This is a genomic window from Ligilactobacillus ubinensis, assembly GCF_024160875.1.
GTDB classification, from domain to species: domain Bacteria; phylum Bacillota; class Bacilli; order Lactobacillales; family Lactobacillaceae; genus Ligilactobacillus; species Ligilactobacillus ubinensis.
Genome location: NZ_JAIULA010000018.1, coordinates 15,057 through 58,592 on the forward strand (window position 1 = coordinate 15,057; position 43,536 = coordinate 58,592).

At 33.1% G+C, this 43,536-nt stretch carries 43 protein-coding genes and 1 pseudogene; 8 read left to right on the forward strand and 36 right to left on the reverse strand.

Going from position 1 to position 43,536, the window contains the following annotated elements; genetic code table 11:
• The 5 genes from LB941_RS08900 to LB941_RS08920 all read right to left on the reverse strand — a co-directional run.
• Nucleotides 1-457, reverse strand: a 457-nt coding sequence (locus LB941_RS08900) for a KxYKxGKxW signal peptide domain-containing protein (RefSeq protein ID WP_253361331.1), incomplete at its 3' end; no start/stop codon positions are given.
• Nucleotides 458-835: 378 nt separating this feature from the next.
• The gene (locus LB941_RS08905; RefSeq protein WP_253361333.1) at nucleotides 836-2,020 is read right to left on the reverse strand and encodes an MFS transporter; all 1,185 of its coding nucleotides are present in this window, start codon (nucleotides 2,018-2,020) and stop codon (nucleotides 836-838) included.
• Nucleotides 2,021-2,042: 22 nt separating this feature from the next.
• Nucleotides 2,043-2,927, reverse strand: a complete 885-nt coding sequence (locus LB941_RS08910) for an alpha/beta hydrolase (protein ID WP_253361335.1) — start codon at nucleotides 2,925-2,927, stop codon at nucleotides 2,043-2,045.
• A 97-nt stretch (nucleotides 2,928-3,024) separates the two neighbouring features.
• Nucleotides 3,025-3,888: an AraC family transcriptional regulator gene (locus tag LB941_RS08915; protein WP_253361337.1), complete on the reverse strand. Its 864-nt coding sequence runs from the start codon at nucleotides 3,886-3,888 to the stop codon at nucleotides 3,025-3,027.
• 58 nt (nucleotides 3,889-3,946) lie between these two features.
• Nucleotides 3,947-5,431, reverse strand: a complete 1,485-nt coding sequence (locus LB941_RS08920; protein ID WP_253361339.1) for a glycoside hydrolase family 1 protein — start codon at nucleotides 5,429-5,431, stop codon at nucleotides 3,947-3,949.
• A gap of 113 nt (nucleotides 5,432-5,544) precedes the next feature.
• Here LB941_RS08920 and LB941_RS08925 point away from each other — a divergent pair, with 113 nt between their 5' ends.
• A complete protein-coding gene (locus LB941_RS08925; protein WP_253361341.1) occupies nucleotides 5,545-6,267 on the forward strand; it encodes a GntR family transcriptional regulator in 723 nt (240 codons plus the stop codon).
• Nucleotides 6,268-6,400: 133 nt separating this feature from the next.
• Here the strand turns inward: LB941_RS08925 and LB941_RS08930 are convergent, their stop codons facing one another.
• Entirely contained in the window at nucleotides 6,401-6,757 is a 357-nt protein-coding gene (locus LB941_RS08930; RefSeq protein ID WP_253361343.1) for a PTS sugar transporter subunit IIA, read from the reverse strand.
• 33 nt (nucleotides 6,758-6,790) lie between these two features.
• Nucleotides 6,791-7,123, reverse strand: a complete 333-nt coding sequence (locus LB941_RS08935; RefSeq protein ID WP_253361345.1) for a PTS sugar transporter subunit IIB — start codon at nucleotides 7,121-7,123, stop codon at nucleotides 6,791-6,793.
• A 178-nt stretch (nucleotides 7,124-7,301) separates the two neighbouring features.
• On the opposite strand from LB941_RS08935, the gene LB941_RS08940 reads away from it, so the two are divergent.
• The gene (locus LB941_RS08940; RefSeq protein WP_253361347.1) at nucleotides 7,302-8,030 is read left to right on the forward strand and encodes a GntR family transcriptional regulator; all 729 of its coding nucleotides are present in this window, start codon (nucleotides 7,302-7,304) and stop codon (nucleotides 8,028-8,030) included.
• 95 nt (nucleotides 8,031-8,125) lie between these two features.
• Here the strand turns inward: LB941_RS08940 and LB941_RS08945 are convergent, their stop codons facing one another.
• From LB941_RS08945 to LB941_RS09015, 15 genes are all read right to left on the reverse strand, one after another.
• The gene (locus LB941_RS08945) at nucleotides 8,126-9,418 is read right to left on the reverse strand and encodes a PTS sugar transporter subunit IIC (protein WP_253361349.1); all 1,293 of its coding nucleotides are present in this window, start codon (nucleotides 9,416-9,418) and stop codon (nucleotides 8,126-8,128) included.
• A 291-nt stretch (nucleotides 9,419-9,709) separates the two neighbouring features.
• Nucleotides 9,710-10,921 (reverse strand): DUF2075 domain-containing protein, encoded by a 1,212-nt coding sequence (locus LB941_RS08950; RefSeq protein WP_253361351.1) that lies wholly within the window; start codon nucleotides 10,919-10,921, stop codon nucleotides 9,710-9,712.
• A 458-nt stretch (nucleotides 10,922-11,379) separates the two neighbouring features.
• The gene (locus LB941_RS08955; protein WP_253361354.1) at nucleotides 11,380-11,532 is read right to left on the reverse strand and encodes a CBS domain-containing protein; all 153 of its coding nucleotides are present in this window, start codon (nucleotides 11,530-11,532) and stop codon (nucleotides 11,380-11,382) included.
• A gap of 128 nt (nucleotides 11,533-11,660) precedes the next feature.
• Nucleotides 11,661-12,038 carry a PTS glucitol/sorbitol transporter subunit IIA gene (locus LB941_RS08960; protein ID WP_253361356.1) on the reverse strand — a complete coding sequence of 126 codons (378 nt, stop codon included), beginning with the start codon at nucleotides 12,036-12,038 and terminating at the stop codon, nucleotides 11,661-11,663.
• A gap of 18 nt (nucleotides 12,039-12,056) precedes the next feature.
• Nucleotides 12,057-13,070, reverse strand: a complete 1,014-nt coding sequence (srlE, locus tag LB941_RS08965) for a PTS glucitol/sorbitol transporter subunit IIB (RefSeq protein ID WP_253361358.1) — start codon at nucleotides 13,068-13,070, stop codon at nucleotides 12,057-12,059.
• Nucleotides 13,071-13,088: 18 nt separating this feature from the next.
• Nucleotides 13,089-13,640 carry a PTS glucitol/sorbitol transporter subunit IIC gene (srlA, locus tag LB941_RS08970; RefSeq protein ID WP_253361360.1) on the reverse strand — a complete coding sequence of 184 codons (552 nt, stop codon included), beginning with the start codon at nucleotides 13,638-13,640 and terminating at the stop codon, nucleotides 13,089-13,091.
• 17 nt (nucleotides 13,641-13,657) lie between these two features.
• Nucleotides 13,658-14,152: a transcriptional regulator GutM gene (locus tag LB941_RS08975; protein ID WP_253361362.1), complete on the reverse strand. Its 495-nt coding sequence runs from the start codon at nucleotides 14,150-14,152 to the stop codon at nucleotides 13,658-13,660.
• Nucleotides 14,152-16,017, reverse strand: coding sequence for a BglG family transcription antiterminator (locus tag LB941_RS08980; RefSeq protein ID WP_253361364.1), 1,866 nt, complete (start codon nucleotides 16,015-16,017; stop codon nucleotides 14,152-14,154). The genes LB941_RS08975 and LB941_RS08980 overlap by 1 nt, the downstream gene beginning before the upstream one ends.
• Nucleotides 16,018-16,037: 20 nt before the next feature.
• Entirely contained in the window at nucleotides 16,038-16,841 is an 804-nt protein-coding gene (locus LB941_RS08985) for an SDR family oxidoreductase (protein ID WP_253361366.1), read from the reverse strand.
• A gap of 324 nt (nucleotides 16,842-17,165) precedes the next feature.
• Nucleotides 17,166-18,344 carry an IS256 family transposase gene (locus LB941_RS08990; protein WP_253361368.1) on the reverse strand — a complete coding sequence of 393 codons (1,179 nt, stop codon included), beginning with the start codon at nucleotides 18,342-18,344 and terminating at the stop codon, nucleotides 17,166-17,168.
• A 151-nt stretch (nucleotides 18,345-18,495) separates the two neighbouring features.
• On the reverse strand, nucleotides 18,496-19,224 hold the full coding sequence (locus LB941_RS08995; protein WP_253361370.1) for an L-ribulose-5-phosphate 4-epimerase: 729 nt from the start codon (nucleotides 19,222-19,224) through the stop codon (nucleotides 18,496-18,498).
• Nucleotides 19,225-19,239: 15 nt separating this feature from the next.
• Complete coding sequence (locus LB941_RS09000; protein ID WP_253361373.1) at nucleotides 19,240-20,115, reverse strand: L-ribulose-5-phosphate 3-epimerase; 876 nt, start codon at nucleotides 20,113-20,115, stop codon at nucleotides 19,240-19,242.
• Nucleotides 20,105-21,646 (reverse strand): FGGY-family carbohydrate kinase, encoded by a 1,542-nt coding sequence (locus tag LB941_RS09005; RefSeq protein WP_253361375.1) that lies wholly within the window; start codon nucleotides 21,644-21,646, stop codon nucleotides 20,105-20,107. Before LB941_RS09005 ends, LB941_RS09000 begins: the two co-directional genes overlap by 11 nt.
• Nucleotides 21,647-21,658: 12 nt before the next feature.
• Complete coding sequence (locus tag LB941_RS09010; RefSeq protein WP_253361377.1) at nucleotides 21,659-22,666, reverse strand: hypothetical protein; 1,008 nt, start codon at nucleotides 22,664-22,666, stop codon at nucleotides 21,659-21,661.
• Between the two features lie 183 nt (nucleotides 22,667-22,849).
• A complete protein-coding gene (locus tag LB941_RS09015) occupies nucleotides 22,850-23,851 on the reverse strand; it encodes a LacI family DNA-binding transcriptional regulator (protein WP_253361379.1) in 1,002 nt (333 codons plus the stop codon).
• A gap of 236 nt (nucleotides 23,852-24,087) precedes the next feature.
• Between LB941_RS09015 and LB941_RS09020 the strand changes: the two genes are divergently transcribed.
• Genes LB941_RS09020 through LB941_RS09040 form a run of 5 tightly spaced genes read left to right on the forward strand, consistent with a single transcriptional unit; the run spans nucleotide 24,088 to nucleotide 28,591 of the window.
• The gene (locus tag LB941_RS09020; RefSeq protein ID WP_253361381.1) at nucleotides 24,088-24,837 is read left to right on the forward strand and encodes a sugar phosphate isomerase/epimerase family protein; all 750 of its coding nucleotides are present in this window, start codon (nucleotides 24,088-24,090) and stop codon (nucleotides 24,835-24,837) included.
• Entirely contained in the window at nucleotides 24,837-26,288 is a 1,452-nt protein-coding gene (locus tag LB941_RS09025; protein ID WP_253361383.1) for a PTS galactitol transporter subunit IIC, read from the forward strand. Before LB941_RS09020 ends, LB941_RS09025 begins: the two co-directional genes overlap by 1 nt.
• 30 nt (nucleotides 26,289-26,318) lie before the next feature.
• Nucleotides 26,319-27,290 (forward strand): amidohydrolase family protein, encoded by a 972-nt coding sequence (locus LB941_RS09030; protein WP_253361386.1) that lies wholly within the window; start codon nucleotides 26,319-26,321, stop codon nucleotides 27,288-27,290.
• 22 nt (nucleotides 27,291-27,312) lie between these two features.
• Complete coding sequence (locus LB941_RS09035) at nucleotides 27,313-28,269, forward strand: NAD(P)-dependent oxidoreductase (RefSeq protein WP_253361388.1); 957 nt, start codon at nucleotides 27,313-27,315, stop codon at nucleotides 28,267-28,269.
• Nucleotides 28,270-28,315: 46 nt separating this feature from the next.
• Nucleotides 28,316-28,591, forward strand: coding sequence for a hypothetical protein (locus LB941_RS09040; protein WP_253361390.1), 276 nt, complete (start codon nucleotides 28,316-28,318; stop codon nucleotides 28,589-28,591).
• A 185-nt stretch (nucleotides 28,592-28,776) separates the two neighbouring features.
• Here the strand turns inward: LB941_RS09040 and LB941_RS09045 are convergent, their stop codons facing one another.
• On the reverse strand, nucleotides 28,777-29,730 hold the full coding sequence (locus tag LB941_RS09045) for a KpsF/GutQ family sugar-phosphate isomerase (RefSeq protein ID WP_253361419.1): 954 nt from the start codon (nucleotides 29,728-29,730) through the stop codon (nucleotides 28,777-28,779).
• Complete coding sequence (gene kdsA, locus LB941_RS09050) at nucleotides 29,717-30,568, reverse strand: 3-deoxy-8-phosphooctulonate synthase (protein WP_253361392.1); 852 nt, start codon at nucleotides 30,566-30,568, stop codon at nucleotides 29,717-29,719. The genes LB941_RS09045 and kdsA overlap by 14 nt, the downstream gene beginning before the upstream one ends.
• 389 nt (nucleotides 30,569-30,957) lie before the next feature.
• Between kdsA and LB941_RS09055 the strand changes: the two genes are divergently transcribed.
• A complete protein-coding gene (locus tag LB941_RS09055) occupies nucleotides 30,958-31,851 on the forward strand; it encodes a diacylglycerol/lipid kinase family protein (RefSeq protein WP_253361394.1) in 894 nt (297 codons plus the stop codon).
• 75 nt (nucleotides 31,852-31,926) lie between these two features.
• Here the strand turns inward: LB941_RS09055 and LB941_RS09060 are convergent, their stop codons facing one another.
• The 12 genes and pseudogenes from LB941_RS09060 to LB941_RS09115 all read right to left on the reverse strand — a co-directional run.
• Nucleotides 31,927-32,886: a ketopantoate reductase family protein gene (locus LB941_RS09060; RefSeq protein WP_253361396.1), complete on the reverse strand. Its 960-nt coding sequence runs from the start codon at nucleotides 32,884-32,886 to the stop codon at nucleotides 31,927-31,929.
• Nucleotides 32,887-33,284: 398 nt separating this feature from the next.
• Nucleotides 33,285-34,748: an LPXTG cell wall anchor domain-containing protein gene (locus LB941_RS09065; protein ID WP_253361398.1), complete on the reverse strand. Its 1,464-nt coding sequence runs from the start codon at nucleotides 34,746-34,748 to the stop codon at nucleotides 33,285-33,287.
• Nucleotides 34,749-35,119: 371 nt separating this feature from the next.
• Nucleotides 35,120-36,148, reverse strand: a complete 1,029-nt coding sequence (iolG, locus tag LB941_RS09070; RefSeq protein ID WP_253361400.1) for an inositol 2-dehydrogenase — start codon at nucleotides 36,146-36,148, stop codon at nucleotides 35,120-35,122.
• Nucleotides 36,149-36,172: 24 nt separating this feature from the next.
• The gene (locus LB941_RS09075) at nucleotides 36,173-36,457 is read right to left on the reverse strand and encodes a putative quinol monooxygenase (RefSeq protein WP_253361402.1); all 285 of its coding nucleotides are present in this window, start codon (nucleotides 36,455-36,457) and stop codon (nucleotides 36,173-36,175) included.
• 15 nt (nucleotides 36,458-36,472) lie between these two features.
• Nucleotides 36,473-36,865 carry a tautomerase family protein gene (locus LB941_RS09080; RefSeq protein ID WP_253361404.1) on the reverse strand — a complete coding sequence of 131 codons (393 nt, stop codon included), beginning with the start codon at nucleotides 36,863-36,865 and terminating at the stop codon, nucleotides 36,473-36,475.
• A gap of 26 nt (nucleotides 36,866-36,891) precedes the next feature.
• The gene (locus tag LB941_RS09085) at nucleotides 36,892-37,740 is read right to left on the reverse strand and encodes a class II fructose-bisphosphate aldolase (protein WP_253361421.1); all 849 of its coding nucleotides are present in this window, start codon (nucleotides 37,738-37,740) and stop codon (nucleotides 36,892-36,894) included.
• Nucleotides 37,741-37,756: 16 nt separating this feature from the next.
• On the reverse strand, nucleotides 37,757-39,679 hold the full coding sequence (iolD, locus tag LB941_RS09090) for a 3D-(3,5/4)-trihydroxycyclohexane-1,2-dione acylhydrolase (decyclizing) (RefSeq protein ID WP_253361406.1): 1,923 nt from the start codon (nucleotides 39,677-39,679) through the stop codon (nucleotides 37,757-37,759).
• A 1-nt stretch (nucleotide 39,680) separates the two neighbouring features.
• On the reverse strand, nucleotides 39,681-40,652 hold the full coding sequence (iolC, locus tag LB941_RS09095; RefSeq protein ID WP_253361408.1) for a 5-dehydro-2-deoxygluconokinase: 972 nt from the start codon (nucleotides 40,650-40,652) through the stop codon (nucleotides 39,681-39,683).
• 11 nt (nucleotides 40,653-40,663) lie between these two features.
• On the reverse strand, nucleotides 40,664-41,479 hold the full coding sequence (gene iolB, locus LB941_RS09100) for a 5-deoxy-glucuronate isomerase (protein ID WP_253361410.1): 816 nt from the start codon (nucleotides 41,477-41,479) through the stop codon (nucleotides 40,664-40,666).
• Between the two features lie 117 nt (nucleotides 41,480-41,596).
• Nucleotides 41,597-42,037, reverse strand: coding sequence for a DMT family transporter (locus LB941_RS09105; RefSeq protein ID WP_253361412.1), 441 nt, complete (start codon nucleotides 42,035-42,037; stop codon nucleotides 41,597-41,599).
• A 107-nt stretch (nucleotides 42,038-42,144) separates the two neighbouring features.
• Nucleotides 42,145-43,188, reverse strand: a complete 1,044-nt coding sequence (locus LB941_RS09110) for a Gfo/Idh/MocA family oxidoreductase (protein ID WP_253361414.1) — start codon at nucleotides 43,186-43,188, stop codon at nucleotides 42,145-42,147.
• Nucleotides 43,189-43,236: 48 nt separating this feature from the next.
• A pseudogene (locus tag LB941_RS09115) lies at nucleotides 43,237-43,536 on the reverse strand (inositol 2-dehydrogenase); the annotation flags it as partial.

Below are 43,536 nucleotides of genomic sequence, written 5' to 3' on the forward strand. Positions count from 1 at the left end.
TTGATGTTGCTGTACTTGTTGCATCTGCGCTTGTTGATGCCGCTGTACTTGTTGTATCTGCACTTGTTGATGTTGCTGTACTTGTTGCATCTGCGCTTGTTGATGCCGCTGTACTTGTTGTATCTGCACTTGTTGATGTTGCTGCACTTGTTGTATCTGCGCTTGTTGATGTTGCTGTACTTGTTGTATCTGCGCTTGTTGATGTTGCTGTACTTGTTGTATCTGCGCTTGTTGATGCCGCTGTACTTGTTGTATCTGCGCTTGTTGATGCCGCTGTACTTGTTGTATCTGCGCTTGTTGATGTTGCTGTACTTGTTGTATCTGCGCTTGTTGTATCTGCATGAGCATTATATGTATATCCTGTTGAACCTAACCCTACGATAACAGTTACCATACTAGCAAAAATCCATTTTTTCCCTGATTTATACATTTTGTAATGTACTTTTTCTCGTCTCATAAACTATCCCTCACAAAATATTTTATTTTTAAAATTAATTATTTAATTTAAAATTAACATTATTGTAATAAGTGAGGGTTTTTTATTTTTAATAACTAAAAAAAATGAAAAACTAATTATTCTGTTTTTCATCATTTTTAATCATAAATTAGATAACTAAGCATTGTTTATACAGGGCTCTAAGCTAGTTTTTTATTTATTTTTTAGTTTATAGTTTTTACAAAAAAATAACTTTTCATGTGACTTTTTACTTTTACACAAAAAATTACTATTTTTATACTCAATCTTTTGCGCTTTACATTTTCATTATAAAACAAAGTGAAATACTGATTATCTTACTTTTCTACACTAAAAATATAAACTTAAGAATTTGGAATCCTATTCTCGTGCTAACTTTTGACGATGAACATTAATGTAATGGATAACTGAGTAAATAAAAATTATTGCAAAAGCCGCTGCACTTATCAACATTATTTGCCGTGATGAAGTACCATTTACTAATCCTAAAATTGCATCAACAACCGTTGGAGAAATAAAACAACCAATATTAACCAACACTAAAACAACCGTCGTTCCTAAATTAATTGAATCCTCTGGGGCTGCCCAATCAAGCCAATTGTACATGTATGGTACTCCTAATCCAAAACCAAAACCTAATACTAATACGGCAAAGAACAAGAAGATCATATTTGATGCAACCGAAACTAATATAAAGCCAACCGTAACTAATCCGAATCCGACAGGAAATATCTTATCATGTAGCTTTTTGAAGAAGAAACCAAAACTTGCACCCATCGGAATCCCTACTAAAGTTGAAATTCCTGATAATAACGCTGCTGAACTCGATGTACCTAACTTCTCATTAACAATTAAAGATGGTAATGCAAAACTCATTGGCATATAGAACATAAATATGAAAAACATTAAAATCGAAATCAATATAACTGGACCGTTTATATGCTGCTTATTCTTATTTTTTTGTTGGACAACCGGTTCTTTCTTCTTCAATGGAACAAAGAATGTAAATAATATTAATACTGGGATTACAAGGAAATAAATTGCAAAAGCTGCATGCCAACTGATCGTAACAAGATAGCTAACCATAAATGAAGCTAATGCTGCTCCAATACTACTCATAACATTTTGAAATCCTATCATAGAAGCCAATTCTTCTTCATTACTCTTATAAAATTCAGGGATTAAACTAACTGCTAATGAATTAAATAATCCAATACCTAAACCAATTAAAAAACGCGAAACTAAAATGAGCATATATACGCTGGAATACATCGGAAAAGTGCCTGCTAACATTGTGATTACTAAGCCGACTAAAATTGTTGGTTTTTGCCCCCAAAATCTTACTAAAAAAGGACTAATTAACAAACCTACTATTATTCCAAAGTTAGGTACCGTTGATAATGTTTCAACTCCCGCTGTACTTACACCCGGAAATGCATGGTACATTAGCGGTAAAGCTGATGAAATTTGCGGTGCCATCATTAAAAAAATAGAGATAGAAAGTAACGATACCTTAAATATAAGCTTGTCTTTTGTTTCTTTCACATTTCAACATTCCTTCCGTTTATTATTCAACTATATATTTTCTAAAGAAATCCAACTCATCCTTATTAGCTTGAGCTGCAATATCGTCTTTTTGATTAATTAAAAAAACGTGTCCCTGTGGATTATCCTTGTTGCCATATGATTTAGTAATATGCTCTATTCCTTTCGCCGTTAAAAAGCCATCAAACTTAATTGTTTGATCATGAATAAAATCTTCATTAGCTGTAGATAAATATACTGGCAAAAAATTACTATCTATATACTTCTCCGTATCTAACAGCTCTCGCTTTGTTTTTAAATCTGTAAAATAGCCCGCTGTTGCGTTCCCAATCATACCTGGATCAAGCACGAAGAAAGCTGCACTATTCATTGCTGCTGCTCGAAAATTTAAATTCGTAAGTTCATACCCAAACTTAGTCCGATATTCTTCGTTAGTTAAAAGCGTTATATACTGCTCAACCATCTGTCCGCCAGCACTATCACCTATTAAAAAAACATTATTTCTATCTAAATTATATTCATCGGCATGCTCATCAACCCAATGAATATAGCGATTAACATCATCTAACTCCGCTGGAAATTCTACATCGGGTGCAAGACGATAATTTGGATTAACAAACGCAAAACCTTGTTTAGCTAAACCTAATCCATAAAACTGATATGTCTCTTTTGTGCCGTAACACCAACCGCCGCCATGAATATTAATGATTACCGGTATTTTTGCTGTCACTTCTTTTGGAATATATATATCTAATAGATGCCATTTCTTATCCGGACCATAACTGATATCATCATATCTCTGTACTTCTGGTACCTCCCTAGGTAATCCTGCATCTCGCTTATCATCTCCTTGCTTAAATAGTGCCCTCATTTTCGAAATATCCTCTTTAATACTCGTTGTTGCCATAACTTTTCACCCTTTCTTTGTTTGCGCTTTCATTTTATAACAACTAAAAAACAGACGTCATCCTTTTTTTGACTAAAAAATGGCATCTGTTGACTTTTTATATATTTATCTTCTTGTACAATTGTGATGCTGTTGTACCATACAGCTTAAACATAGCATTGTTCATTGTTTTAATACTGCTAAAACCATTTAACTGAGCAATATCTGTTAAATTTTTTTGATGTCCTAAAATATCCGCGTATCCATTTTGTGCTCTAACGTTATTAATATAACGCCCAACTGTAATACCCATATTCTTCTTAAAAAAACGTGCCAGGTACTCTTTTGAAACGTTACTTTTTTCAGCTATCTCTTGTAATGAAATATTCTCTTGAAAATTCTCATTAACAAATTTCGTTATAATCTGCAAACGCTCAATTACATATGCTTTTTGCCCATATAGAGTCTTGCCTGTACTAGTATAGGTGAAGTACCTTAACATAAGATACAAAACTTCATCAAATAGCGTTTGCAATCTAATATTTTGATATGAACTTTCATTTTTGAAAACACCGACTACCTGTAAGAGTAATGCTTGTAATTCAATATACCGCTCTTTTTGTAACCCACTAAATGACGCAAGATTATTAAGCTGGATTTCTTTTTTAGTAATTTCAGGATAGAGACTTGCTACATATGCATATGGATAAATAATAGATAAAAATTCGCTTCCTACTGTTAAATAGTTATTGGCACTATGAATTTCTTGTGAATTGACAACTAATATCTGATTTTCTTTCGTTTTATAGCAATGTCCGGAAATCGTAAAATCTTCAATCGTTCCATGAACTGAATAACTAAGCTCAATCCCCTGATGCCAGTGTGGAGCTACATACACACGCCCTGGTACATTATGCAAATAAATCCATACCGAAAGAGGACCTGTTGTTTTAACAATCTCATGTGTATATTCTGCATTCATATCTTCATCACCCTTAAAACATTGACCTAAAAATCGCTAAAATTATCCTACCTACTTTTTAAGATAAATCCTCGCCATTATTAGCAATTACTTTTTGATACCAATAAAATGAATCTTTAGGCGTTCGCTTCAATGTCCCTTGACCTTCATCATTTCGATCTACATAAACAAATCCGTAGCGTTTGCGCATTTCTCCAGTTCCTGCTGATACAAGATCAATACAGCCCCACATCGTATATCCCATTAAATCAACGCCATCAATTGTCACAGCATCATACATCGATTTAATATTTTCACGTAGATATTCAATCCGATAGTCATCATGAATCTTACCATCTTCACTAAATTTGTCTTCCCAACCAATACCATTTTCGACAATCCATAACGGTTTGTGATAGCGATCCCATAAATTATTGAGTGCTATTCGTAAACAAGCTGGATCTGTTGCCCACCCCCAAGCATTGGTCTTAAGATATGGATTCTTGACATTCCCCGTTGTCATATTACCGCCCGCTGCATCATCCACCTCATGTGTTGTTACTGTATTTGATCCGTAGCAAGAAAAGCTTAAAAAGTCAGCCGAATAGTTGCTTATAAGTTCATAATCTTCAGGTTCGTCGTCTAAAATGATGCCTTCGCGCTCATATTTTTTTAACCGATATTCAGGATAACGCCCACCCGTTTGAACATCTGTATAGAATAGCATATTCTGAGATCCTTCCATTACCTTTACTTGATCAGCAGGATCTGCTGTATAAGCATATAGCGGCATATATGCCAACATTTGACCCACTTTGATTTCTTTAAACATCGCATGCGCAGCTTTAACAACTTTCGCACTAGCAACAAATTGATTATGTGCTGCTTGTGCTTGCAACTGTGGCGTTACTCTTAATAATCCACCACCCATATATGGCATTAAATCCATGACATTAATTTCATTAAAGGTTAGGTAATATTTCACTTTGCCGCGATAGCGTTTAAATACCGTAATAGCATATTTTTCGAACAAATCAATCAATTTTCGATCTGCCCACCCATTATATTTGATAGCCAACTGTAATGGTGTTTCATAATGTGATAGGGTGACTAATGGCTCTATCCCATATCTTTGACATTCTGTAAACACGTTGTCATAAAAGGCTAGACCCTTTTCATTTGGCTGATCATCATCACCATTTGGGAAAATCCTAGCCCAATTAATGCTTAAGCGAAATGTTTTAAAGCCCATCTCACTCATTAATCTTATATCTTCTTTATAGTGATGATAAAAATCTGTTCCTTCATGGCTAGGATAGTATTCACCTTCAATAACAGCAGGAATAGCTCCCACAGGGATATTCGTTCGCCCTCCAAATGTAAATAGAACTGAACCAGTTTCCCCTGTTGTTGGATTTTTCCAAGTTATTCTGCGTGGCTGCGTATGCGAACCATTGGTCATTACATCTGCTGTACTTAATCCTTTTCCGTCTTCAAGATACGCACCTTCATATTGATTGGCAGCAGTTGCGCCACCCCATAAAAAATTCTTTTTAAATGACATTTTTACTCTCCTTTACTAAAAATTACTATACATTTATTCTAATTAAAGTATAATTGACTTATCGGTATAACAATAATTACTCCTAATAAATTTACATGAAAGGACCCTGTCTGATGACATTAAAATACCAGCTAGTCGCACATGATTTAGCTGAAAAAATTGACAATCAAATCTATATTGATAAACTTCCCAGCGAAGTTGAACTAATGCAGCAATATAACGTAAGTCGAAATACAATTCGAAATGCTTTAAACATTCTATATAGCCAAGGTATCATTCGACGTATTCAAGGAAGCGGGTACTTTATTAGTTTTTCTCCACGTAGCGACGGTACTGTACTAAATTTAGCAAATAAACGTGGACTACGTGACCTTGAAGCCGACGAACCTGTTGTTTCTGATGTATTAATTCTTGAAACAATTCCTGCAGGAACACACGTAAGTCATTTTCTACAATGTGATCAAAACGACATCGTTTATCACGTACAACGCTTACGCCATAAAAGCAATATTATTGTTAGCCTTGAAGAAGCTTTTTACCTTAAAAGTGTTGTCCCTTATCTAAATGAGGAAATTTGCTCTGGTTCTATCTTTTCATTCATTATTAAAACTTACCATCTTGAGGTAAAAAATGGTGATGAATATGTTAAAGTTCACCAATTAACTGATGAAGAAGCGAATATTACTAAGCTACCTATCGCTACTCCAGCTTTATATCTCGAAGAAATTAATTATTTAAAAAATGAACAACCATTTAATTATTCGCGTACGCTATATTTGCAACAAGATTTAACTCTGTATTATCACGTCAGCAATTACTTAAATCACTTACAATAATTTTTAACTGAGATTTTCTCAGTTTTACTAGATAACTTTAACAAAAAGCTGGGGAATTTAACAAAATTTCCCCAGCTTTTTAAGTCTATCAATAAATACAAACCCCAGTTAATGATTTATTAATAGCTACACCTTATTTTTCTAATTTAGCTACACGTTCGTACAAATCCACAATTTCACCTGCTAAATCACGGAACGTAATAGCATTCATCATATGATCTTGTGAATGAACCGTTAGTAACGTTACCTTAGTATGGTTACCTTGTGCTTCTTGTGTTAACATTCCTGTTTGCGTGTTATGGGCTTCTACTAACGCATCATCAGATTCTTTTAGTTTTTTATGAGCTTCCTCAAAATCACCTGTTTTCGCAGCTCTAATTGCTTCAAAAGCAAAACTTTTTGCATTGCCACCATTAATAATCAAACCCATTGTTACTTCAAGATTTTCTTGCTCAATTTCTTCCGGTGTCTTTGCTTTATCTTCAGCCATAAATTTCTTCCTTCCGTGTAGTCTTATCTTTATTTAACCGTTAATTAACTTATCAGCTTGTGCCAAAACCGTTTTGCCGTCCATCATACCATATGAACGCATATCAATAATAGCTAAAGGAATATCAGCACCGTTTTTACGCCCAGCTAACTTCTTTTTGAAATCACTTTCCATATAACGAACTTGAGGTCCTAATAAAACGCAGTCAATATTTTTAGTCTCTAACTGTTGATCAGCTTCACTTGCAGACACTGCAAAAATTTCTGCATCTTTGCCTACAGCTGCAGCTGCATCTTGCATCTTTTTAACTAATAAACTCGTACTCATACCTGCTGCGCAACATAACATTATTGTTTCTTTTGCCATAATTATTATCCCCTTTTGTCTTTTATATTAAGCGCTTTAAAAATAAAGTAACTTGATTTATTAAACGCTTTCATCTACAATACAGTTATAACACGTTGGTACGAATTTTACAAGTACTTAATCAATTATTTTCAAAAATATGTAAATTTACGTTTCAACTTTTAGGGGGGCTTTTACATTGATTCTCAAGTATCAAGAAATTGCATCAGACTTATTAACAAAAATTAATAATGCTTTTTTCACTAATAAACTACCACCAGAGCCTGAACTTATGCATATGTACATGGTTAGCCGCAATACCATTCGTAACGCTCTAAATGTTCTCGTCACTCGTGGTGTTTTACGTCGCGTTCAAGGTAGCGGCTATTATATTAATCAAACATTACCTTTTTCAGGATATATTTTAGATTTAGCTGATAAAAAAGGTATTAATGAAATTTATCAACGTCTTTTAAAAACGTCTCCTAAAACTAAAGTGCTGAAACTTTTCCAAGAAAACCCTAGTGTAGAACTTAAAAAGCTTCTTGCTTGTGATGATGCTGAAAAAGTCTATCATGTCATGCGTGTTCACTCGTCTTCACTAGATAAAAACTTGACGATTCTTGAAGAAACTTACCTTCGCTGTTCATTCGTTCCTTATTTACCAACAAAAGCTTGTAAAAGTTCAATTACTAAGTTTATTGAAAAGACTTATAACTGGCACATAAAATCAGCTTTAACCTACTTTAGTTTACATGATTTAACTAATATTGAAGCTGAACTAATGCAACTTCCCGCTGGAAAAACGGTTCTTCAGCGTGAAGAGATAAACTATCAAGATAACGAGATACCTATATCGTTCGCTAAAAATTATTATCCCGCTACTAATCTAAAATTTTTAACGAGGACGGTTGATGAACTTGAATAACTTATTTTTATTTTTTTAAATATTATCTATCTAAAAAAGATCAACCTCAAAGTTAATTGATGAAGTCGATCTTTTTTACTTATTCTGTAACTAGATTATGCTGTTTCAAGAGCTACAGCTTCTTCTTCTGCTTTAAGAGCTTGACGATCTGCAACTTTAAAGAATGGGTAGTATAAAACAAATGAAACAGCAATTTCAACTACTTGGAAAAGAGCACCTTTCCAACCGGATAATAAGAATCCAGCAATAACAGGTGGTGTTGTCCATGGAATATTAGTCCCATTTGTAATAGGTACCAGGCCACTACTCATTGCAAAATATGCCAAAGTTACAAAAATAAGTGGCGATAAAACAAATGGAATAACCATAATTGGGTTTAAAACAATTGGAATACCAAATATTAACGGTTCATTAATATTAAAGATACCAGGTCCAATTGCTAATTTTCCTAATGCCTTAAATTGATCTGATTTTGCTAAGAACAACATTGCTAAAGCTAAACCGATTGTAGCACCACATCCGCCTAACTTAACAAAGTTAGCATCAAATTGGTAGTTAACAACATGTGTTGGTAATTTTCCAGCAGCAACTTGCGCAGCATTTTCAGCTGTTAATGCTAACCAGATTGGTTGCATAACACCACCCAAGATGTTTGGCCCATGTAAACCAAATGAGAACAAGACACAAGCAAGAAACTCGACTAACATCGTAGCAGGATATGATGATCCAATTGATGTTAATGGTGTTTGAATAATCTTGAAGATAAATGCCTGTGCTGAAGCAAAGTCAGTGATACTAAAAATAAAACGAATCACATCAAAAATAACAAATACGAATACCCCTGGAATCAATGCTTCAAAAGATGTACTTACGTTTTCTGGAACGCCATCAGGCATCTTTATCTTCCAACCACGTTGTAATACTAAACGAACAATTTCAACAGCTAAAATTGTAGCAAACATCCCTAAGAACAAACCAGATGCACTGAAGTTAGTTGCTGGTAAATATGATAATGTCTTAAATACTGATTCTGGTGTTAAAATCAAAAAACCAGCAAATGACATTGTTATAGCTGCAATAGAATCAATCTTATAGTAATCAGCTAAACTTTTAGCCATGCCAATGATAACATAAATTGTCATTAAGCCCATTGATAAGTTATAAGGTACGTTAAACCAATCAGCCCAGTTTTTTCCTAATAGGTGACTCATGAATGCACTATAGCCAGTAATTGGCAAGTTGGCAAACAATAAGAACATAGAACCAATAATGATAATAGATGTTGCTCCAAAGAATCCATCACGGATAGCTGCTAAATAGCGATTGCTATTCAATTTATTCGCAATAGGACCCAAAGCCATTTGAAGTTTATCCAAGAACTTGTCCATAAAATTTTCCTCCAAACTCAATAAGTGTGTTAGTTTTTTAGAAAGCGCTTCCTTGTTAACAATTACATTATATAGTCATTGGTACCAATTTGTAAAGTACTAATCTAATTTTTTTATTACGATAAGTCAGATTCGTCTAACTGTATACAATAAAAGTTATTATTTAACAATTATTTTTTTAGTTATTATTTCGATTTTTGCCCACAAAAAAGAAGTCTGGCTTTTATCCCGACTTCTTACTTATGCTTTTTGTTTTAAAATTTTAAATAATAAAATAATATAATTTTTTTACTATTTTGAATTAATATCAGCTAATTCTAGCAGACGCTTTCGCAATGCTGTGTCAACTGCATACAATCCCAAACCATATCTCCCTCTCTTTAGTAGAATATTAACAACATTTCGAATCAGTTCCACATGGACCGTTCCTATATCTTCTATATCATTAACATGTCTTTTTTGAAATGCAGTTTGATCTTCAAACTTATCAGAAGAAATCACGATGCAGTCATTGGCTTTGTCATACGTTATACTTGGTCCTAAGATTACTCCCGCATAATTGAGATCGAATCCTTGAATAGTGTAAATAGACCCTACTTCATTTAACGTCTGTGGTTGGCTCGCCCACGTTTTCGTTTGATAATTGAACCGATCCCATGGTAATTTGAGCGTCCCTGCCGTTACATACCATGGTTCCTTACTATATACTCGAAAAGGAAAATCCGTCGTTGCTAACACACGTGCTAACCCACTTTGTTTGTCATGTTGTTTAACCCACGAAAATAACGGTTGTCCATCAGGAAATATCTGTAAGTCATATTCTCTCGTTTGTGGTAATGGCAATAATTTCCCAGCTACAAAAGAATCAATCCATTCTGCTACCTTTTGATCTTGCATTCGCAATTGTTGCTTCAACTGCATTGTCTGGACTGCATGCCCTGCTAAGTGGCGTAACAACATTCCTTTTGACCAATAGCTTTTAAGCTTTACGACCTGCTTAAAATCAACCGCAATAACCAAAACCTTTGTCAATTTTAATAGTTCTTCTAATTGATTTTCTGCCCGAAAATGATTAAAAGGATCAGCTTGGCTCAACAATAACTGAGCCTCATCAACAAAAACAATATCTGCTTGCCGCTTATTTTTAACCATTTGATTAATAAATGGTGTTGGTTTTTGAAAATCTTTTTTATGCAAAAATTCAGTTTGGGCTGCAATTTCCCAATAAATTTTCAACATTTCATTATGATTAACTAGCAGATGATTATCAGTTTTATACAATACTGACTCTTCATCCTTGGATGCTTTTTGTAATTCATTAAAAACTGTACTTAGAACTGCACTTTTCCCCGAACCCGCATCTCCATTCAAAACAAAAACAGCTGCTTTTTCATCAGTTAAATGATTTGTCGCAAATTCTAATATTTGATCTTTAACTTGTCTTTGCTGCCTTGTTAGTTCGGCTGCTTTAGGTAATATAAAAGTTGAGTCAGATAATGTCACTTAATAGATGCTCCTTTGAAAATAAATTATTCCAATATAATTATACTATTTAATCATAGAAAAGAATGCATATCATATGCTATATGGTAGCTTTTATAATTAATGTGGTCACTTTACTAAAAAATATAGTAATATCTGTATAGTGTATAATATCTTCTGGGCTATGTGCATACTTAGTTACCATTGAAAATGACATATTATCTCTCCTTTAGTTTCTTAATAAGAAATGTAATTTCTTTTTTATGACAGGTTAATTTTATTCTTCTTAAATCTACTTGTATAGAAACATTTTATATGCTAGCCACTGAACTACTGGATAATAATTACTTACACAATATTCTATCAATTGTTTTCAATATATCATTTAAAAAAAATAAAATTAAGCCCATAAATTTTCAAAAAATCAGGAAACTTATGGGTCTAACAACAACTATTAATAATTTTAGATCTAATTAAGGCTATAGTACTTCATGAATCATTACTACCCCAACAACTTCTTTTTGGCTATCTGTTACTATCAGATTTGAAATGCCATGACGTACCATTAAACGCCTTGCTTCACGATTTCTTTTTTCTTGATCTATCCTAACAAGTAATATAATCTTTTGCATTGGATTTACTACAATTAGTCAAGGACTTTTTTTCAGAAAACCACATAATTATATTTATTTCCATTTTAAAAAGTTACTTAACATCAAAAACTTAAATATTTCTATTAGACAGATGATCCTTAATTAACTCATTCAGCAATTATTTGGATTTTCGTTCCTATTCTGATTAAAGGATAGGTTCTTTTTGATACATAAATAGTACCTGGAAGTTTAGCTTCTTCTCTATCCGTAAAACTGACAGTAGTATGTCCTAGTCTCTCCAAATTATTTTGGACCTCATTACCAATAGATGTAATAACATACTCTTGAGCGTCAAACCGTATTTTCATCCCTGGTTCAAGCTGTGTAGATATTGGTTCTACATTAATAATAAAGCAAGATGACCGTAATGCATCAGGTGCCTCATTTCCAAAAAGAATTGCCATATTAATTTTTTTAAAATCTTCTACTTCTGCTCCAATTTCAAGAACTTGTGTTGAGAAAATTACTCTTTCTTTCTTTACCATTTAAGTGACCTCACAATTTTATTTAGCGTATAAGCCAAAGCTTGCTAACCATGCAACAAATACTCGCGGAACCCCATTAATAAAGCGACTATACAAAACAGAGGGAACACCCACTTCAACTGTTTTTGATTCAGCTTCAGCTAACCCTAAGCCAACAGGTATAAAATCACAACCATTCTGAGTATTGATTGCAAAAAGGGCTGGTAATGCATATTGTGGAGGAATATTTCCCTTACCAATTTCAACCCCTATCAAAGTTCCAATAACTTGTCCAATAACTGCTCCCGGTCCAAGTAATGGTGATAAAAAGGGCAATGAACAGATAAAACCTAAAACCATCAATCCCCAGACATTTCCTGCTAAAGGTTCCATAATATTAGCAAAGACTTTACCAATCCCTGAGCCATTGATAATACCTATTAACAAAGCTACAAAGGCCATAAAGGGAATAATTGTATTAATCACTGTCTGTACTGCATCTTTACCCGCTTGATTAAATGTCGCGACAACTTTGCCAGCACCTAAGCCAATCTTAGTTAAAATTCCTGGATTCCTAGTTTGCGCTGTCAAGGTTTTAGTGTTATCAAACTTTTCTTCTTCACTTGTTTTTGAACTACTATCCAGTACATTTTTTGTTTCATTTGTCGTTACAGTTAACTCCGTCAAAGTAATTTGTTCAACTCCAACATTAGAGACGTAGTTATCTTCATTCATAAATTGGGCTAACGGACCACTTTTTCCTGTCGGAAGTACATTGATTGTTTTAATTCCTTTTTTAGGATAGATACCACATCGTAAGGTACCGCCACAATCAACAATTGCTAAAGCTGTTTCCTCATCAGGAATTGATGTTTTAAAACCATCTACTGCTTGCATTCCAGTTAACTTAGCAATTTCATCAACAATTGCTGGTTTATTACCGCCAGTTATATAAACAAATTTATGTTTTTCTGCCGTTGGTGTGATTACTAAAGGTCCACCCCAACCACCAGCACCCTTGACTACTTTTATACTGTGATATTCTTTTGTCATTACTACGACCCCTTTCTCCTAATTATTAAATTCAACCTTTTTAGAAAGTGTAATTCCTTGTTGCTTACATACATAAGCAGTGGTAAAGTCAGTAACCCAACCACCAATAAAATTCATAACTAAACCAACTAATAAATAACGAATTGCTAAGTCCATTGTATTTAAACCTAATTTTTGAACGCCTTGAGCAATCCCTAACCAAATAAAATATTCTGAAGGATTTATATGCGGAAACACACCGTTACTAGTATGACAAAACTGAGCAATTGAAGCATACCAACTAGGTTTATAATATTCCGGTAAAAAACGCCCCATCGAATGTGACATTGGATTACCTAGCATAAATGCTGATATAAAAGGCAACACTAAATACCTCGTAAATGGATTCTTGGAAGAAGCCTGAGCTAATTTAACCATTTTTTTGTCGCCAACAAACGCAATAATTGCATTCATTAAAACAAGTAATAACAAAACAACTGGAATGATCGATGTCATCCAACCAATTAAAGTTTTGCCACCGCTTTCAAATAAACCCATAAAACCCGAAGCTAATTCTGTTATATATTTCATAATTTTTAGACTCCTTATTAGTTAATTTGTTTTCTGTCTCCACGCTTTAACATCCTATAATAAAATGACTTAATTTTTTCTACCATTGGTAAACTCCAAATTTTAATACTAGTATCTATATCTTCTGACTTTAATTTATTAGTTCGATAATTAATATAATTCTTATAGGCATCCAACAGACATACCCTTGTCAATCTATCAAACTCTTTTAATTGATCGTTTGAAGCTGCAACATATGCTAAATTTTTATTTTTCAGCATCTTCAATTCTTTGAATCTCGCAAAAACAGTTACACCCTTCATAATTTGTGCTTCTCGTATTCTACCATTGTTATCCACAGCTATTAAAATCAAAGTCCCCGAACGTAACTTTTTTGGATTTTTTCCAATAGTCACTGGTGCTAAAGTTCTTAGTTCATGAAAAACATTCGAAAAGTTTTTTATCTGTCTTAATCCTAGTAAGCCTTGTAATAAGAAAGCTGTTACTAAAATTATTCCAAAGTAAATCAACATTAAATCGCCTCCATTAACTGAATCAATCCTCGATTTTGATCGTAGTTCTTTAAGTTATTAAAGATATTCCCATTAGTTGCTATAATCCTAATTAAATCATAAACTTGCGACAGAATTCTGCTTAGATTTACATCTAGTTTATAAGGAATCGCAACAAGAAAGACAACTTTGACTTTTCTACTATCATAAGTAACTGGTTGATCAAAAAGCCCAACAGTAACTAAAATTCTATTAAGTCCAGATTTGTCAATTACGTGGGGCAAAGCTACTCCATCACCCAAAATGTTGCTGGAAAGCTGTTCCCTTTTTATCCAATCATTTAAAAATTCCTTTTTAAGCTGTCCAACTGATATTTCACGGACTATTAGCTGCTTTACTCTTTCGGTATATGAACTTTTTCCTGTAAATTTTGTTACATTAAATTGACAATAACCATTATTAATCGCTTCATCCACTAAAGAAATCTGCAATCTTTCGCGCAAGATTCCTTGATTAAAAATCGAATTTAACCTGATTACTGGTAATTGATTGGCTGATTTATTCTCAATTGGTAGATTATTTGAAAAAATCAATAAATACTTATTTGAACTTTTTTCTAATTCTAACTGAGAAGCAAACAAATCAATTTTTAAATTTTCGTTCAATAATTCCTTTAACTGTTCGATAATAAATTTCTTCAGCCCATTACTGATTGGTTCTAATATAGCAATTCTATAAACCTCTGGTGAAGACATATACTCTTCAAGTTCCATCTGAAAATAGACACTTAAGTAGCTGATTTCATTTTTACTAAACTTGATCTTTGTTTTTCTTGTTATCAAATTCAAAGCTTCTTGTGCTAATTCAGTAGCAACTGGGTATTTATTTAATATATTAGTCGAAATAAATTCTTCTGATTTTACGCCATAAGTAGCTCGATTAATTAAAAACAGCAAATGGTAGCGTAGTTCAACAAATAAACGATCAAAATTTAAACTTACATCAAGTTTTTCTTTAATAACTGGGAAAACACTCTTCATTAATTCGCCAACATCAACTAGTGCCTGATTAATTAATTGTTCATCACTAATTGGTAATTTCTTTATATTGAAAGGATAAAAAATGAACTTTAATTCACCAATATTCAAAGTATCATCCATAACTTTAAAAATGACCCTTCTCAAATTTACAGTAACTTCATCCAAAATCATTTCATGATACAAGTTACTGGGTTCATCAAGTTGAATCCCTTGATGCTTTAACCAACTAACGATTGCAATATTCCGTTTAATTACCGCAACTGTATCATCATTGTCATCTATCTCTTTAATTGCTCTAATCAATTTTTCGTCAAGAGCTTGAGTTAAAACTAAATCAAAGTCATAATATTTAGCAACTATATTTCTAACAGCTACTGCATAACTATAACGATGTTCAGTGTGCAATCTAATTCCCTTATTAGGTCTTGCTTGCACCGTTATATCATAGAAGTTCAACAATTGCTTTAATGATTTTAAATCACTGTTAACTGTTCCATGACTCACAGACATTTCATATGCTAGATCATCAAGCGCAATGTATTTGCCAGTTTGGCTTAGCAGTTTTTGCAAGATTGCTGCTTGTCTCTTGGCTGGATCATTAAAATCCAAATCTTGTTTTAAAAAATTAGTTTGAATTTTAGCAATAGCAGCATAGTTTTCGATTACTAGATAAAATTTTGATTTATTAACGTTAATTAGGGCGATTCCCTCAAGTTCTTTATTAATTTCACGAATGTTTTTTGTAATTGTAACTCTTGATGTATTAAAATGCGTTTGGATTTCTCCTAAAGTCAATGCATCATTTTTAATAAAGAAATTTAACATTTCAAAATTTTGTCTATCCATAATATCACCATATTTTTGTTTTAACCACGACTCTTTCCACCCGCTACGTTGATTGTTACTCCTGTTATATAGCTTGCTCGATCTGATAACAAATAATTAACAGCATCCGCTACTTCTGAAAGCTTTCCACTTCGTCCTAACGGCGTTGTCGACTTACTCTTGTAACCAGCACGAATATCAGCTACCGTTTTATGACGGGTATATGCCAAAGCTTCTTCATAGTCCAAAGTCCGCAATCCAGTAGCTTCCATAATTCCAGGTGCTACTCCAACAACTCTAATATTATGCTCACCTAACTCTTTTGCCCAAGAACGGGTAAATCCATTTATTGCTCCCTTAGTTGCAGAATAAACACTTTGACCTTGTGAACCTTCTAAGCCCGCCTCTGAAGACATGTTAACAATTACCCCATGCTTTTGTTTCTCAAATTGATGAACAACTGCTTGTGACACTAGAAAAACACTCTTAACATTTACTGCAAACATTTTTTCGAAATTTTGTTCAGTAAATTCATATTCACTACTTGGCTCATCCGAGTCTGCCAATAAGCGTGGTAAGTTTATTCCTGCATTATTTACCAATCCATCAATTCTTTTTTGCTCAGAAACAACTTTTGTTACTAACTCATCTACTTCTATTCTGTTGGTAACATCTGTTTTTATAAAATGTAAATTTTCATTTGCAATATCACCTCTGTTTAAGTCTGCATTATAAACAATTGCACCATTATTCAACAGTTCGGTTACAATAGCCTTACCAATTCCTGATGATCCTCCTGTTACGACATATACCTTATTAAAAATATTAATCCATGAGTTATCCATTTGCATATACTCCTTTATTTATTTCTCTGTTCATAAATTAATATAATTGATAGCGCATTCTTGAACAATGCAGTGTTTTTTATTTTTTTTTTTTAAAATGTGTATTAATAATACTGCTTAGTAAAACATACTTAAGTATAGGTCTCAATTAAATCGTCTATTATATATATCCTATAGAACGAACTAAGCAAAAAAGCATCCCATTATATATTAATATCTATATGATGATAGTAATATATAATGAGATGCTACTTTCAAAACCTAGTGGGAGTGTCAAGAAGTTTGTGTAAATAAAAGTCCCTTTCCTCTGTAAAAAATAATTCGTTAATCGAAAAGTGATTCAAGTGTATCTTTAACTTGACCAAATCCTCTGTGAATTCTTTCAAAATTATTTTCATTGTAATTAAGTATTTGAACCCCAATAAAATTATCTAAAGATTTTTCATTAGGAAACTGTTCCTTGGGCTTAGTTTTGCGTTTTATCTTTTTATTCAATGATTCTAGGATATTGGTTGAATAAATTGTTGGTCGAATAGCTAATGGAAAGCTCAAGAAAGCTAGTAATTCATTCTCAATTGATTTTAGCTTTTTAATTAAATTGGAGTATTTTTTCTCCCATGTATCGTAAAAATTGTTTAATAGTTGACGTCCTGCCGTTATATCACTTACTGAATGTAGTTGCTTAAAATCATTTAAGATACTTTCACGATCCTTTAAGCGGACATTTGAACTAATATTCCGCATAACATGGACTAAACATCTCTGGAATTTAGCTTTAGGAAAAGCGCATAGTAATGCTGGCTGTAAGCCTACCATTCCATCTGCGATAATTAATTGAACTTGTTTTAATCCACGTTGTTTAAGATTCTCTGCCATTTCTGACCAAACTTCTGAATTTTCACTAGGAGTAATTCGATAATCAAGAACTTCTTTAGTTCCAGTAGCTGTGATACCTAAGGCAACATAAACTGCTTCTTTTTGAACTGAGTCACGTCGTAAAGGCAAATAAGTTGCGTCTAGAAATAGACAAACATAGTTTGCTTTAATAGTTCGTTGATGAAATGACTCGATTTGTTTGGTCACCTGAGCGGTAATATTAGAAACAGTAGTGGCTGAATAATAGGTGCCATACATTTCTTCAATTAAATCAGCAATTTCACGTGTAGTAACACCTTTAGAGTAAAGCTGAATAATTGTTGTTTCTAAAGCATCTTGGCGGCGTGAGTACGCTGGAAGTAAATGATTGTGGAACTTACCTTGACGATCACGTGGTACAATGATTTTCAACTTCTCATATTCAGAGTCAATTAAGCGGTAATACTGACCATTGCGAGAATTACCAGAATTAAAGCCACTGCGATCATAAAGATCATAACCAAGTAAAGCTGTTAGTTCAACTTGTAGAATATGATTGATAGCAGTTTCGAGCTGTTGGCGAAAAAGTTCTTTAACATCGCCATTTGATAATAGAGTTTTGGTTAAATCTTTGGTAAACTGGTCCATAGGGAATCCCTCCGTTTTGGTTTGGTTTGACGATTTAATCATACGGGGAAGGGATTCCTTTTTCAATAAGCTTTTTATTTATTTACACAAACTATTTTATACTCCCAACCTAGTTATCTCAAGTTATAGAAATAACTAGGTAATTAACTTTTTATTCATGAATTGCATGTATATTTGACATCGCACTTTCTTGTCCATAGTAAGCCTTATCACCATGTTTTCTATAGTAATGCTTATCTAAAAGATACTGTGGCACATTTATATTATCCCTGGTCAATTGAAGTGCATGATAATCTATTTCTGCTACTGCCTCAAGAACTTTAGCATTATACACCGCCTTTCCTGGAGTCTCACCCCACGCAAATGGGCCATGTTGACTTACTAAAACAGCTGGCACACTTTCATAGTCAATTTTACGATTTTTAAATGTTCTAACAATAACCTTCCCTGTGCTTTCTTCATATGAATTTTCAATTTCTTCTTTAGTTAATGGATCAGATGCAGGTATATTACCATAAAAAGTATCTGCATGGGTTGTACTTAATGCAGGTATATCTAGTTTTGCAGCTGCAAATGCAACCGCCCACGGAGAATGCGTATGAACAATGCCTCCAATTTTTGGAAAAGCATTATATAAAACAGTATGCGTTGGTGTATCAGATGATGGATTCATATTACCCTCTACTACTTTACCATCTAAATTAATAACAACCATATCACTGGGTTTTAGATTAGAATATTCAACGCCAGAAGGTTTGATAACAAATAACCCCTTATTACGGTCAATTCCTGAAACATTTCCCCATGTAAATGTAACAAGCTTTAATTCTGGTAATCGCATATTTGCATCATATACTTCTTGTTTTAACTTTTCTAACATGTTATTATCCTTCTTTCAATCTACTTTTTCTTGTTCAATACCTAAATTTAAAAAGATTTCATTAAAAAAATTCTTGGCTTGTTTTATTTCTTCAATCGGATTTTGACTATTTTCAGACCACATTTCGATTGTATAACCACCTTGATAATCTAATCTTTGCAAAGTCCTCAAACAGCCAACAAAATCTACACAGCCATCTCCAAATTTCACATTTTTAAATTGTCCTTTAAATGTATTTGTAACTTTTTTTGTATCTTTTAAATGAACCGATACGATATTCGAAATATTTTTTTCTAGTTCATAAGCTACGTCATTTTCTGGCCAAGCAGATAAATTTCCTAAATCAGGATACCCTTGTAACCAAGGGCTTTTTATTTGTTCCTTGTACCATGCAATTTTAGAAAGAGAATTGATAAAAGTATCATCCATTGTTTCAATCGAGAGCATTACCTGCTTTTTTTCTGCCATTTCAACACATTTTTTCAAATTTTCAACAAACATCTCTCGTGAATTAACAGTTTTATTTTCATAGAACACATCATATCCTGCTAATTGAATGTTTCTAATACCTAAATCGACAACGAGATCAATTGCTTTTTTCATCATCTCTAATGCCTTATTTCTTACTAGACTTTCGTTTGATCCTAAAGGATAGCGCCGATGGCCTGAAAGCATCAATGTATTTACTCTCATATTTGTATTCCACATTGCTTCACGAAATTCTTCTCTCTCTTTTCGTGTCCAATTTAATCTATTAAGTCTTTCATCACTTTCATCAATTGAAAATTCAATATAATTAAATCCTAGTCTTTTTGCTAATAAAAATTTTTCTTCCCAACTCAGATTTTTTGGTAAAGCTTTCTCATATATGCCTACTGCATTAATAGTCATTATCTTCCGCCTCCTTTTGCATATCATTTAAGTTCTTCCATGCATCATCCAATGAAAAAATTAATTTATTGTATACCCGATATTTTTCTTGGTATTTCTTTACTTCCTTTGGGTTTGGTGTAAACTTTTTCTTCACCCTAGTCATCTCTCTAGCAGCAGCATTCAATGACGGATAAATTCCTAAACCAACAGCAGAATTAATTGCTCCTCCTAATCCACCTAATTCATGTACGGTTACTGTTTCTATTGACATGTCTAATATGTCACTAAACATCTGAACCCATGCATTAGAATTGCATGCTCCTCCTGACATCCTAATAACTTCCGGCTTTTTATTTGCTACTGTCAATAACTTTTCATAATGATTTTTATGAGCAAAGGCAATTCCTTCATAAACTGCTCTAATTAGTTCTGATTTCGTTGTTGTACTTCTAATTCCAATAAATGCAGCTTCTGCATTAACATCAGCATTTGAACCATATAGAAACGGGAAAAAAATAACGTTAGAAAATCTTGCATCTGTATTTATTAAAAACTCTTCTAAATCATCATAAATTGATTTTCCTGCTTCAGATGCATTCTTCATCTCTTCTCCCATCAACATTTTTAATATAATCGCTAGGTTTCCTGCTGATGTTGGGCTTGATGCCTCAACAAGATATTTTCCAGTTGGAAAAAGAGAATTCATTAAATGACTTTCAAGTGGTGCCTTATCTTCACATGGAAAAGTGTTAATATTCCATGTGCCTGCTATCACACTAAAAATATTAGAATTTAAAACACCCGTAGCTATTGCACAAGCATCAATATCAAACATTCCTCCAAAAACCGGCGTTCCTACTTTTAGACCTGTAATAGCCGCAACTCTTTCTGTTATCTCTCCGCATTTATCTGTGGCCTTTACTAATGGTGGCATTTTATAAAAAATTTCATCTATATTAAAAAACTGAAATAATTTTTTATCATACTCTTTCCTATCAAGGTCAACAAAATTATTGCCAGAAGCATCAGATATTTCTTGCAATACTTTATCAGTTAATATGTATCTGATAAAATCCTTGTTTGATAACACATATCCAATATTGTCATATACTTCACGTTTGTTTAGTTTAAACCAATTTAGTATAACCGGTGCTTGACTAGCCATTACATGTTGATGACTCATCGAATATATATCAGCTACATTTTTTTCAAACTGGACAGCCATTTTTTCAGCTCTATTATCAGCAGAGAGAATACCATTTGTAAAGATTTGCTTACCTTTATCCAGTAAGTACAGCCCTTTCCCATGTCCTACAGTGGAAATACCTACAATATCTTCACCCTTAATTTTTTCTGATTCTAACAACTGCTTAATTCCATTTAATAAATCCTTCTTTAGCTCTTGCAAGTTGATTTCATGGTACCCTGTTTTTATCTCTATTCCTTTTGTGGGGAAACTATTTATAGCTACTTGATTCCCAAGACTATCAAAAATCACAATCTTTGTGTTTGTACCACCATTATCTATAGTTAATAAATATTGCTTCATTCTTTACACCACCTAATTTCGAAAATCAATTTTATAGATAGCTACCTCATTAATCTCTCTATTTGCAGATAACAAATAATCTACCCCATTTTTGTTATAAACTAACACATTGCTTGGACCTACGGCTTCATCAATTACTTGCATATCAATTTTGTCATCGGAAATTAACACCAAGTTTCGTTTTCCATCACGCCAGCCGAAAATAAAGCATTCTTGGTTACCTATTTTTCCTCCCCATATCGCATGACCAAATGGTGTTTTCTCTTTTGTTTGCACCAAAGAATGAAATTTTTCATCCGATAGTCTTAAATAAGGTCCATGAAATCCTTCAATCGTAAGATATTCTTTTTTTCCATCTCCATTCACATCAGCACTAAATATATCTGATGTTTCATTGCTTGAAAGTTTTGTTATTCTCCAGTCGTTTTCTCTTGTTGGATAATCTAATTTGAAAATACCTTCTACACCTGTAACAAGGGAATAGCCGCACATTCTTTTATACCCATGATTTTTAGTAATTCTTATTTTTAAAGCATGAAGATTCCTTATGCGTTCTTGATTATCATCATATTCACCAACCCATATTTTCCCTGGATCAGACCAATCTTCACTATTTATTTTAGAATTGGCAATAGAGCATCCTATAAACCAAAATCCTGCTTCATCTCTCTTTTTTATGATATCGAACCGATGAATATAAGGAAAATCGCCTATGATTTTTTGTTTCCATTTTCCATCATCAAAAGTTTCTTTTACAATTTGACAATCCTTTGAATTAAATCCTGGATAAAAGCGTTGTGTCGCTAAAAAATTTAAGCTGTTTGGAATCTGAACAAGCGTCATCGTTCCACCAACATCTGGCCAAACTACAGTTTTCTTTAAATTATTATTCAAGTCATATGCGATGCATGCACTATCTTCTTCAGAAGCTACTATTAGAAAATCTCCTTTTCCATCTTTGAGTCGCATAACAGCATAGCAATGATCTAGTACATCTGAAAAAATTTTTTTAAATTGCATTATTAAAACCTTCTTCTCAATTTTCTTTTTTTGGTTAACCGCTTAACTACGATTCAAAGTGTAATCACTTTCATTGTTATTGTCAATAGTTCTAATTGTATAATCTCGTATAAAAAAAGACAGATAATTCTACATTGTAAGAATTATCTGTCCAATCCCATATTAATTTAAAACCTTGCTTAATTAAAAACTATCTCTTATTACTTGTCTCGTAGGCACTATTCGCACTCGCGGTGAAAATTCCGTATCTCTTTTTAATTTGTCTATTAAAGTGCGTACTGCAGTTACACCTATTCCAAAAGAATCTTGATGAATACAACTAATCGGTGGATTCATAATTTTCATCCAATCAAATTCTTCATATGTTCCTACACCATAGTCGTTTGGATAATCATAAGATAATGTTTGCATTGATTGCTGCAAGCGTAAAAAAGCTCTACCATTCATAGCAAAAAAGCCTATTTTTTTTCGATTTTTTTCCATTATTACCCGCAACTTATCTGTAAATTTCTGATAGTCATCTTGTTTACCATGATGTGGTACTTCTACAATATGATCATCATCCTGATACCCCGTTGCTTGTTTAAAGCCTATATAACGCAATGAACGTGTACTGATATCATCTAAGGGCCAACTTACAAAATATAGATTGTTATACCCTGCTGCCTTCATTTTTGTTACAAATTTGCTGACAGCATCCGTATTATCAGTTGCAATTGTATCAATTCTAAGCTTGTTAGCTTGCCTATCAATCATAACTGTCGTCTTGTTTGATATTATTTTATATATTGGACTATTAGGATTTACTGGATCGATTATTAATCCTGCAACTTCTTCTGAACGTAATCTATTTATATTATCTATTTCCCTTTGAGAATTATTATTAGCATTTGTAAATATAACAGTATATCCTTCTTTACTACAAGCATCATATATACCCGAAAGAACAGTTGAAGTGAAGGGATTAGTTATATCCGAAACAGAAACACCTATTGTTTTGTTACTATTTTTCGCCAAATTTCTCGCTGTACTGCTAGGATGATAGTCAGTCTGTATAATGAGTTTTCTGATTTTTTCTTTCGTTTTATCGGACATTTTTGCAAAATTTCCATTTATATAATTAGATACTGTAGCTGTTGAAACATTTGCTAATTGTGCAATATCTTTTATAGTCAATTTTTCCATACACTACCCCCTACAATTTCTTTATATAAGTTCATTATATAATAATACTACGCTTCTTTGCTGAAAAATATTTAACCACTGCTAATCAATATTAATAACCTAAAAATTTAAAAAATTGTTGACATATTTAAAAACAGCGCTTACAATTGGCGTTGTAAAAATCTTAGTTAACCGGTTAACTTTATTATTTATTTTTAAGTAACAAATCAATTTGTTTTCAGAAAGAGTGGTGTAATATGGAATTCATCCTAAACACAATTGCTTTCAAGGACTGCCTTGATTCTGGCACTTCTCAAGCTGAGCTTGTCGAAAGCGTTGCATCATTAGGTTTTGATGCAATCGAAATTCGGAATGAGTTTTTATCTGGAGACCCATCCGAATTATCAAAAATAGCTTTTAACGCCCAAAAAGCACATCTCAATGTATATTACAGTATAAACGACACCTTATTTTCATCTGGAAAGCTTAACCAGAATTTACCTCGTTACATAGAGGAATTAAAACTTTTAGGCTCTAAACATCTAAAAATAAACATTGGTTCTCTACCTTCTTCTTCAAAGTTCAATTTAAAAAATGAACTTGCTCCATACATTAATGATATTGAAATTAACGTCGAAAATAATCAAAGCTATGCTGATAGTAATTTAAATACAACTACCACATTCCTTAAATTAGTCGAAAATGAAAAGATACAAAATGTTAACTATTGCTTTGACATTGCAAATTGGAAATGGTTAGATACGTCTGTGTATGACGCTATTACTTCACTAAAAGATGTTACAAACTATCTGCATCTAAAAAATGTAACTGATGATTTACAGGTTACCTCATTAGAACAAGGTAATCTTGATTGGCGTAAAATTTTAACAAAATTCAACACAGAAAAAATTACTAAAGTAGCATTAGAATATGCAAATGATCAAGAACATCTAGCTTCAGATTTGCAATTACTACAGAATTTTTTTAACCGAAAGGAGTTGTCATAATGTTAGAAACTGTAAATACTATATTTCAAACATTTGGTGCCAGTGTTGTTGTCCCTATAATGATTTTTATCATCGCCCTTTTCTTAAAAGTAAAACCCAAGATTGCTATGATGAGTGCATTCTACGCTGGCGTTGGTCTAACAGGCTTTGGCTGGATAATCACTGTTTTCACACCAGTTGTTACAAAAATTATTAAACAAATGGTCAACAGCACTGGAATTTCTCTTCCAGTTGTTGATATTGGATGGCAAGCTGGTTCTCTTGCCTCATTTGGCTCTACTGTTGGTTTAAGCTTTTTCGTTTTTGGACTAATTGTTGAACTATTGCTTTTTGCATTTGGTGTAACAAAAATTTTTATGGCTTCAAATCTCTGGAATAATTTTGGCTTTATGATTTGGGGAACTCTTTGTTATTATGTTACCCATAATTTCTGGCTTTCGTTGGGTCTATCATTCTTCATGCTTCTATATGCATTAGCATTAGCTGAAATTCAAGCTGATCGTTGGTCCGATTACTATGGCGTCAAAAATGCTTCTGTTTCTTCAATTCATAATATAGAACAAGTAGTTCCAGCTGTCCTATTAGATCCTCTGTGGAACTTGCTTGGCTTTAATAAGGTTAAGTTAACTCCTGAATATTTCAAAGATAAATTAGGAGTTTTCGGAGAACCAACTACTCTTGGTGCTTTATTAGGCTTAATAATTGGAATTCTTGGAAATATCCATGATTTAGGAACTTTAAAAGCTTGGGGACAAATCCTAGTCTTTGCAATTGATCTTTCTGCTGTAATGACTATTTTCCCTCTAATTACCGGTGTTTTTGCTAAAGCATTCACACCTCTAGCTGATGAAATAGATAAAAATAGAAAAGTAGACAACTCTACTTCTGAGAAAAAAGATTCAATTCACGACAAGAAACGCTGGTTCTTGGGTGTCGATGATGGTGTAGGCTATGGTGAACCGGCAACTATTATTTCTGGAGTTATCTTAATCCCTATTATGGTTGTCATTGCTTTCCTTCTTCCTGGCAACAAAACTTTGCCAATTGTCGATTTAATATCCTTGCCATTCATGGTAGAATCTATCGTTGCAATTACTCGTGGTAATATTTTAAAGGTCATTGCTAATGGTATAGTTTGGTTTAGCTTAGGACTTTATGCATCAAGTTGGTTGGGTTCAATATATACCGGTGCTATTTCACATTATGGTGTTGCTATTCCAGCTGGTGTTGTTATGATTACCAGTTTCAATTTAATTGCTCGGCCTCTAAATGCTCTAGTTTTTGCTGCATTTATATCTGGAAGTCCATTATGGATAGGTTTAGCAGTCATTATATATCTTGTTTTACTGTTTGTTTTGAGAACTCGTCGTCCTCAGATTTGGACATATCTAAATAAGATGGCAGACAAAAATGCTGGTTTCTCAGGTAGCAATGATAAAATCACATATTAAAAATTTATAAAACATTGGAGGTTATTTATAATGAAAAAAATTGAAGGACATTTACATTTAGTTCGTTCCGTAGCTGGTTTAAATGGAAAAGGTCGTATGACACCACTTGGTGATGGTCGTACAATCTGGGATGATGGTACTGTTATCAAATTAATTCCCGATGGTTGGGGTGATGATAATTTTCTAGCTGAATCTGCATTAAAAGTTATGTCAGAAAACGGAATTGAAAAAGCTGTTTTATTACAAGGTAGTTTAAATGGCTATCAAAATTACTACTCCTATCAAGCCGTTAAAAAATATCCTAATAAATTTGTCGCTGCTTTTTCTGTAGATCCATTTGCAGATACTGCTATGGAAATTGTTCGTCGCCATGTTGAAGATCTTGGTTTCCGCGCTATTAAATTTGAAATTAGTCAAGGCGGCGGGCTCCATGGATATCACTCACCATTTCGCTTAGACACTAACCCTGATATTGGAAAAATATTCCATTTTATCTCGGATTATCCTGGCTTTGTAGTAACTACCGATTATGGTGATTCTTCACAGTATAGTTACGAACCCGAAGTAATTGCGAATCTAGCTGCTCGTTATCCTAAACTTGATTTTGTTGTTTGTCATCTCTCATTTCCAAATGCTAATCATTTAGATAGATTAGAAAATGCATTAACTCAATGGAAAGATTTTACAAATATATATACTGATATTTCAGCTATCCAAGATATTGAGGGAGAAACAGAGTTTCCTTTCCCACGTTGTCAAAAAGATGTTGCCTTAGCTAAAAAAATTTTAGGTTCTAAACGTATTATCTGGGGAACAGATTCCCCATGGTCCTCTACCTTTAACTCCTATCACGACTTATCTACTTGGCTAGAAGCTACAGATATATTTACAACTGAAGAACTAGAAGATGTACTATATAATAATGCTGAGAAAGTCTACTTTAAAAAAGAAAATTTAGATGCAATGCTAGAATCTAAAGATCCTTCATTTAAAAATAAATAACGTTGCAGAGAGGAGCACAATTATGAGCAAAGCAAAAATTCTAGTAACAGGTATTATACCAGAACAAGGTCTGACAGAATTACGTGAAGTTTTCGATGTAACCTATGAACCTCAAAAAGAAACTAGACAATGGGTTTTAGATAATTTATATAAATTTGACGGATTGCTTATAATGGGATTGAAAGGTGATCGCGAATTAATTGATGCAGGTACGAATCTAAAAATTATTACTGCCAATGGGGTTGGCTTTGATCATATTGATATTCAATATGCTAAATCAAAGGGTATCGTTGTTACAAATTGTCCACAAGGGGTCCGTGTTGCAACCGCTGAAATGACTTTTGCACTTATTTTAGCAACTGTTCGTCGTCTATACTTCTATGACAAGACTGTTCGTAAAGGCGATTGGATTGATGTTTCAGAACAAAAGTATATGGGCATGAGCTTACAAGGAAAAACTCTTGGTATTTACGGCATGGGTCGCATTGGATCTGAAGTTGGAAAATTTTGCCAAGCAATTGGCATGAATATTATTTATAATGATCCTCATCAACTAAATGCCGGTTTAGAAAAAGAGCTTAATGTTAAATATGTTAGTTTCGACACTTTAATAGCTAAATCTGATGTTATTACTTTACATGCCCCAGCAATTCCTTCAACAATTGGCATTTTTAATAAAGATATATTTAAGAAAATGAAAAAAACTGCATATATCATTAACGCTGCAAGAGGAGCCTTGATAAATCAAAATGATTTAATTGATGCCTTAAAAGATAAACAAATTGCCGGAGCTGGATTAGATGTATTTGAAACTGAACCAGATATTCCTGAAGGCCTACGTGCATTAGATAACGTAATTATGACACCACATGCTGGAACAGGTACAATTGAAGCTCGTACAGCAATTGCTAAAGAAGCTTCTAATAATTTAATTTCATTTTTACAAAATGGTAAACTTCTGAATCAGGTTAATAAATAGTCACTTTACAAAAAGGTTTATTTTATTTATTAAGGAGTGATAACATATGTCTGATAAAATCCAAATCGATCCTAAGGAATTTGCGTATCATTTTATTGATACTTTAAATTTTCCAGAAGATAAAACCAACAATCTAGAACAAAGTGCAAAAAAAAGATTGGCAGCTTACTTATCTGCTTACTATCTAATTGATTCTTTTAACAAATTAGAAAGTTCAAATTTTAATGATGACCATAGAGATATACATTCACTTAGTTACAGTGATTTTCTTGAAAAAGTTACACATATGAATTATCTCAATGATAAAATGCGAAATGATTGAGATTTTGTTCTTCTAGAATTTCAAAACAACAGTGTTTATATTCTTATATTTCTTAACTAAAAACCCCAAAAGTTAGAGCAAACATCACTTAACTTTTGGGGTTTTGTTATACATAAAAAAGATAGAAAATTACCTATTCCATCTTAAAACAATTCAAATGTTTATTTTAAAATATCAACCTAAATCTATAGTACTTCATGAATCGTTACTACACCAACAACTTCTTTTTGACTATCTGTTACTATCAGATTTGAAATGCCATGACGTGCCATTAACCGCCATGCCTCACGGTTTCTTTCTTCTTGATCTATACTAACAAAACCATAAGTCATATAATCTTTTGCACTAGACTTCTTTACTGAAGAAATGTTCAAAAATTTCTTCCGAATATCTCCATCTGTTATAATCCCTATAATTTTTTGTGTCCCTAACTCTCTTACTAACGTTAGTCCGATTCCATAATCACTAATTGTATAGATAACTTCATTTATTGGTGTATCTTCATTAACATATGGCACCTTGGTATGCATAACATGCTTAACTCGTTGCAATAACATTTTCCCAATACTTCCACCTGGATGATACTTGGCAAATTGGCGTCGTGTAAAACCAACTTTTTCTTCTAAAGCTGTTAAAAGTGCATCTCCAAAAACCAATACTGCAGTTGTCGATGCTGTTGGGGCCATCTTGGTCACATCGACTTCTTCACTTACACCTACATCAAACTGCATTTTTGTATTCTTAGCTAATGTTGATTCTAGATTTCCGGTTAATGCGATAGAGAGTAAATCATCTGGATAGTTATTTTGCAATGCAAACAAAGCCTGGACCACTTCTTGAGTTTCACCACTGTTAGAAACAAAGAAAACCAAATCATCTTTAGCAATCCGACCTAAATCACCATGAAAAGTCGTTCCAGCATCTATAGCAAAACTAGGAAATCCAATCGAAGATAATGAGGCAGCAATTTTTTTAGCTATTAGTTCTGATTTACCAGTGCCAATTAAAATTATGCGTCCCTTAACATCTGCAACCATATTAACTAGTTCATCAAAACTATTATTTAACCGAGCTGCTACTTTTTGTAATTCTTCACTTTCTTTTTTGAAAACTTCTTGCGCTATCTCATAATAGGCCATCTTCATCCCAGCCTTTCTGTTGTTCCTGGTGTTCATTAAACATCTTTGCTGCTGTAGATAAAATACCTTCCATTTTATCTAAATATAACTGATTATCAGCGTCAGAGATTGCTTCTGGAGGATTAGGATGAACTTCCGCAAAAATTCCGTCAACGCCAATTGTTAACGCTGATCGCATTAATGGGAAAATATACTCTCGATTTCCACCTGAATGATTACCATACCCCCCTGGAACTTGTACAGAATGAGTTGCATCGTAAATCACTGGAAAACCTATTTCTCTTAACTTCAATAAACTAGTCATATCTACAACTAGTTGGTGGTAACCAAACATGGTTCCACGTTCAGTTAATAATATTTTCTCATTGGTAGGAGTTACTTTATCAACTGCTCCTTGCATATCTTCTGGTGCCATAAATTGTGCTTTTTTTATATTAACGATCCGACCTGTTTTAGCCGCCGCTACTAATAAATCTGTTTGCCGGCTTAAATAAGCTGGAATTTGCAAAATATCAGCAACTTCACCAACTGCCTTACATTGAACTGATTCATGAACATCAGTTACAATTGGAACTTGATACTCTTTTTTTATTCTTTCTAAAATAGCTAATCCTTTTTCTATTCCAACGCCTCGTTTTGAGTCATTAGAACTACGATTAGCTTTATCAAAAGAAGATTTAAACACAAAGTTAATTTTAAGCTTTTCTGTCAATTCTTTTAAACGATCAGCAACTACCGTACACGTTTCATAAGATTCAATAGCACACGGCCCCGCCAGCAAAGTTAACTGGTGGTCAGAGAATTGGTAATCAGTAAATACTTCTGAAATTTTATGCATTTTAGGTCCTCCTTTAACTCAAAAACAACATACTTATATAAATCGACAATCTTAAATTATACTTTATCACAAATCTTACAATTATTCCCTTGTTATGCATTAGAGATTAGTAATGGAATGTTTAAGAATATTTAAATATAACGATTTATTACATACTGGTGTAACTTGATTTTGTTGAATTTTACCAGTTGTATTTTTCTATATCGGTTAATTTTGCATAAAAAATACTTCTTACTATATCAACATAAGAAGCTTCTTTGATTCATCTTAATTGTCGACAACCCTATGGAATGTTAAAGTTTAAGTAGACACAATTATAATTTTAAGCCTGTACATCGTTTTTAATAGCTTAATTACTTTTATCCTTAATATTAAAGAAGGTTTTTAAAATGCAGCATTTGACATATGGTATTTTTTTCAATGGTAATTCTGGCAAAGGAGAAGCAAAAAAAATTGCAACAAATCTCGCTAAACTCTTAAAAGTCCATCTAATAGAGCCTCTACTTCTATCTTCAACAAATGTTAAAGATGCTATAACAACAATCAAAAATGCTTTACCTAAGCTAGACACCCTTATCATAATTGGTGGCGATGGCACAATTAATGTTGCAATAACGGCGTTAATTCAAGCAAAGAAATTCTTACCCATTGGTATTATTCCTGCTGGCACCGTTAATAACTTTGCAAGGCGCTATAATATCCCTTTAGATATCACTGCTGCTATGCAGTTATTAGTCGAGAATCATGAGCAACGTCAAGTTGGATTTGCTATTTGCAATAATACTAAAGCTGTTGTTAGTTCATTAACTTTTGGTAATTTAGCCGACATTTCAAATCAAGTACGGCAACAAGAAAAGCGCAAATTTGGAAAAATTATCTATCTAATAAAAGCTGTTAAACATATTGGCAAAGATAAATCTTTTTTAATTCATTATCAGTCAGAGGATGGTACTGATCAAATTTTAAAAACTTGGTTTGCTCTAATCACAACCACTAAATCAATTGGTGGTCATGTTTACAGTACCTCATCTCCTAATAAAATGCATATTAGTTTATTGAATAATATTGGGATAAAGCAAGTTCTACCTTATTGTTTCTTCGCTTTAACTGGGCGTTTAAATAACTCTAAATCAATAACCCAATTTGAAGTAGAAAACATTAAAATATCAGCTATTCATAACCGTAAAATTACTACACGAATAGATGGAGATAAAGCTCTTGATCTTCCAATTGAGGTTTCTTACAGATCAAAGGAACTATCTCTTTTTGTTCCTAAGAAATAATTTGTCTTTAACTCATTAAAAGTCTGCTAAATCAATCTTTTAATTAATTGATTTAACAGGCTTTTTACTTTTAAACTATGCTTTAGCTAAGTTTTGTTGATGAAACTCCGCCAAATGAACTGCTTGTGTCACAAACGTATGTGTTTTAGCCTCATAGTGGTATTTTCTTCCTAAATTTGCGATATATCCATTTATGTAATCAACTTCAGTTGGTCTATTTTTACTCATATCTTGATACATTGACGGATAATGTAACGGCATATCTATTCTTGTATTATGATCAAGAGCTGACATTTCTTCTTCACGGCTAGAAACTAATTTGATACCTGCTCGAGCACAAATATCATAAGCTTCGTCAATTAATTGACGCCCCATTTTATATGCTCCAGGAAAGTTCCCAAATTCACCCATTTGAATTTGAAACATCGTACAAATCGTATTGATAACTGAATTGAAAATCACTTTTGTCATCAATGTTCCCGTAAAATCATCTGTTAACGTTGGATTAATCTGTGCTTTTTCTAACTCATCGAACAGCCTCTGACACATCTCATCTGGTTTTTCATTTAAAGGACACATATTCATTTTACCTGCGCCACGTTTCCCCATAAAATCAACTTCACCAGGACCCGGTAAAATAGTCGCAATCAAAGCTGTCCCTCCAATTATTCTGTCATCAGCAAAATATTCTTGCAGTTTTTCAATATGTCCCATGCCATTCATACAGGTGAAAGCATAATGTTTTTTTCGATTAATAAAGTGAGCACATCGTTTTAAATAGTCATCTAATTGCATCTGTTTAGTAAAAAAGATAAATACTTCTGGGTCATCATTATATGTTTCAGGTGTTTCCAATTTAATCTTCTCTAAATGGCGATCTTTATGATCACGCATTACATATACGCCACCTTGTTCCTTAATCTTTTCAATATGCGGTTGCCACGTATCGACAAATGTAACGTCATTTCCAGCTTCTTGCAATAAAATACCATATCGCAATCCCATTGCTCCTGCGCCAATTATTGTTAACTTCATAAAAATCACCCTCCAATATGTTATATTAAATTAAAATTATAAAAAAGCGCCCTCAGTCTATTACCTAGACCAAGGGCGCTAATTAGCACGGTACCACCTTAATTTAAAATTGAACAAGTCCAATTCTTACTCACTATGTACAGCCACTAAGCAGCGATACACCGGCGCTTTAAGGGGCGCACTCCGTAGGAACTCAACATTTCGCACCTACAACTCAAAGGTTACTTTCGTCTTAAACACTGTTCTTCTTTCTCACTATCCAGAAGTCACTTAAACAGCCGTTTAACATTACTCTCCTCATCAACATTACTTTGTTTATAATTAAAATTTAATGTTTTTAACTTAACACACATTTTGAGAACTGTCAATAATTTTTCAGATAATTTTCAAATTTTATATCAAGTTTCTTTTCTATATTTCAGTAAAAGAAATATTCCACAAATACTTAGTAATACTATACCTATAAACACAATAGCTCGGCTAATTACTTCTCCTGTTTGTGGCAATGCTTTTTGATTGCTTGTATTCTGAGTTTGTTTAATCGAAAAAGCATCTGATTCTTGTTTAAGATTATTATCGATGATTGTATAGCTTTCCGACTTACCCGGTGTTATAGGTATAGTTGGATTTGTTGGTACATACGTATTTATAAAGTTATTACCATCTTGGCTGCTGCTATAATTTGCAACTGGTTCCTCTTTTACTGTATAATTATTGATTTTACCGGTACTGTCATATTTAGCCAAGTTATTAAATGCATATTTCCAATTTGTTGATGCACTAGCTTCTTGACTATCCACTTTTATTCCATTCTTATATAAATCAATCATTATACTTGATGGCCGCGTGTTGTTTGCATTATTATTATCTATCCATGTTTTGGTTCCTGCAATATTTACAGTAGTATCTGCTGAACCACCACCACCATTATTAGGTGTCTGAACATCAACTGTCTGTTCCACAATGTTTGTGCCTGTCAGACTACCACTATTTTCATATTGAGCTGAAACACTCCCATCTGTTGCTTTAGTCTCATAATCAATCAGTACGGGGCCACTAATATTACCTAGATTTGTAGTAAATCCAGCTGTTCCATTTTCAATTGTTGCACTGCTTGGATAATAACTATTAATATCAAAGGTATTACCATCTGAATAAAAGCTTACATTATAAGCCGTTATTGATCCTGAAACCAATTTTTGATTTCCACCAACAGTATCCGTATATTTTGCATCATTTATTTCTTGTTTCGCATAATTAATCCTTACTCTCCAATGGATTAATGTTGGATCAGTTTCATCATACCAACCCCACTTATACAAAACCTCACTTGGATCTGGACCACTAGATGGTATTATATCAATTGTAGTTGACCCCCAACTTCCCCAATTGACTGGAACTGTGGTATCTTGCGTAACTTGGGTAGTATCCCAATTAACCCATAAATCAAAATTACCTTTAATTTCATTATGATCTGTACTTACAGCATCTGTTAACGTAATAGTAATTTTTTTAGTAGTAGGATTAGCTACTGCTCTCCCTATTACAACACCACCAGAATCTTTAATATCAAACTTCGTTGTAGTAGCTAATCTAAACACCATTGGAATATCAACAGTAATTGTATCCCCTGCCATGGCTTTTCCCGCTGGAATATCGAAATCCCAATGTGCTCTCATATCATCATAAATACTAAAACTAGTTTGTGGATTTCCATTAGAGTCTTCTAACTCCGCATTAGTAATAAACTCATTTCCCCAATCAGAAGAAGCATTTATCACTCCATTTTGAAAAAATGGGACAATTAAACTAACCAATAAAATAAATACTTGAATCATTGATAATCCCTTTTTGCTTTGCATACTTTTCCCCTTAAAAACATAGCTCTACACAAATTAAACAAAAAAAGAGACCATATCTCACTTCTTAACTGCATTAAAGTAAGATATTCGCCTCTGTCCTCGCCCCGGCAAACGCCAAGTTATCTGTACGAATAAAAAAATTATATTTATTTATTACCGGTAGTTATTGTATAACTTATTAACTTAATTATCAAGTAATATCTAACCTTGGAAACTACCATTCTTAGCTGATTAATTTTATAAAATATTAAAATAATATAACTGTACTTAAAATTATGCTTTCTTAAAGTAAAAATCATCTATCGCTTAATAAAAGCGTAGATGATTTATTATTATAAAACTATTGTTTAACGCTCTAACAACCCATCATATCAAATCTCAAAAACAGTATCTACCTTTTCAGATTTTCCACTTTTTATTGACTTTTCAACAGCTTGTGCTGCCCTTTCTGCCATAACAGCATCAACACCATCTGCAATTACTGGCTTATCATTTACAACAGAATCTACAAAACTTACAATTTCATTGATGTATGCCTGATGAAATCTTTCTGTGAAAATTGGTAATGGATTGGCAACTTTTGTGTTATCTTTATTAAAAAGCTCAACAGTTGAATCTGATACATTTTCTGCTTTAGACATTCCCTCTGATCCAAATACTTCTATTCTTTGATCATATCCATAAACTGCCTGTCGAGAATTATCAATCATCCCAAAGGTGCCATTTTCAAATTGAAGAACTAAGGCAATTGTATCTACATCCCCAATCTCCTTCAAAGTAGGGTCTATAAGCGTACCACCTTTTGCATATACCTCAGATATATTAGAATTCATCATGTAACGAACTAAATCTAAGTCGTGTATTGTAAAATCATATGGAAGAGTTCCAATTCTTTTTATTAATTCTTTGTCTAACACAAACGGATCTCTAGATGTAGATTTAATTATCTGTGGTTCACCAATTTTTCCTGAAATAATATTTTCATGTATTTCCCTAAATTGGGGGTCCACTCTTCTCTGAAATCCCATTTGAAGTTTTACATTTTTTTCTTTTACTATTCTAAGGACATCTTTAATTTCATCTTCATTTGTATCCATACTGAATGGTTTCTCACAGAAGATATGTTTTCCTGCCAATGCTGCATCTTTTATAATCTGAGCATGTGTATTAGTAGATGTAACAATAACTACTGCATCCACCTCCGGATCATTCAAAACATCAAAATAATCTTTCGTAACAACTGGTATGTTACTATATTCCCTTTCCCATGTCTCATCAACTTTTAAATCACAAACATATTTTAGTTTAATAATCTGTGATAAAGTTAATAAATTATTATAGTGGTTATGTCCTTGTCTTCCTAATCCAATTAAGCCTACACACAATCTGTTGTTATCCATGTAAAATTCCTCCAATAAATACTGTCACTTAGTATCATCCATTACTATTTCTGATTTGTTCAATAGTAACTCATCGATTTCGTTTTGAAACTTTTTAAAGTAATCATACGTTAAATGATTTTCATGTGCCTTTGCACTTTCCCATTGCTCAATTAAAACATATTTATTTCCATCAATTGCATCTTTCAAAAACTCATATCTTATGCAACCTTCTTCAAATCGAGAGTTAATTGTCAAATTTGTTAATAGTCCTACAAATTCACTTTTTTTACTAGGCTTCGGATAAAAAAAAGCATTAATAACTTTCATGTGCTCTATCTCCTTTTACAATTTACCATTTATAAACTGTGCCTCACCTAAGCCAAAGCTCCATCCATCATCACCATTGAATGTCATATTAATAACTAAATCATTAGGTTTCACTAGACTGGCTTTACTTAAATTATCAGCCAACTGTTTGTAAAATTTCAATATATCTTCTTTTTTTCTTTTTCTACTAGTTAATGAAAGAACTAGTACCTTATCACTTCGTTCAATACCTAATCCAGTATCTTGAATAACCATTTCATAACGTTCGTGTTGTGTCACAATCTGATAACAATCTCTAATTGGAACATTAAAATTATTAATAATAGTTTCTTGTGTTATCGATAAAATCTGTCCTATTTCTTCTGGTGTCCTAACATTTTTAATCATATCAAATCTTACTAGTGGCATATTCTATCTTCCCTCTCTCTTTTCGGTTATGCCTTATTCCAAACATGGAATTCATGCATTTTAGATTCAACTAAATGTGCAATTCCCTTTTTTCCATCTTCCAAAACAGGTATAGGTTCATGCCCAACATTTTTAGCATTTATACTCTCTCTTACAGAATTTAACCATGCATAGTTTACTTCGGTATTAATATTAATTTTTGCAGTACCATTTTTTATAGCTGCTTGTATTTGATCATTTGGTATTCCGGATGCACCATGCAATACTAATGGTAACTTAGTTTTTTCAGAAATTTGCTTCATTCGCTCAAAATTTAAATTTGGTTTTCCCGTATAATCACCATGAACCGATCCAAGTGCTGCAGCCAAAGCATCAACTCCTGTTTTTGCCATTTTCTCAGCATCTTCTATACTAGCATATTTTATGCCGCTGATTAATCCATTTTCATTTCCACCAACAGCTCCAACTTCTGCCTCAACAGAAACATTTCTCAAATGTGCGTAATGAACTACCTCTTGTGTTTTAACAATATTTTCATCTATTGGTAATTTAGAACCATCATACATCACAGATGTATAGCCTGCATCAATAGCTTCTTTTGCTCGTGCTACTGATAATCCATGGTCTAGATGCAAAACTACCGGAATACTTATCTCTAATTGTTCAATCATATAATTTACTAAACCACTGATATACTCAAAACCACCTAGTTGATCTACAACTCTATCCGATGTAGCTAATACTATTGGCGTATTGCTTTTTTGAGCGGTTTTAAGGTATGTTGTAATCCAATCATCACCATTAATATTGAAATGCCCCAATGCGTACTTATTGTTTTTAGCGTCTTGTATTAATTTAAACATCGGAACTAACATTTTTTCTAACACCCTTCTAGTATTTAAAAGCCTCTTTTGTATGCTTTTTCGTATCTTCAAATACTTCTTTTATTTTTTCACTTGGAGAAACTTCTGGATCTCCAACATGCCACCAAGTTTTTCCATATCCATGTGTCATAGTTTTAGGTAATACACGGACTTCAATTAAAGTAGATTTTTGCTGTTTTTTAGCGTCATCTAAAGCCCGCATAAATTCTGCAACTGTATTTACTTTATAGCTAACTGCGCCATAACCTTCAGCAACTTTAGCATAATCAATATTTAAAATGCCATTGTTTTCAGTTTTAAATTCCGTTAAGAAGCTTGCTTGTCCATGTGACATTTGCAGATTATTAATAGAATGAAAACCTGAATTATTAAATAAAACTACGTTAATTTTCTTATTATATTGAATTGCGGTAACCAGTTCTGAATGCAACATGAGAAAACTACCATCACCAACCAATGAATAAACTTCTTTATCTGGTTTAGCTAATTTAATTCCTAAAGCTGCTGGAACCTCATATCCCATCATTGAATAACCATATTCCATGTGATACGTGTATTCTCCATAGGGATTCCAAATTCGATGTACGTCTCCTGGTAAAGATCCAGCTGCTGCTACGATAACAGCGTCTTTTTCAATATGCTCATTCATAGCAATCAGTGCTGATGTTTGTGTTAATTTTGTATCTAAAGCTTGGGAATATTTGATTAACTTATCATGGCTATAGTGGCCTGCAATCTCTGGCTCAAAATCTGCTACATCAAAAGTAGTTTTAGATAGCCGATCTCTTTCAACATTCCATTTTACTTTTAATTCACTTAAATTATTATATTGACTCTTATAATCAGTGACAACTGTTAATAGTTTCTCAAAAAAGCTTTTAATGTCTGCTACAACAGGAAATCCATCAAGTTTCAATGCCTGTATTCTACTTAAGTTTACATTAATTACTTTTACTTTATTAGGATCAAAACTTGTTTTTGAAGAAGTAGTAAAGTCAGTATATCTACTTCCTGCAGCAATTATTAAATCTGCCTCATCGACTGCTTCATTTGCAGCTGATGTACCTAAAACACCAACCCCGCCCAAGTTATTTCTAAAATTATATGAAATTGTTGACTTACCAGTAGCAGTTTCGACAATTGGCACTTCACATAGCGAAGAAAAACGCTTAATGGCTTCTCCAGCTTCACTATACTTAGCTCCACCACCTAAAATTATCACAGGCTTCTTAGAACTTTTTAAAATTTCACTAGCTTTTTCCATTTCATATTCACTTGGAGCAATACGCTTTACAACATATACTCGTTTCTTAAAAAACGATTCTGGATAATCCCATGCCTCTGCCTCAGTATCTTGTGGTAAACAAATAGTTACTGGACCCGTTGTAGCAGGGTTTGTCAATACTTCAAAACCCTTGATTAGGGCTGACATTAATTGTTCTGGTCGTTCAATACGATCCCAATATTTAGAAACTGCCTTTAAAGAATCGTTTGTAGTAACTGCCGAACTCATCGCCGGCTCAATTTGTTGAAGAACTGGATCAGGCTGTCTACTAGCAAAGGTATCTGCTGGTAAAATCAATAAAGGTATATTATTAACATATGCATTACCAGCAGCAGTTACGAAGTTTGCCGATCCAGGTCCCGCAGATGCTGTTACCGCATAAACCTTTTTTCGTAAACTTTCTCTACTAAAAGCTATTGCACTACTTGCCATTCCTTGTTCATTATGCCCTTGAAAAACTTTTAAACGTCCTGGATTATCAAATAACGCCTCTCCTAATCCTAAAACATTTCCATGCCCAAATATACCAAATACACCTTCAACAAATGGTTCTATTTTCCCATCAACATTTAAATATTGTTGATTCAAAAATTTAACTAATGCCTGGGCGGTAGTTAACCTAACTGTTCTTTCATTTCCAGACATGTTATTCAACCTCCTTTATTTTAGCTGTTTTCAAGAAATTTTCTATTTCTTCAACAGTAGGCATTGCATCTGATGAGCTAAGTTTACTAATAACAATTGAGGCAGATGCTCCACCAAACTTAAGTGCTGTTTCAATTCCTAAGTTTTTTGAATACGCATACAAAAACGCTGCAGCAAACGAATCTCCTGCGCCAAAACTCTTTAATACTTTAGTTTCATACGCATATCCTCTGTAAATTTTTCCTTCCTTTGTATATGCATACGATCCTTTTGAACCTACTTTAATAACAATTAGCTGTGCATCATGCTTAAAAAGTTCGGCAACCGTTTCATCATTTGTATTACCAATACCATTTTCAAGAACATCATATTCATCACGAGTTCCAATTATTACATCTGCATGATTTGCAATGATTTTATAATAAATTGATGTTTCTTCTGCATTTTTCCACGTATATGGACGATAATCTAATTCAAAAACAACCTTCACTCCGAGTTTTTTAGCTAAAAACATGGATTTAATGATTGCTTCTCTTGATGGACTTTGTGCTAATCCTGTACCTGAAATCACTAACATGTTGGCTTGACTAATATATTCTCCATTTATTTCATCTGAAGTTAAATATAAATCAGCAACTTGATCTCTGTACATCAAAATATCACATTCTGTCGGACTTAAAATCTCTGTAAAAGTTAATCCTGTTTTGTGTCCATCTTTATCCACTACTAGATTACTTGTATCAATTCCAGCTTCTTTCATATAAAGCTTCACATAATTTCCAAGTTGATCATCTGCTATCTTACCTATAAAGCCAACCTTCTGTCCTAATCTTGCTGAACCAATCGCTATATTTGCTGGAGAACCACCAACATATTTAGCAAAAGTTTTAGTTTCTTCCATTGGTCTATTATATTCAACAGCATTAAGATCAACAGCTGCTCGTCCAATTGCAATCAGGTCAAATTTTTTCATTTTAAATTCCTCTACTTTCTATTAATAATCCATTCAAGATCTGGATCATTATGAAATTTCCAAATTCTACTTGGTCCAGCCATAATATTCAAATAATAACTTTCAAATCCATCGGGAACAGCTACCGGATGATATCCCTTTGGAACTACTACTACATCTCCACTATTAACTGTCATCGTTTCATCTAGGGAATGGTCATCTGTATATACGTGTTGGAAAACAAATCCCGTTTTAGGGTTCATTTCATGATAATAAATTTCTTCAAGAAAAGATTCTGTTGGTAAATTATCATGGTCATGGCGATGTGGTGGATAACTTGACCAATTTGCTGATTCTGTATAAACCTCAACTAACAATAATTTGTCTGCAAATGGCAAATCATCTGGTAATATATTTTGAACTAATCTTTTATTATTATATTTCCCACGATGTTCAATTTGATGAATATCTCCCTTTAATAGACGAGTTGGAAATTTCTTTTCTGTAGGTGAGTATGCCATTAATATTTTACAATCAGTTTCTGCAATTACTTCAATCGAACTTCCTACCCCTGCATAAACTGAATCAGTTGGGATTTTATCAAATACAGATTGTCTTTGTCCAATATTCTCAAACGTCTCATCATTTACTTTTACAGTAGCTTTGCCAGTTAAAATAACAATACCAACTTCGTGAGCTTTCTCTTTTTCAATATATTTATAACTTTTCTCTATCGTTAATACTTTAAGTCCTGTATATTTCATTGGTGAATTTTGTTCATCAACTTGTTGAATTAAATTTACACCTGGAAAAACCAAATTATTTTGTGAATGGTAAAGTAAACTCATAATATATCCCCTCTTTAAAAAATTTATTAATATCTTCAAGTTAATATTATCTCTATTTTAACCACGAGTCAACCAAAACATGACAATAAAACTACAAATAATAACAAATAACATTATCTATCTTTTCATCAAAAAGACACCTGTAACCACTAATATAATACCAACTATACGCGGTGTATTTAGAAGAACAGGTTCATTTCCAAACCACCCAAAGTAATCAATTATGGTTGCCATTATTAATTGACCAGCTATAAAAATCGTAAAAAAATATGAATAACTTATTTTAGTAGGAACTATAATCATTGAGGAAACTATAATAACACTAAAAATCCCTCCACTTAATGACCACCAAGATACATTATGAAGCGATCCTAAGCTAGTGTTCTTCTCTATAAATAAAGCCACTACAACCATTATGACAGCACCTATAAAATTACTTATAGCTCCACTTAAATATGCAGAATGTACTTGATTGCGTAATTCATAATTAACACCACTTTGGATTGGTTGTGATAAACCTGCAATTATAGCAAATAAAATAAATAAATAATTAATCATTTCATCTTCCTCCTAAAAAAACCCATAGACTTTTTACAAATCTATGGGCTATCATCTCATAACTTATAATTTTACTATATTAAAACACTACCTACACTATAGTTTCTTCAAATATCATAATGAATTGTTACCAATTTTCCAGTATTGGCTGACTCTTGGCAACTTTTAGCAATAAGTAATGCTTTAATTCCATCATCAACAGTTACAGATGGTTGTTTTTGTTCAGCAATGTTTTGAACAAAATCTTGGACCTCTTTTGTAAATGCATCATCAAATCTTTCTCCAAAACTTTGCAAAGAAGGTTTAACCACACCAGATTCATTAAACACAGTTACCCGATTCATATCTGGATGTTCTCCAACTCTCAACCAGCCATCAGAACCCATTATCTCTAATTCAACCTGATTTCCGTGCGCTGCATGTCGTCCACCTATTAAAGTAGCAATAGTTCCACCATCAAATTTAAGCTGTGCTACACCTGTCTCAAACTCTCCAATTTCAGCTAATTCTGGTGCCGCAATATTACTTGTTAACCCATAAGCCTCTATCGGTTCTTGATTGGTAAACCATCTTATTAAATCTACATCATGGATATTCATGTCTACAAAAATACCACCTGAATCTGCTGCAGATGCAAATTTTTTAAAACTTTCCATTCCTGAAATTGGATCAATCCCATAGCCTCTCATATAGATAATCTTACCTATTTTACCATCATCCACCAATTTCTTAGCATATTGATAAGACTCATCATAACGACGCATAAATCCACTTTGGAAAATTTGTTTAGGGTGGCTATGAATAACTTCAGCCATTTTCTTTACCTCATCTAAATCAAGACCTAGAGGTTTTTCACAAAAAACATGTAACCCAGCTTCCATCGCATATATTGTCATTTCAGGATGGAATGGTGTTGGTGCAACTATAAATACAGCACTCAAATCTTCCTTATCAATCATTTTTTTATAGTCTGTATAGGTATTTTTTACACCTAAAGATTCTTGAGCCCACTTCAGTTGATTCTCATCAAGTGCGCAAGCTGCTACTAACTTTACTCCTTGAATTTTTTCAACTAAATGTTTAGCATGTCTTGAGCCTAATCTTCCAAGCCCTATAATACCAACTGAGACCTTTCTTGCTAAATCAGTCATATTATCCCTCCATACTCTAATCAATTACCAACTGAAACTACTTTACATTTACTTCTCTGTATAAAAGCTTGGTGTTTCAGGGAAATCCAAGTCCTGTTTTTCTCCATCTTTATCGAGTGATACTAACGCTGCATCAGCTGTTACTGCTGCAATATATCCATCCCATGCTGAAGGACCTTCAGGTGACAAATCTCTCGATACATGATCTACAAAATCACGGAATTCAATGTCATAGGCACTTTCGAAGCGCGCTTTCCAATCTGTTAGAATGGCTGTACTGTGTTGTGCATTTAAGCGTGTTGCTACTTGTGGTACCGTTGGTAATTCCAATACCCCTTCTTCACCTAC

Coding starts and splice junctions, on each gene's coding strand:
- LB941_RS09000 (WP_253361373.1), bottom strand. CDS start 20,115: ATGACTATTAATGCAGTAGGCATATATGAGAAAGCTTTACCAAAAAAT.
- kdsA (WP_253361392.1), bottom strand. CDS start 30,568: ATGCATAAAATTTCAGAAGTATTTACTGATTACCAATTCTCTGACCAC.
- iolG (WP_253361400.1), bottom strand. CDS start 36,148: ATGGATAACAACAGATTGTGTGTAGGCTTAATTGGATTAGGAAGACAA.
- LB941_RS08975 (WP_253361362.1), bottom strand. CDS start 14,152: ATGTTGATTTACTTTGGAATAATTTTAGTAACAGCTTTCTTATTACAA.
- LB941_RS08980 (WP_253361364.1), bottom strand. CDS start 16,017: ATGGATAGACAAAATTTTGAAATGTTAAATTTCTTTATTAAAAATGAT.
- LB941_RS09085 (WP_253361421.1), bottom strand. CDS start 37,740: ATGTTAGTTCCGATGTTTAAATTAATACAAGACGCTAAAAACAATAAG.
- LB941_RS08945 (WP_253361349.1), bottom strand. CDS start 9,418: ATGGACAAGTTCTTGGATAAACTTCAAATGGCTTTGGGTCCTATTGCG.
- LB941_RS09030 (WP_253361386.1), top strand. CDS start 26,319: ATGAAAAAAATTGAAGGACATTTACATTTAGTTCGTTCCGTAGCTGGT.
- LB941_RS09040 (WP_253361390.1), top strand. CDS start 28,316: ATGTCTGATAAAATCCAAATCGATCCTAAGGAATTTGCGTATCATTTT.
- LB941_RS09035 (WP_253361388.1), top strand. CDS start 27,313: ATGAGCAAAGCAAAAATTCTAGTAACAGGTATTATACCAGAACAAGGT.
- LB941_RS09015 (WP_253361379.1), bottom strand. CDS start 23,851: ATGGAAAAATTGACTATAAAAGATATTGCACAATTAGCAAATGTTTCA.
- LB941_RS09010 (WP_253361377.1), bottom strand. CDS start 22,666: ATGCAATTTAAAAAAATTTTTTCAGATGTACTAGATCATTGCTATGCT.
- LB941_RS09055 (WP_253361394.1), top strand. CDS start 30,958: ATGCAGCATTTGACATATGGTATTTTTTTCAATGGTAATTCTGGCAAA.
- LB941_RS09110 (WP_253361414.1), bottom strand. CDS start 43,188: ATGACTGATTTAGCAAGAAAGGTCTCAGTTGGTATTATAGGGCTTGGA.
- LB941_RS09075 (WP_253361402.1), bottom strand. CDS start 36,457: ATGAAAGTTATTAATGCTTTTTTTTATCCGAAGCCTAGTAAAAAAAGT.
- LB941_RS08960 (WP_253361356.1), bottom strand. CDS start 12,038: ATGGTAAAGAAAGAAAGAGTAATTTTCTCAACACAAGTTCTTGAAATT.
- srlE (WP_253361358.1), bottom strand. CDS start 13,070: ATGACAAAAGAATATCACAGTATAAAAGTAGTCAAGGGTGCTGGTGGT.
- LB941_RS08990 (WP_253361368.1), bottom strand. CDS start 18,344: ATGGACCAGTTTACCAAAGATTTAACCAAAACTCTATTATCAAATGGC.
- LB941_RS08910 (WP_253361335.1), bottom strand. CDS start 2,927: ATGGCAACAACGAGTATTAAAGAGGATATTTCGAAAATGAGGGCACTA.
- LB941_RS09060 (WP_253361396.1), bottom strand. CDS start 32,886: ATGAAGTTAACAATAATTGGCGCAGGAGCAATGGGATTGCGATATGGT.
- LB941_RS09020 (WP_253361381.1), top strand. CDS start 24,088: ATGGAATTCATCCTAAACACAATTGCTTTCAAGGACTGCCTTGATTCT.
- LB941_RS09105 (WP_253361412.1), bottom strand. CDS start 42,037: ATGATTAATTATTTATTTATTTTATTTGCTATAATTGCAGGTTTATCA.
- LB941_RS08955 (WP_253361354.1), bottom strand. CDS start 11,532: ATGCAAAAGATTATATTACTTGTTAGGATAGATCAAGAAAAAAGAAAT.
- LB941_RS09005 (WP_253361375.1), bottom strand. CDS start 21,646: ATGAAGCAATATTTATTAACTATAGATAATGGTGGTACAAACACAAAG.
- iolD (WP_253361406.1), bottom strand. CDS start 39,679: ATGTCTGGAAATGAAAGAACAGTTAGGTTAACTACCGCCCAGGCATTA.
- LB941_RS09065 (WP_253361398.1), bottom strand. CDS start 34,748: ATGCAAAGCAAAAAGGGATTATCAATGATTCAAGTATTTATTTTATTG.
- LB941_RS08935 (WP_253361345.1), bottom strand. CDS start 7,123: ATGGCAAAAGAAACAATAATGTTATGTTGCGCAGCAGGTATGAGTACG.
- LB941_RS09045 (WP_253361419.1), bottom strand. CDS start 29,730: ATGGCCTATTATGAGATAGCGCAAGAAGTTTTCAAAAAAGAAAGTGAA.
- LB941_RS08920 (WP_253361339.1), bottom strand. CDS start 5,431: ATGTCATTTAAAAAGAATTTTTTATGGGGTGGCGCAACTGCTGCCAAT.
- LB941_RS09025 (WP_253361383.1), top strand. CDS start 24,837: ATGTTAGAAACTGTAAATACTATATTTCAAACATTTGGTGCCAGTGTT.
- LB941_RS08925 (WP_253361341.1), top strand. CDS start 5,545: ATGACATTAAAATACCAGCTAGTCGCACATGATTTAGCTGAAAAAATT.
- iolB (WP_253361410.1), bottom strand. CDS start 41,479: ATGAGTTTACTTTACCATTCACAAAATAATTTGGTTTTTCCAGGTGTA.
- LB941_RS08930 (WP_253361343.1), bottom strand. CDS start 6,757: ATGGCTGAAGATAAAGCAAAGACACCGGAAGAAATTGAGCAAGAAAAT.
- LB941_RS08995 (WP_253361370.1), bottom strand. CDS start 19,224: ATGTTAGAAAAGTTAAAACAAGAAGTATATGATGCAAATATGCGATTA.
- LB941_RS08915 (WP_253361337.1), bottom strand. CDS start 3,888: ATGAATGCAGAATATACACATGAGATTGTTAAAACAACAGGTCCTCTT.
- srlA (WP_253361360.1), bottom strand. CDS start 13,640: ATGAAATATATAACAGAATTAGCTTCGGGTTTTATGGGTTTATTTGAA.
- LB941_RS09080 (WP_253361404.1), bottom strand. CDS start 36,865: ATGCCACTAGTAAGATTTGATATGATTAAAAATGTTAGGACACCAGAA.
- LB941_RS08985 (WP_253361366.1), bottom strand. CDS start 16,841: ATGGATAACTCATGGATTAATATTTTTAATAAGGTATATGTCGTAACA.
- iolC (WP_253361408.1), bottom strand. CDS start 40,652: ATGAAAAAATTTGACCTGATTGCAATTGGACGAGCAGCTGTTGATCTT.